Origin of the sequence: Microvirga sp. 2TAF3 (assembly GCF_052114965.1) — a bacterium.
Classification (GTDB): Bacteria; Pseudomonadota; Alphaproteobacteria; order Rhizobiales; family Beijerinckiaceae; genus Microvirga.
In genome coordinates this window covers 1-56,531 of the sequence record NZ_JBFRFT010000020.1, presented here as the reverse complement: position 1 = coordinate 56,531, position 56,531 = coordinate 1, and the positions used below count along the sequence as shown (strand labels likewise).

General features: G+C 62.7%; 51 protein-coding genes (1 of these 51 running past the window's edge). 22 read left to right on the top strand and 29 right to left on the bottom strand.

The window, feature by feature from the left end:
- Positions 1–121, top strand: partial view of an HAD family hydrolase gene (locus tag AB4Y97_RS17820; RefSeq protein ID WP_442000388.1) — the end only. Its footprint begins 539 nt before the window's first position; the window shows 121 of its 660 coding nt (coding positions 540–660); its start codon lies beyond the left edge, outside the window; the stop codon is at positions 119–121.
- A gap of 14 nt (positions 122–135) precedes the next feature.
- Here the strand turns inward: AB4Y97_RS17820 and AB4Y97_RS17815 are convergent, their stop codons facing one another.
- The gene (locus AB4Y97_RS17815; protein WP_442000407.1) at positions 136–507 is read right to left on the bottom strand and encodes a winged helix-turn-helix transcriptional regulator; all 372 of its coding nucleotides are present in this window, start codon (positions 505–507) and stop codon (positions 136–138) included.
- Positions 508–624: 117 nt separating this feature from the next.
- On the opposite strand from AB4Y97_RS17815, the gene AB4Y97_RS17810 reads away from it, so the two are divergent.
- The gene (locus AB4Y97_RS17810) at positions 625–1,227 is read left to right on the top strand and encodes an NADPH-dependent FMN reductase (RefSeq protein ID WP_442000387.1); all 603 of its coding nucleotides are present in this window, start codon (positions 625–627) and stop codon (positions 1,225–1,227) included.
- Positions 1,228–1,323: 96 nt separating this feature from the next.
- On the opposite strand, the gene AB4Y97_RS17805 is transcribed toward AB4Y97_RS17810, so the two are convergent.
- The 4 genes from AB4Y97_RS17805 to AB4Y97_RS17790 all read right to left on the bottom strand — a co-directional run bounded on the left by AB4Y97_RS17805 (position 1,324) and on the right by AB4Y97_RS17790 (position 6,598).
- Complete coding sequence (locus AB4Y97_RS17805; protein ID WP_442000386.1) at positions 1,324–2,487, bottom strand: iron-containing alcohol dehydrogenase; 1,164 nt, start codon at positions 2,485–2,487, stop codon at positions 1,324–1,326.
- An 11-nt stretch (positions 2,488–2,498) separates the two neighbouring features.
- On the bottom strand, positions 2,499–3,890 hold the full coding sequence (locus AB4Y97_RS17800; RefSeq protein WP_442000385.1) for an aldehyde dehydrogenase family protein: 1,392 nt from the start codon (positions 3,888–3,890) through the stop codon (positions 2,499–2,501).
- A gap of 107 nt (positions 3,891–3,997) precedes the next feature.
- Positions 3,998–5,389, bottom strand: coding sequence for a glutamine synthetase family protein (locus AB4Y97_RS17795; RefSeq protein WP_442000384.1), 1,392 nt, complete (start codon positions 5,387–5,389; stop codon positions 3,998–4,000).
- Positions 5,390–5,809: 420 nt separating this feature from the next.
- Complete coding sequence (locus tag AB4Y97_RS17790) at positions 5,810–6,598, bottom strand: N-formylglutamate amidohydrolase (protein WP_442000383.1); 789 nt, start codon at positions 6,596–6,598, stop codon at positions 5,810–5,812.
- Positions 6,599–6,738: 140 nt separating this feature from the next.
- Here AB4Y97_RS17790 and AB4Y97_RS17785 point away from each other — a divergent pair, with 140 nt between their 5' ends.
- Complete coding sequence (locus AB4Y97_RS17785; RefSeq protein ID WP_442000382.1) at positions 6,739–7,605, top strand: MurR/RpiR family transcriptional regulator; 867 nt, start codon at positions 6,739–6,741, stop codon at positions 7,603–7,605.
- 10 nt (positions 7,606–7,615) lie between these two features.
- Here the strand turns inward: AB4Y97_RS17785 and AB4Y97_RS17780 are convergent, their stop codons facing one another.
- From AB4Y97_RS17780 to AB4Y97_RS17760, 5 genes are all read right to left on the bottom strand, one after another.
- Entirely contained in the window at positions 7,616–8,701 is a 1,086-nt protein-coding gene (locus AB4Y97_RS17780; protein WP_442000381.1) for an AbrB family transcriptional regulator, read from the bottom strand.
- A 65-nt stretch (positions 8,702–8,766) separates the two neighbouring features.
- On the bottom strand, positions 8,767–9,969 hold the full coding sequence (locus AB4Y97_RS17775; RefSeq protein WP_442000380.1) for a pyridoxal phosphate-dependent aminotransferase: 1,203 nt from the start codon (positions 9,967–9,969) through the stop codon (positions 8,767–8,769).
- Positions 9,970–10,139: 170 nt separating this feature from the next.
- A complete protein-coding gene (gene mscL, locus AB4Y97_RS17770; RefSeq protein ID WP_442000379.1) occupies positions 10,140–10,574 on the bottom strand; it encodes a large conductance mechanosensitive channel protein MscL in 435 nt (144 codons plus the stop codon).
- Between the two features lie 56 nt (positions 10,575–10,630).
- A complete protein-coding gene (locus AB4Y97_RS17765; protein ID WP_442000378.1) occupies positions 10,631–11,158 on the bottom strand; it encodes a VOC family protein in 528 nt (175 codons plus the stop codon).
- Between the two features lie 10 nt (positions 11,159–11,168).
- Positions 11,169–11,603: a DoxX family protein gene (locus AB4Y97_RS17760; protein ID WP_442000377.1), complete on the bottom strand. Its 435-nt coding sequence runs from the start codon at positions 11,601–11,603 to the stop codon at positions 11,169–11,171.
- A 103-nt stretch (positions 11,604–11,706) separates the two neighbouring features.
- On the opposite strand from AB4Y97_RS17760, the gene AB4Y97_RS17755 reads away from it, so the two are divergent.
- Both AB4Y97_RS17755 and AB4Y97_RS17750 read left to right on the top strand, forming a co-directional pair.
- On the top strand, positions 11,707–12,621 hold the full coding sequence (locus AB4Y97_RS17755; protein ID WP_442000376.1) for a LysR family transcriptional regulator: 915 nt from the start codon (positions 11,707–11,709) through the stop codon (positions 12,619–12,621).
- 256 nt (positions 12,622–12,877) lie between these two features.
- A complete protein-coding gene (locus AB4Y97_RS17750; protein ID WP_442000375.1) occupies positions 12,878–16,384 on the top strand; it encodes a PAS domain-containing hybrid sensor histidine kinase/response regulator in 3,507 nt (1,168 codons plus the stop codon).
- 133 nt (positions 16,385–16,517) lie between these two features.
- Here AB4Y97_RS17750 and AB4Y97_RS17745 read toward each other — a convergent pair whose 3' ends face one another.
- The 7 genes from AB4Y97_RS17745 to AB4Y97_RS17715 form a co-directional block, all read right to left on the bottom strand.
- Entirely contained in the window at positions 16,518–17,141 is a 624-nt protein-coding gene (locus AB4Y97_RS17745) for a 2-hydroxychromene-2-carboxylate isomerase (RefSeq protein WP_442000374.1), read from the bottom strand.
- Positions 17,142–17,197: 56 nt separating this feature from the next.
- Positions 17,198–17,746 carry an acyl-CoA thioesterase gene (locus tag AB4Y97_RS17740; RefSeq protein WP_442000373.1) on the bottom strand — a complete coding sequence of 183 codons (549 nt, stop codon included), beginning with the start codon at positions 17,744–17,746 and terminating at the stop codon, positions 17,198–17,200.
- Between the two features lie 10 nt (positions 17,747–17,756).
- Positions 17,757–18,266 (bottom strand): DinB family protein, encoded by a 510-nt coding sequence (locus AB4Y97_RS17735; RefSeq protein ID WP_442000372.1) that lies wholly within the window; start codon positions 18,264–18,266, stop codon positions 17,757–17,759.
- 43 nt (positions 18,267–18,309) lie between these two features.
- Positions 18,310–20,517: a 3-hydroxyacyl-CoA dehydrogenase NAD-binding domain-containing protein gene (locus tag AB4Y97_RS17730; RefSeq protein WP_442000371.1), complete on the bottom strand. Its 2,208-nt coding sequence runs from the start codon at positions 20,515–20,517 to the stop codon at positions 18,310–18,312.
- A gap of 126 nt (positions 20,518–20,643) precedes the next feature.
- The gene (locus AB4Y97_RS17725; protein ID WP_442000370.1) at positions 20,644–21,852 is read right to left on the bottom strand and encodes an acetyl-CoA C-acetyltransferase; all 1,209 of its coding nucleotides are present in this window, start codon (positions 21,850–21,852) and stop codon (positions 20,644–20,646) included.
- Between the two features lie 134 nt (positions 21,853–21,986).
- A complete protein-coding gene (locus AB4Y97_RS17720) occupies positions 21,987–23,780 on the bottom strand; it encodes an acyl-CoA dehydrogenase C-terminal domain-containing protein (protein ID WP_442000369.1) in 1,794 nt (597 codons plus the stop codon).
- Between the two features lie 601 nt (positions 23,781–24,381).
- Entirely contained in the window at positions 24,382–24,789 is a 408-nt protein-coding gene (locus AB4Y97_RS17715) for a MerR family transcriptional regulator (protein WP_442000406.1), read from the bottom strand.
- A 391-nt stretch (positions 24,790–25,180) separates the two neighbouring features.
- Here AB4Y97_RS17715 and AB4Y97_RS17710 point away from each other — a divergent pair, with 391 nt between their 5' ends.
- From AB4Y97_RS17710 to AB4Y97_RS17700, 3 genes are all read left to right on the top strand, one after another.
- Positions 25,181–28,429 carry a hypothetical protein gene (locus AB4Y97_RS17710; protein ID WP_442000368.1) on the top strand — a complete coding sequence of 1,083 codons (3,249 nt, stop codon included), beginning with the start codon at positions 25,181–25,183 and terminating at the stop codon, positions 28,427–28,429.
- 103 nt (positions 28,430–28,532) lie between these two features.
- A complete protein-coding gene (locus tag AB4Y97_RS17705) occupies positions 28,533–29,462 on the top strand; it encodes a sulfite exporter TauE/SafE family protein (RefSeq protein ID WP_442000367.1) in 930 nt (309 codons plus the stop codon).
- Positions 29,459–30,220 carry a TIGR02186 family protein gene (locus AB4Y97_RS17700; RefSeq protein ID WP_442000366.1) on the top strand — a complete coding sequence of 254 codons (762 nt, stop codon included), beginning with the start codon at positions 29,459–29,461 and terminating at the stop codon, positions 30,218–30,220. Before AB4Y97_RS17705 ends, AB4Y97_RS17700 begins: the two co-directional genes overlap by 4 nt.
- 6 nt (positions 30,221–30,226) lie before the next feature.
- On the opposite strand, the gene pdeM is transcribed toward AB4Y97_RS17700, so the two are convergent.
- Both pdeM and AB4Y97_RS17690 read right to left on the bottom strand, forming a co-directional pair.
- The gene (gene pdeM / locus AB4Y97_RS17695; RefSeq protein ID WP_442000365.1) at positions 30,227–30,928 is read right to left on the bottom strand and encodes a ligase-associated DNA damage response endonuclease PdeM; all 702 of its coding nucleotides are present in this window, start codon (positions 30,926–30,928) and stop codon (positions 30,227–30,229) included.
- Positions 30,925–33,660 (bottom strand): ligase-associated DNA damage response DEXH box helicase, encoded by a 2,736-nt coding sequence (locus AB4Y97_RS17690; protein WP_442000364.1) that lies wholly within the window; start codon positions 33,658–33,660, stop codon positions 30,925–30,927. The genes pdeM and AB4Y97_RS17690 overlap by 4 nt, the downstream gene beginning before the upstream one ends.
- 147 nt (positions 33,661–33,807) lie before the next feature.
- Here AB4Y97_RS17690 and AB4Y97_RS17685 point away from each other — a divergent pair, with 147 nt between their 5' ends.
- A complete protein-coding gene (locus tag AB4Y97_RS17685) occupies positions 33,808–34,629 on the top strand; it encodes an SDR family oxidoreductase (RefSeq protein WP_442000363.1) in 822 nt (273 codons plus the stop codon).
- Positions 34,630–34,726: 97 nt separating this feature from the next.
- Here AB4Y97_RS17685 and AB4Y97_RS17680 read toward each other — a convergent pair whose 3' ends face one another.
- Entirely contained in the window at positions 34,727–35,701 is a 975-nt protein-coding gene (locus tag AB4Y97_RS17680) for a methyltransferase domain-containing protein (protein ID WP_442000362.1), read from the bottom strand.
- 97 nt (positions 35,702–35,798) lie between these two features.
- Here AB4Y97_RS17680 and AB4Y97_RS17675 point away from each other — a divergent pair, with 97 nt between their 5' ends.
- The 4 genes from AB4Y97_RS17675 (at position 35,799) to AB4Y97_RS17660 (ending at position 39,971) form a co-directional block, all read left to right on the top strand.
- Positions 35,799–36,851 (top strand): ligase-associated DNA damage response exonuclease, encoded by a 1,053-nt coding sequence (locus tag AB4Y97_RS17675; RefSeq protein ID WP_442000361.1) that lies wholly within the window; start codon positions 35,799–35,801, stop codon positions 36,849–36,851.
- A complete protein-coding gene (locus tag AB4Y97_RS17670; protein WP_442000360.1) occupies positions 36,848–38,695 on the top strand; it encodes a cisplatin damage response ATP-dependent DNA ligase in 1,848 nt (615 codons plus the stop codon). The genes AB4Y97_RS17675 and AB4Y97_RS17670 overlap by 4 nt, the downstream gene beginning before the upstream one ends.
- Positions 38,692–39,150: a secondary thiamine-phosphate synthase enzyme YjbQ gene (locus AB4Y97_RS17665; protein WP_442000359.1), complete on the top strand. Its 459-nt coding sequence runs from the start codon at positions 38,692–38,694 to the stop codon at positions 39,148–39,150. Before AB4Y97_RS17670 ends, AB4Y97_RS17665 begins: the two co-directional genes overlap by 4 nt.
- A 149-nt stretch (positions 39,151–39,299) precedes the next feature.
- Positions 39,300–39,971 (top strand): response regulator, encoded by a 672-nt coding sequence (locus tag AB4Y97_RS17660; protein ID WP_442000358.1) that lies wholly within the window; start codon positions 39,300–39,302, stop codon positions 39,969–39,971.
- Here AB4Y97_RS17660 and AB4Y97_RS17655 read toward each other — a convergent pair.
- Complete coding sequence (locus AB4Y97_RS17655) at positions 39,968–40,909, bottom strand: alpha/beta hydrolase (RefSeq protein WP_442000357.1); 942 nt, start codon at positions 40,907–40,909, stop codon at positions 39,968–39,970. The genes AB4Y97_RS17660 and AB4Y97_RS17655 overlap by 4 nt on opposite strands.
- A 96-nt stretch (positions 40,910–41,005) precedes the next feature.
- Here AB4Y97_RS17655 and AB4Y97_RS17650 point away from each other — a divergent pair, with 96 nt between their 5' ends.
- Complete coding sequence (locus AB4Y97_RS17650) at positions 41,006–41,266, top strand: DUF6460 domain-containing protein (protein ID WP_442000356.1); 261 nt, start codon at positions 41,006–41,008, stop codon at positions 41,264–41,266.
- A 22-nt stretch (positions 41,267–41,288) separates the two neighbouring features.
- Positions 41,289–42,632, top strand: coding sequence for an MATE family efflux transporter (locus tag AB4Y97_RS17645; protein WP_442000355.1), 1,344 nt, complete (start codon positions 41,289–41,291; stop codon positions 42,630–42,632).
- A 26-nt stretch (positions 42,633–42,658) separates the two neighbouring features.
- Here the strand turns inward: AB4Y97_RS17645 and AB4Y97_RS17640 are convergent, their stop codons facing one another.
- Together AB4Y97_RS17640 and AB4Y97_RS17635 are read right to left on the bottom strand one after the other, a co-directional pair.
- On the bottom strand, positions 42,659–43,744 hold the full coding sequence (locus AB4Y97_RS17640; protein WP_442000354.1) for a quinone-dependent dihydroorotate dehydrogenase: 1,086 nt from the start codon (positions 43,742–43,744) through the stop codon (positions 42,659–42,661).
- Positions 43,741–44,082: a DUF952 domain-containing protein gene (locus tag AB4Y97_RS17635; RefSeq protein ID WP_442000353.1), complete on the bottom strand. Its 342-nt coding sequence runs from the start codon at positions 44,080–44,082 to the stop codon at positions 43,741–43,743. The genes AB4Y97_RS17640 and AB4Y97_RS17635 overlap by 4 nt, the downstream gene beginning before the upstream one ends.
- A gap of 161 nt (positions 44,083–44,243) precedes the next feature.
- Between AB4Y97_RS17635 and AB4Y97_RS17630 the strand changes: the two genes are divergently transcribed.
- On the top strand, positions 44,244–44,876 hold the full coding sequence (locus tag AB4Y97_RS17630) for a S24 family peptidase (RefSeq protein ID WP_442000352.1): 633 nt from the start codon (positions 44,244–44,246) through the stop codon (positions 44,874–44,876).
- 6 nt (positions 44,877–44,882) lie between these two features.
- On the opposite strand, the gene AB4Y97_RS17625 is transcribed toward AB4Y97_RS17630, so the two are convergent.
- Positions 44,883–46,616: a lysine--tRNA ligase gene (locus AB4Y97_RS17625; RefSeq protein WP_442000351.1), complete on the bottom strand. Its 1,734-nt coding sequence runs from the start codon at positions 46,614–46,616 to the stop codon at positions 44,883–44,885.
- Positions 46,617–46,678: 62 nt separating this feature from the next.
- On the bottom strand, positions 46,679–47,482 hold the full coding sequence (locus tag AB4Y97_RS17620) for a transporter substrate-binding domain-containing protein (RefSeq protein WP_442000350.1): 804 nt from the start codon (positions 47,480–47,482) through the stop codon (positions 46,679–46,681).
- A gap of 200 nt (positions 47,483–47,682) precedes the next feature.
- Between AB4Y97_RS17620 and AB4Y97_RS17615 the strand changes: the two genes are divergently transcribed.
- Entirely contained in the window at positions 47,683–49,518 is a 1,836-nt protein-coding gene (locus AB4Y97_RS17615) for a glycosyltransferase (RefSeq protein WP_442000405.1), read from the top strand.
- Positions 49,519–49,726: 208 nt separating this feature from the next.
- Here AB4Y97_RS17615 and AB4Y97_RS17610 read toward each other — a convergent pair whose 3' ends face one another.
- Positions 49,727–50,377, bottom strand: a complete 651-nt coding sequence (locus AB4Y97_RS17610; protein WP_442000349.1) for a trna delta -isopentenylpyrophosphate transferase — start codon at positions 50,375–50,377, stop codon at positions 49,727–49,729.
- Between the two features lie 354 nt (positions 50,378–50,731).
- On the opposite strand from AB4Y97_RS17610, the gene AB4Y97_RS17605 reads away from it, so the two are divergent.
- A complete protein-coding gene (locus tag AB4Y97_RS17605; protein WP_442000348.1) occupies positions 50,732–51,379 on the top strand; it encodes a hypothetical protein in 648 nt (215 codons plus the stop codon).
- A gap of 52 nt (positions 51,380–51,431) precedes the next feature.
- On the opposite strand, the gene AB4Y97_RS17600 is transcribed toward AB4Y97_RS17605, so the two are convergent.
- From AB4Y97_RS17600 to AB4Y97_RS17590, 3 genes are read right to left on the bottom strand one after another with little or no spacing between them, the layout of a single operon-like run.
- Positions 51,432–52,430, bottom strand: a complete 999-nt coding sequence (locus AB4Y97_RS17600; protein WP_442000347.1) for a metallophosphoesterase — start codon at positions 52,428–52,430, stop codon at positions 51,432–51,434.
- Entirely contained in the window at positions 52,427–54,250 is a 1,824-nt protein-coding gene (locus AB4Y97_RS17595) for an AAA family ATPase (RefSeq protein WP_442000345.1), read from the bottom strand. Before AB4Y97_RS17595 ends, AB4Y97_RS17600 begins: the two co-directional genes overlap by 4 nt.
- Positions 54,247–54,543: a hypothetical protein gene (locus AB4Y97_RS17590; RefSeq protein WP_442000344.1), complete on the bottom strand. Its 297-nt coding sequence runs from the start codon at positions 54,541–54,543 to the stop codon at positions 54,247–54,249. Before AB4Y97_RS17590 ends, AB4Y97_RS17595 begins: the two co-directional genes overlap by 4 nt.
- Positions 54,544–54,826: 283 nt before the next feature.
- Between AB4Y97_RS17590 and AB4Y97_RS17585 the strand changes: the two genes are divergently transcribed.
- From AB4Y97_RS17585 to ssb, 4 genes are all read left to right on the top strand, one after another.
- Positions 54,827–55,429, top strand: a complete 603-nt coding sequence (locus AB4Y97_RS17585; protein WP_442000343.1) for a hypothetical protein — start codon at positions 54,827–54,829, stop codon at positions 55,427–55,429.
- On the top strand, positions 55,426–55,833 hold the full coding sequence (locus AB4Y97_RS17580; RefSeq protein ID WP_442000341.1) for a hypothetical protein: 408 nt from the start codon (positions 55,426–55,428) through the stop codon (positions 55,831–55,833). The genes AB4Y97_RS17585 and AB4Y97_RS17580 overlap by 4 nt, the downstream gene beginning before the upstream one ends.
- 34 nt (positions 55,834–55,867) lie before the next feature.
- The gene (locus AB4Y97_RS17575; RefSeq protein ID WP_442000340.1) at positions 55,868–56,143 is read left to right on the top strand and encodes a hypothetical protein; all 276 of its coding nucleotides are present in this window, start codon (positions 55,868–55,870) and stop codon (positions 56,141–56,143) included.
- A gap of 239 nt (positions 56,144–56,382) precedes the next feature.
- Positions 56,383–56,531 (top strand): single-stranded DNA-binding protein (gene ssb, locus AB4Y97_RS17570; protein WP_441998249.1); only part of this gene is annotated, 149 nt, incomplete at its 3' end.

The window sequence follows — 56,531 nt, the reverse complement described above, 5'->3', positions numbered from 1 at the left end:
CTTCGGCCTGCTAACCGGGCTGACCGCCGGGGAGATGAGAGCCGTGGGCGCCGACAGGACGATCCCGAATTTCCGCGACCCGGCTTTATGGGAGATCCTGGAACGCAGGATCGCCGCATAAGCCGGCCCGAATCGTCAGGCTGCTTCCGGGTTCTGCTCGTCCTGACTATCGAAACGGCGCCTTGCCTCGATAATCTCGGCGTGGTTCTCCCGCGCCCAATCGCCGAGGGCCCGGACAGTCTTGAGCAGGGAGCAACCCAGGCCTGTGAGCTGGTAATCCACACGCGGCGGAATCGTGGGATAAACTGTGCGCGTCACAAGGCCGTCCCGCTCCAATCCGCGCAATGTCAGCGTCAGCATTCGCTGAGAAATATCGCCTATCATGCGGCGTAACTCATTGAAGCGTTTAGGCCCACAGCCGAGCTGGGCTACGACCTGGACGCTCCATTTGTCGCCGATCCGCGACAGGATTTCCGTCACAACCCGACAATCGCTGGTCACATTCATGTTCCCGAGTGTCAAGAAAGTGCCTCCTTGCGGTCCATCCCAAAAGTTACTTAATGAGCCTCAGTTACAAAACGGAACTTAATACCTGTTCCGTTCCGACGCAAATCGAGGAACACGATGACATTCAAGCTTCACACCATCATCGGCAGCACGCGCCCCGGCCGAGTCGGCCCTGGCATTGCCAAGTGGTTCAATGAATTTGCAGCCGAGCATGGCAAATTCGAGCCGGTTCTGGTGGATCTGGCTGATTTCAACCTGCCGGTCTTCGACGAACCCGAACATCCGATGCGGCAGAGCTACAAGAACAGCCATACCAAGGCCTGGGCTGAAAGCGTAAAATCCGCCGACGCCTTTGTGTTCGTCACGCCGGAATATAATTACGGCCCGCCCCCCGCTCTCTTGAACGCGCTGAACTACCTTTCGCTGGAATGGAATTATGCGCCTGCGGGCTTCGTCAGCTATGGCGGCATTTCAGGGGGGCTACGGGCGGTTCAGGTCGAGAAGCAGATTGTGACCACCCTCAAGATGATGCCGATCCCCGAAGGCGTGCCCATGCCGATGGTGTTCCAGAACCTCGATCAGAACGGCAACCTCAAGCCCGTCGACATCTACAAGACCTCGGCAGCGACCATGCTCGACGAACTCTACAAATGGACCGAGGCCCTGCAGCCGCTGCGGGCGCAGCGCAAGTCTCCCGCAGCATCGAAAGCCGCCGCTTAAAAATCGGGACTGAAATCGTCCCGAGTCACAAAATGAAACGGCGCCTGTGGGTTTTCCAGAGGCGCCGCCGATCCTTCTCTATGTTCTACCCGCGACTTATACCACGCCAGCCAGCGCGTTCTCGTAGAGCTTGCGCGCGCTGTCCTTGGTGATCGGCACCGGGTTGCCGCCGGCGGTCGGATCTTCCGGGGCCATGGTGGACATTTCGTCGAAGCGAGCCGCGTCGATCTTCAGGCCCTCCAGCGTGTGCGGCACGCCGAGATCCTTGCGCAGTTGCAGGACCCAATCGAGGAAGGCCTGGAAGCTCGGCTTCAAGCCGATATAGGCAGAAAGACGTTCGATCTTCTTCTCGATGGCGGCGCGATTATAGACCAGCACATACGGCATGAAGACCGCGTTGGTGAGGCCGTGATGGGTGTCGTAGAGCGCGCCTGCCGGATGCGACAGCGCATGAATGGCGCCGAGACCCTTCTGGAACGCGGTCGCGCCCATGGCGGCGGCGGACATCATGTTGGCGCGGGCCTCGATATCCTTGCCGTCCTTATAGGCGCGTGGCAGGTATTCCTTCACGAGGCGGATGCCTTCCACCGCGATGCCGTCGGCCATCGGGTGATAGCCCGGCGCGCAATAGGCTTCGATGCAATGCGCGAGCGCGTCGAGACCCGTGCCCGCCGTGATGTGGGGCGGCATGCCGACGGTCAGTTCCGGATCGCAGATCGTGATCTTCGGCATCATGAGCGGATGGAAGATCACCTTCTTGGTGTGGGTCGCTTCCTGCGTGATGACTCCGGCGCGGCCGACTTCCGAGCCCGTGCCCGCCGTGGTCGGCACGGCGATGATCGGGGCGATGCCCTTGGGATCCGCGCGGGTCCACCAATCGCCGATGTCTTCGAAGTCCCACATGGGGCGCGTCTGGCCCTTCATGAAGGCGATGACCTTGCCCGCATCGAGCGCCGAGCCGCCGCCGAAGGCGACGACGCCGTCATGACCGCCCGCCTTCATGGCCTCGAGACCCTTGTAGACATTGGTCTCGATCGGATTCTGTTTGATCTCCGAGAACATCGCGGCCTTGAGGCCAGCGGCCTTCAAGGCCTCCAGCGCATTCTCCGTCATCGGCTGCGTGGCGAGGAACGGGTCCGTGACGATGAGCGGCGCGTTCATGCCGACCGATTTGCAGGCTTCCGCGAGTTCCGATATGCGGCCGGCGCCGAAGCGGATCGGGTTGGGATAGTTCCAGTTGGAGCGGGGAGAAAGGGTCATATCGTTCAAACTCAGATCTGACGGAGGTGGAAGGATTTCGGGCGGGTAAGAGACTCGTAGGCAAGCTTCGAGAGGCTCGCGCCGCGACCGGTATCCTTCACGCCGGTCCAGGCGAGCGCGGGATCGAGATAGTCGCAGCGGTTCATGAACACGGTGCCGGTCTCGAGCTTGTCGCCGATGGCTTCGGCCGCCTCGATGTCGGATGTCCAGATCGCGGCGGAGAGACCGTAGGGCGAGTCGTTCATGAGGCGGATCGCCTCTTCGTCGCTCTTCACCTTCATGATGCCGACAGTGGGGCCGAAGCTCTCATCCCGCATCACGCTCATGGAGTGATCCACGCTGGTGAGAACCTGCGGCGCGAGATAGGCTGTGTTGCCCACATCGGCCGTAAAGCGTTTGGTGTCGATATGGGCCTTCGCGCCCTTCGTGACCGCTTCCGCGTTCTGCTGGCGTACGAGATCGGCGAAGCGCTTATGCGCCATCGGGCCGAGCGTCGTCGCTTCATCGAGCGGATTGCCAAGCACATACTTGTTCACGAGATCGACCGCGCCTTCGACGAAACGGTCATAATGGCTCTCATGCACATAGATGCGCTCGATGCCGCAGCAGCATTGCCCCGAATTGAAGAACGCGCCGTCGACGAGGTTCTCGATGGCGTTGTCGATATTCGCGTCCGCCCGCACATAGGCCGGGTCCTTGCCGCCGAGTTCGAGACCGAGCGAGGTGAAGGAGCCAGCCGCCGCGCGCTCGATGGACTTGCCGCCGGAAACGGAGCCGGTGAAGTTGCAGTGATCGACTAGACCCTGGCCGAGGATGCGGCCCGTCTGGTCATGGCTGAGAACGAGATTCTGGAACAGTCCCTTCGGCAGACCGGCGCGATCCGCCGCCATCTGAAAGCGCTCGCCTGCGAGGATCGTCTGCGAAGCATGCTTCAACAGTACCGCATTGCCGGCCATGAGCGCGGGCGCGATGGTGTTGATGGCGGTGAGATACGGATAGTTCCACGGCGCGACGACAAGCACGAGGCCGACCGGCTCGCGCTTGATCATGCGACGGAAGCCATCTTTCGGATCGTCCGCCGGGATGGTCTTGAGGCTCTCCTCCGCGATGCGCACCATGTAGCGCGCGCGCTCCTCGACGCCCCGGAACTCACCACCATAGCGGACCGGGCGCCCCATCTGCTGGGCGATCTCCGGCACCACTTCCTGGTCCATGGCGACCAAGGCGTCGAGCATGCCGAGCACCTTCGCGGCGCGCTCGGCGAGAGGCGCCTGCCGCCATTTGGCTTGCGCCTCGCGCGCCGCCGTAATCGCGGCGTCGATGGCAGCCTCGGACATGATGGGACGACGGACAAGCTCGCGCCCGTCGATGGGGGAAATACAGACGATGTCGGTCTCGGCCATGATGCTCTCTTGAACGGCCATGATCCCTGACGGGACCATAGCTTTCTTCTCCTGAAGTAGCGCAAAGAAGGGCGGGGAGGCAGATCGCCGCCCCTCGAATCCAGTCGTTAGATGATTTCGAAATAACGGGCGAGCTGCCAGTCGGTGATCGCTTTGCGGGCCTCTCGTTCCTCCCATTCGCGCGTTGCCGCATAATGGTCAACAAAGGTGTCCCCGAAAAGCTGGCGCGCGGGCTTCGACGCCTTGAGGCGTTCCGCCGCTTCGCCGAGCGAGCGCGGCAGCGCCCGCTTTTTGGGATGCTTCACCGCATAGGCGTTGCCCTGGATCGGCTCACCGGGATCGATCTTGTTCTCGATACCCCAGAGACCGGAGCCGATGGCGGCAGCGAGCGCGATGTAAGGATTGATGTCCGCCGCCGCGACCCGGTACTCAACGCGCTGCGACTTTTCCGAACCCGGAATGACACGAAGCGCCGTAGTGCGGTTTTCCACACCCCAGGCGGAATCGGTCGGAGCCCAATAGCCCGGAATCAGGCGGGTATAGCTATTGACCGTGCAGGCGACCATAGCGAGGAACTCGGGCATCAGTTGCTGCTGACCGCCGACGAACCAGCGCATGGTATCCGACATGTTGTGCGGTTTCTTTGGATCGTAGAACGCGCCCTTGCCGGTCTTGGTGTCCTTCAGCGAAGCATGCAGATGGCCAGACTGGCCGGGCCAATCGCGCGACCATTTCGCCATGAAAGTCGCCATCAGACCGCGGCGCTGGGCTAGGATCTTGGTGTAGGTTTTGAACAGGGCGGCCTTGTCGGCGGCCTTCAACGCATCGTCGACGCGGATCGCCGCTTCGAGAACGCCGGGGCCGGTCTCGGTGTGCAGGCCTTCGATCTCGAAATCCATCTTCGTGCCGAGATCGAGAAGGTCGTGATAGAATTCCGAATGTACGCCGGAACGCAGCACGGAATAGCCGAAGAAACCCGGCGTGAGATTTTTCAGGTCGCGATAGTTCTTCTCGCGCACGGAATGCGGAGTTTCCTCGAACACGAAGAACTCGAACTCCGCTGCTGCCGAGACCGCAAAGCCCATGTCTTCCGCCTTCTTCAGCACGCGGCGCAGCACGCCGCGCGGGCAGGCTGCTTCCGCATAGCCATCGAACTCGGCGAGGAAGAACGGCAGGTCGTTCTCGAAGGGGATCAGCCGCATCGTCTCAGGCAGGATGCGCGCGGTCGCGTCGGGATAGGCAGTGTGCCAGCCGGTCAACGTCGTGTTGTCATAGAGCTGGTCGTTCGAATCCCAGCCGAGCACGACATCGCACATGCCAAAGCCGTTCTGGAGTGCGGATTCGAACTTGTCGCGCGCCATGTATTTGCCGCGCATGATGCCGTCGACATCGACGATGCCGATCTTCACGAAGGGCAGATCACGGCTGCGCACATAAGCCGCGGCATCGGCTGCCGTCTTGATCTTGGGAGTGTCCATACGGAGTGTGGGGGCGTTCATGCCGAAAACCTAACGGAAATGAAGAAGGGAGGAAGCGCACGAATGCGCTCCCCGAACGGTCAATGGGTCTTGTATTCGCTCTCGCCCTTGGTGAGGGCGAACTCCTCCTCGGGGGGGAGAATGAGCTTATGGCGACGATGATCATGCACACCATCGCGCCCACATTTCCGAACGGGCTCTTGTATGGCCGGAAATAACGGCGCCGACGCCATGCGCCCAGAGCGACCACGCCCGTGCGTAGCGCTTGAGCTTGCGCGCCTCGAAATAACTGTCATCCACTTTAGTGCAGGTAATGCCGGCAGCGCCTTGCGCTCCGGCGGAAGCTCGCGCCCCATACCTCCTTGTCCGACCGACATCGACTTATTCCTCCAAGAATAGTCTGCCCTCTGAGCCACGGCACACCACGCGCCATGGCTGTCGTCACAGCGTCTGCGCCCCCTCCCTCAAGAGAGGCGCAAGGCGAGTAGACCACGACGCCTGTCCGTCTTCCGTGCGGATCAGGTCGTTGCGGATTTCGATCATGAGGGGCACGAGGCCGCGCCGCACCGCATGGCGGTCGAGGGTATGGAACACACGATCCGCCGGAGAATAGGGTTCGTTCATGCCGATTGTAAGCGCCGGATCGCGCCTGAGGCCAGCCTCGACGCTGCACGCGTAACGCGCGTCCTCATCGAAAATGAGACCGATCTCCCAAGGACGCTGAACGCCCTTGTAGACCGGCGTGAAGGAATGGATCGAGACGATTGCCGCGATCTGCCCCGCTGCCTTGCGCGCCTCGGCGAATTCATCGGTTGCACTGTGGAACGGTTCGTACACCTCAGCGACGCGCCGGGTGCGCTCGGCAGGGGTGAGATCGAGATTCCCTGGAACCGTCGTGCGTTCGCTCAACATGGTGACCGAGTCCGGCGCTGACGGGTCGCGGTTGAGGTCGAGCACCAGACGCGACACCGTCGCGTGAATCAGCGGCGCGTCGAGCAGACGGGACAATCCCCGGGCGACACCTAGCGCGCCAGGGTCCCAGGCGATGTGGCTCTCGAGATCAACAGGCCCCAGACCAAGCGTGCCGTAACGAGGGGGGATATGCCTGGAAGCATGCTCGCAAATCAGCAGAATAGGCGAACGCCCCTGAGCGTTCTCAATGCAGGCGACCGGCTTGCCAGCCTGCATAGCAGACGCTGGATCGGCGCCCATACGACTCGCATGCGTCATGCGGCCCTCCATTCGCCTGCCGAAAAGCAGGCCTGTCCTGAGTTTGAACGCCTGGTACGTTCATTCTTGTTTTTATAATTCTGAAATTTTTGGTACAGCTTTGGAGAATCGTCAAGGAGCGACTTGTGGATAGGTCGGGCGTGAGCAACGAAAGTACAATTCATTCAGCCCCACCGAGTCTGGCGGAACGCGTCCGCCACGAAATGGAATCCTTCACGCCGAGCGAGAAGCGTGCGGCTCATGTCCTCTTGAGCCACTATCCCTTCGCGGGGCTCGACACGGTGGCGGAATTTGCCGCCCGCGCAGGCATTTCGGCACCTTCCGCCCTGCGGTTCGTCACGCGCCTGGGTTTTGGAGGCTTTCCCGAATTTCAGAAGCACCTGCGGGAGGAGCTGGAGGCTCAGCTTCTTTCTCCTCTCGCCAAGGCCGGCCCTTCGGAGATAGGCCAGGGCGCCCCGGCCCTTGCCGCGTTTGCCGACGCGGTGATCGGCAACCTGAAGGCCACGGTCGAGAACATCGCGCCTACCGAATTCGATGCGGTTGTCGCTCTGCTGAGCGATCCGCGGCGGCATATTCATTTCACGGGCGGGCGCTTCACGGGTGCACTGGCGCGCTATGCCGAGAGCCATTTCCGGATCGTGCGCAGCCATGTGGATTTCATCGAGGGGCAGCCCGCTCTCTGGCGCGACCGGGTGATCGAGATCGGCCGAAAGGACGTGCTCGTCGCCTTCGATATCCGGCGCTATCAGGAAGACGTGACCGCTCTTTGCGAGACGGCGGCGAAGCAGGGCGCGACGGTGGTGCTTCTCACCGACCCCTGGCTCTCGCCCATCGCCCGGGTTGCGCGCCATGTCCTGCCCGCCCACATTACCGTGCCTTCGAACTGGGACTCGTCGGCGGGCCTCCTGCTCCTGGCGGAGGCTCTCGTTGCGGCGGTGACGAAGCGGCTGTGGGAGACGGCGAAACCCCGCATGGAAGCGGTCGAGCGGCTGCGGAGCGGGAAGTAGGCGGCCGGGCTCAGCTTACCTTCGGCGGATCGCCCCGTTGCAGCCATGCCACCACAAAGGGCACGACGAGGCCGATGCCGAGAAACCGGACGAGGTGGTGGGTGCCCACGTAAAGCGGGTCGAGCCCGAGGATCAGGGCCAGGATCGTCATCGCCTCAAGCCCGCCTGGCGCAAAGGCGATGAGGCCGTTGGCGAAGCTGACTCCGGCAAGCCAAGCGGCGAGAGCGGCGAAGCAGACAGCGATCAGCATCCCGATGGCGAAGGACCCGAGCGCGGCCATGAACGATTCCCGCAAGGTCGATCGTCTCAGGTCGCGGAACCGCTCGGCGATGAACATACCGATGAGGATGAGGCCGCCCGTGGTGATAACCGGCGGGATGATGCCGGTGACATAATCCGTGCCATGGCTCACCGTGCTCACCAGTGTCGCGCCGAGCAGGATCGGCGCCGCCACCCTGAGCCGATTGAAGACGATACCGACGGCAAGGCCACCGAGCAGGATGAAGGCCATGCCGCCAGGGCTCTCGACCGGCGATCCCTGGCCCATGAGTGTGCCTGCATCTCCACCTCCGCCGCTGAACACCACCGCGCTCGGCAGCAGCGCGATCAGCACGAAAAGCCGTAAGTTCTGCACGATGGCGATGGGAGCCACCGCCGCGTTCCGGTCGACCGCGATGGCAAGCACGGTCGACAGGGCACCGGGTACGGAGGCCAGAATCGCATCGTCCCTGCGCCAACCGGAGACGCGGGTGAGCCAGAAGGCGGAAGATCCGGAGATGGCGATCACGGCGATCACCAGCAGGATAAGGCTCGACGGGTATTGAGCCATGGAGGAGATCGCGGCCGGCGTCACCGCCGCTCCCATGGAGGCGCCGGAGATCAGCATCGCTGCATCCGCCAAGGCGCGCGGCATGGGCAGCGCCTTCCCGGTGAGCCCCCAAAGCACGATGGCAAGGGCGGAACCGGACAGCCATGCCGCAGGCACCCCGAGAACATTCAGGACGAGCCCACCGAGACAGGCGATCAGAATCTGGATGATATGAGCGAAGACGAGGCGCATGACAGGAAAACGGGCCGAACGGACAGGCCGTCTCACTCAATGAACGCCATGAGCGTCCAGGTCAAATGTCCAGGGCGCAGGCAGGCCATGCGCCCACGCACTTATCCCGAGATCTTCGGCAGAGCCGCATTGATGCGGCAAACCGCCTCTTCCAGGTCCGACGCCTTGCGGGCATAGCAGAGGCGCAGATAGCCCTCGCCCGCTTCGCCGAAGGCCGAACCGGGCGCGAGGCCCACATTCGCCTCCTCGATGAGCCGGATGGCGATTTCCTGGGATGACGTCCCGCCCTTGACCTTAAAGAACGCATAGAAGGCGCCGCTCGGCGGCGGCAGATCGACGAGCCCCGTCTCTGTCAGACGTCCGACGATCTCGCGGCCGGTCCTGGCGCGCTCGATCTGGTGCGCGACGAAGTCCTCGCCTTGCTCCAGCGCCGCGATGCCGGCGCGTTGAACGAAGACCGGCGTCCCGGAACTCTGATACTGGATCAGGTTCTCGATGGTCTGGCCGAGGGCCGGCGGCGCTTCGAGCCAGCCGAGGCGCCAACCGGTCATGGCCCAGTTCTTGGAGAAGGTCTGAACGAAGATGATCCTGTCGTCGGGCGTCATCACGTCCCGGAAGGAGGGCGCGCGGCCATTCACCGTCAGGGCCGGATCGTAGATGAAACGGCCATAGATTTCGTCGGCGACGATCCAGAGCCCATGCCGGCGCGCAAATTCGAGAATGGCGCGCAGGTCGGCGGGAGTTGCGGTCCAGCCGGTGGGATTGGCGGGGGAATTGATAAGGATGGCGCGGGTGTGCGGCGTCACCGCTTTCTCGAAGCCTTCGAGATCGAGATTCCAGCCGTTCTGGCCGAAGATCATCGGCACGCCGACGGGGCGGGCCCCCGCCACCGTGATGGCGCCGGCGAAATTGGGCCATGCCGGTGTCGGGATCAGCACGTCGTCGCCGGTGCCGGCCACCATGCGGACCGCGATCTGCATGGCGGGCATCCCTCCGGAGGTGACGAAGAAGCGCTCCGGATCCACAGGCTGGCCATAGACCCGCTCATGATAGCGGGACAGCGCCTGGCGCAACTCCGGTATGCCGCGCTGATAGGTGTAGAAGGTCTCGCCTGCCGCGAGCGAACGGGTCGCCGCGTCGCAGATGAAGGACGGCGTCGGCAGATCGCCCTCTCCGACCCAGAGCGGGATGAGCCCCTCGCGGTTGCGTCCGTAATTGAAGACATCGACGATCCCGCTCGTCGGGGCCCGCTCCGCCTCCGGGCGGAGATTGAAAAGCGACGGGACGGAAACGGACGCGTTCATAGGCAAGGTCTCTCTTTGATGAGACGCAATCTCTTTCGCAAAACCGGCATCCACTTTTGCGGAGAATGCTATCGACAGGTGAACAGGCATGGCGCGTTCGCCGGTCGAAGGCAAGCCTCAAGCCCAATCCATGACAAGAAGCGAAAGGTACGATCGAATCCGGTGATGGATCACATGGTCCGTCTGTCCTTCAGGAGATCGCGGATCTCGCCCAGGAGCTTTACGTCTGCAGGAATCTCAGGAGCCTTCTTAGCTGCTTCGGCCTTGGCATCCGCTGCACGCTGCATCTGGTTGATCCCCTTCACGACCAGGAACAGAACGCACGCGATGATGAAGAAGTTGATGGCGACGGTGATGAAGTTGCCCCAGGCCAGGACTGCGCCCTGTGTCTTAGCCTCGGCGAGAGATTGCGCCGTGACGTTACCGGAGAGCGGAATGAAATGGCTCGAGAAATCGAGCCCGCCGGAGATGGCACCGATGATCGGCATGAAGATGTCGCCGACGAGCGACTCGACGATCTTTCCGAAAGCCGCGCCGATGATGACGCCGATGGCCAGATCGACCACGTTGCCGCGCAAGGCGAATTGCTTGAATTCCTGCCACATGGTCCGAGACCTCCAGCATCGACGATAAGCTTAAGCTGGAGGTCCCGGAAATTTCGTCAAGCCTCGCGGCTTGCCAATAGGTCCTTCAGGTCGAGACGTCGGGTGAACATCTGGAGTTGTCCGTCCGGCGTTTTCGGCCACTGCTCCTCGGGACGGTCCCAGTAGAGCTCGACGCCGTTGCCGTCGGGATCGCTCAGGTAGAGCGCCTCGCTCACCCCGTGATCGCTCGCGCCCTCAAGCGGTATGCCCGCCTCGAGGAGCCTGGAGAGCGCATCGGCGAGCGCGGCCCTTGTCGGGTAGAGGATCGCCAGATGATAGAGGCCTGTCGTGCCGGGAGGCGGCGGCGAGCCGCCTTGGCTTTCCCAGGTATTGAGGCCGATATGGTGGTGATAGCCTCCGGCCGAGATGAAGGCGGCCTGGGTACCGTAGCGCTGCATAAGCTCGAAGCCGAGCACGTCGCGATAGAAAGCGAGCGCGCGGTCGAGATCGGCCACTTTCAGATGGACGTGCCCGATCTTGGTCCCGGGATGGATGGGCCGCGCCGGGGCGCCGGCGGCACCGGAGGTTTTTGTGGATGAGGTCATGGTTGTCCCATTACGCCGAGCGAGCTGAGAACGTGTTCGAAGCCTTCGTCGATCCGGTCTTGAGCGCATAGGCGCCATCGCCGATGAGGGCCTGAGCCAGAAGGCCGGCGATCCAGAACGCCAGGAATTCCCAACCGCCCTTTGGGTTGGTGAAGAAGAAGCCGGCCGGTCCGTGCACGGTAAAGATCGCGCCGAGGAGGATCGGAATCAAGGCGAGTGCTGCAATGCGCGCATAGAAACCGAGGATCAGCGCAACGCCGCCTGCGACTTCGACGAGGATGATCAGATAGGCGAGCGCCGGCGGTAGGCCGAGGCTGCCGAAGAACTGCGCCGTGCCGGCGGGGGTGAAGACGAAGATCTTCAATCCGGCATGGGCGAGAAAGAGAATGCCGAGCGCAATGCGCAGGACAAGGGCGGCATAGGGGGCGGTGCGGGTATCGATCATGGAGATCTCCTGGAAACTGATCCATTCCATATGATCTCAAACTCATGATACGATAATAGTCGTCCCAGGATATCAGATCACACTATGGGAGTGAGATCAGCCGATGCTCGACCGGGTTACCAGCATGCAGGTCTTCCTCCGCGTCGCGACGCTCGGCAGCTTCTCCGCCGCAGCCCGTGCGCTTGGCCTCTCGCAGACCATGGTGACGAAACACATCGCCGCCCTCGAGAACCGGCTTGGCATCAAGCTGCTGCACCGCTCCACCCGCAAGCTGGTCCTGACCGAGGGAGGGCGCAATTATCTCGCTGCCGTGGAACGCATCCTCACCGAGATCGAGGAAGCGGAGGCCTCCGCCAGCCTGGACCGGATCGAGCCGCGGGGGACCCTGCGCCTCAACGTCCCCCTTACCTTCGGCTTTCGCGAGATCGCTCCGGCGCTCGCCGAATTCAGCCGCCTCTACCCCTCCGTGACGGTCGATCTCGGGCTCGCCGACCGCTATGTGGACCTGATCGAGGAGGGGTGGGATCTGGCGATCCGGATCGGCAGGCTCAAGGATTCGAGCCTCATTGCCCGCAAGCTCGCGCCCTGCCGTATCCTCGTCTGCGCTGCCCCGGCCTATCTCGAGGCTCATGGAACGCCGCAGACGCTCGAGGATCTCCGCCACCACAACTGTCTCGGCTATACTCTTTCCAGCACTACCAGCGCCGACCGCTGGACCTTCGGAAAGGATGCGGACATCTTCGTGCCGGTGAAGGGCAATCTGCGCGCCAATAACGGCGACGCCCTCCTCGCCGCGGCGATTGCCGGCCAGGGCCTGATCTGTCAGCCCACCTTCCTCGTCGGCGACAGCCTGCGCAACGGCGATCTCGTGCGCGTGCTGCCCGACTATCCCACCTACGAGCTCGGCGTCCACGCCGTCCTGCCCTCGGGCCGCCAAGTCCCTGCCAAGGCCCGCGCCTTCATAGAATTCCTCGCCGACCGTTTCGCCCCGGAGCCGCATTGGGACAGGGAACTGTAAGGCAGCTTCGGAAGGCGGGCCCTGATTCATAGGGTGGCTTGCCGCGTGTCCTTCCCGGCCGGAGCGCTGCGGAGGGGAGGAAACCAACGATCTTCGGCGGTTCCCCTGGATCCCCTTCCCAGCCCTGCGGATCGCCGGGATGACAAAGGAAGCAGCCCCGGAATAACGGTTGCAGGGGTCGCAGCCATGAGGAGGGAAGGTGGCAATCCTTTATCTGAAAGGTTAAACCTGCTTCTGGCTCTCGCGAGGATCTGACATGGTCGCCAGTTGGGCGGTTGTTCTATCGGCCCTGGTTTATCTCTGCCTTCTGTTCACGGTCGCCCATTGGGGCGACAATTCGGGGCGACGCCTTATCCAAGGGCCGGCGCGCTCCACCATCGCCGCCCTGTCGCTGGCCGTTTACTGCACCTCCTGGACGTTTTTCGGATCCGTGGGGCTCGCCAGCCGTTCGGGTTTCGATTTTCTCACCATCTATATCGGGCCGATCCTCGTCATCGGACTAGGGCATATGCTCATTGCCCGGGTCGTCAGGATCGCGAAGACGCAGAACATCTCCTCCATCGCCGACTTCGTGGCCGCCCGCTATGGCAAGAGCGAGCGGGTCGCGGCCATCGTCAGCCTGATAGCGCTCATCGGTTCGATCCCCTACATCGCCCTGCAATTGAAGGCGGTCTCGTCCTCTCTCGATGTGTTTCTTACGGCGAGCGGCGCCACCTCGCACCAGATCCCGATCTTCGGCGATCTCGCGCTCGTGGTCGCCCTGGTCCTCGCGGGTTTCGCCGTCGCCTTCGGCACGCGACACACGGATGCGACCGAGCACCAGGACGGGCTCATGATGGCGATCTCGCTGGAGTCCGTCGTCAAGCTCGCCGCTTTTCTCGTCGTCGGCGGCTATATCACCTTCGTGATGTTCGACGGATACGACAACATCGTCGCGCGGCTGAACGAACAGGGCATCAGTACCAGCCTTCTCGGACGGACCTCAGGCTTCGGCAGCTATATCACTCTCATCCTGATCTCGAGCTGCGCGGCCCTGCTCCTGCCGCGCCAATTCCACATGACCGTGGTCGAGAACCGGGCCATCGAAGATGTGAAACGGGCCGCCTGGCTGTTTCCGGTCTATCTTATAGCCATCAATATCTTCGTCATTCCCATTGCGCTGGGAGGCCTTGCCGTCTTCCCTGAAGGGACAATCGACCGGGATATGACCGTCCTGGCCCTGCCCTTGTTCGACAATGCTGGCAAGATTGCGATCATCGCCTTCCTTGGCGGGTTTTCGGCGGCGACCGCGATGGTGATCGTCGATTCAGTCGCGGTCGCGGTCATGATCTCGAACCATCTCGTCATGCCCATCGTGCTGCGTCGGCGCGCCTTTGCCGGCATCGACCTCGGCGGTCTCGTGCTCGGCATCCGCCGCATTTCGATCGTCGTGGTGATCCTTCTCGCCTATGTCTATTATCGGGCTTCCGGAGAGGCCGCGCTGGCGGCCATTGGCTTGCTATCCTTCGCCGCCATCGCGCAGATCGCTCCAGCTTTTCTGGGCGGTCTCATCTGGTCGCGCGGAACGGCGCTGGGCGCCAGCGTCGGGCTCGCCGTCGGCTTCGTCACCTGGGCCTATACCCTGCTGCTGCCGAGCCTCGTCTGGGATGGGGTGTTCTGGTCCGATGTCGTCGTCACGGGCCCCTTCGGCATCGTCGCGCTCAAGCCCACGGCGCTCTTCGGGGTCGATCTGCCTCAGCTCACCCACGGCGTGGTCTGGAGCCTGACCCTCAACATCCTCACCTATATCGGCTTCTCGCTGTGGCGGCCGGTGACGGCGTTGGAGCGGATCCAGGCCAATATCTTCGTCGGCGAAACCGACAATTCCACCGCGCCGAGCTTCCGGCTGTTCAGGCCGAGCGTGACGGTGGACGAGTTGCGCGCGACGGTGGCGCGCTATCTCGGCGACGAGCGCACGAGCCGGTCATTCGAGGGCTTCGCCCATAGCCGCGGCCAGAATCTCGAGTTGCGCGCGGAGGCCGACATCCATCTCCTGCGCTATGCGGAGTATCTGCTTGCCTCGGCCATCGGCACCGCCTCTTCGCGCCTTGCCCTTTCCCTGCTCCTTCGCCGTCGCACGGTTTCGACGAAGGCGGCCTTGAAGCTTCTCGACGATGCCTCGGCGGCGATCCAGCATAGCCGCGATCTTCTCCAGCACGCGATCAACTATGCGAGACAGGGCATTACGGTGCTCGACCGCGACCTGCGGCTGCTCGCCTGGAACCAGGCCTTCGTCGATCTTTACGATCTGCCGCCGAACCTCGTCCGCGTCGGCGTCGGCATGGACAGCATCATCCGGTTCAATGCGGAGCGTGGCTCCTACGGACCGGGGCTTCTCGAAGCGCTGGTCGAGGCCCGCATCCATTCCTTCCTGCACGATCTGGAGCCTGTGCGCCTCAAGCTCCATCCCTCCGGCAAGGTCATCGAGATCCGTTCCAACCAACTCCCCGACGGCGGCCTCGTGACCACCTACACGGACGTGACCGACACGGTGGCTGCGGAGGAGGAAAGCCGCCGTGCCAACGAGACGCTCGAACAGCGCGTCCGCGAGCGCACGGAGGAGCTGACCCGGCTCAACGCGGCCCTCACCAGCGCGAAGGCGGAGGCCGACGAGGCGAATATTTCCAAGACCCGCTTCCTTGCCGCGGCATCCCACGACATTCTGCAGCCCCTCAACGCAGCCCGCCTCTATGCCACCTCCCTGGTCGAACGCGACCGGGAAGCGGGAGACGTAACACTCGCCGAGAACATCGATGCCTCCCTCGACGCGGTGGAGGAGATCCTCACGGCGCTCCTCGACATCTCGCGCCTCGATACGGGCGCCATGAAGCCGCAATGGTCGAGCTTCCGCATAGACGAACTGTTCCGGCAATTGCAGCGTGAATTCGACCCCGTCGCACGCGGCAAGGGGCTGACACTCACGTTCGCGCCATCGTCGCTTACGGTGCGCTCGGACCGCCGCCTCCTGCGCCGACTGCTGCAGAACCTGATCTCCAACGCCATCAAATATACGACCACCGGGCGGGTGCTGGTCGGCGGTCGCCGCCGCGGCAGTCACCTGATTCTGGAGGTCTGGGATACGGGGCTGGGTATTCCCCCGTCGAAGCAGCGGATCGTGTTCCGGGAGTTCCAACGCCTGGATCAAGGTGCGAAGGTTGCGCGGGGACTAGGCCTCGGCCTGTCTATCGTCGAACGCCTGGGCCGCGTTCTCAGTCATCCCGTCGCGCTGAAATCTGAAGCCGGCCGCGGCTCCGTGTTCCGGGTCGATGTTCCCGTCGTCGCGGCTCTTCCCGCATCCGAGGCGGCACCGGAAGAACCCAAGGTGCCCGTCACGGCATTGTCGGGGTTGTGCGTGCTCGTCGTCGACAATGAGCCCGCGATCCTGGAAGGGATGCGCCTGCTGCTCCGCGGCTGGGGCTGCGAAGTCTGGACCGCGTCCGGTCTGGAGAGCGCGCAAGCCGTCATCAAGGCGCAGAAGGCAAGCCCGGATGTGATCATCGCCGACTATCACCTCGACGAGGGGGACGGCCTCGATCTCATCAAGACTCTGCGCTGGAAAACCCAGGTCGACACCCCCGCCATCCTCGCTACTGCCGACCGCACGCCTACGGTGCGCGATGCGGCCACCGCCATGCACGTGCATGTGCTCAACAAGCCTGTGAAACCGGCCGCTCTGCGCGCCCTCCTTACCCAGTGGCGCGCGACCCGGGTGGCGGCGGAATAGGCTCTATCTTTTGGAAAGACGCATGTTTCTCACGGTAAAATCGGCGTCCACTCTTGGGATCGATCCGCTGCTCTCTCGTTGGATGAGCGCATCGTTCCATGCGGAAAACCGGTCCATTTTTCCGCACGATGCGCTAGACGACAGGAATGTAAGCTGGCCGCCCGCTCGTGAGCGCATCGTCGAGCAATTCGAGCCGGTCCTGGCCCCAGAAAACCTCGCCGCCGAGCACATAGGCGGGTGAACCGAAGATATCTCCCGCGACGGCATTCTCGAGGTTGAGAGCGTAGATCGCTTCCGTGGTGCTGCTGTTAGCGAGATCCATCAGGGACGAGGAATCGAAACCTGCGGCCTCGGCGATCTCGGCCAGCACGGCCGGATTGCCCAAATCCTGCTCCCTCTCCCACAAAGCGGAAAAGGCACGGCGCAGGAGAGTGTCCGGATCCTTGCCGGAGACAGCGGCGGCAATGACGAAACGGTCGGCAAGGTTAACCTCGAAGGGCCAATATTGTGGCTTGATATTGAAGGACAGGCCGCGCTTCTCGCGCCAGCGCTGCAATTCCACCAGCCGATAGCGCTGCCGTGCCGGATGTCGCTGGGCGAGCGGCAGGCCGCCGGTCTCGGCGAAGACCCGGCCCAGGAAGACGGGCTTGTAATTGACCTCGATCCCGTGACGCCGGGCGATCTCCATGAACGGTGCATGGCCGATATAGGCCCAGGGACTCATGAGCGAGAAATAATAATCGATGGTGCGTGGCATGGGATCGCTTCACGGTTACAGAAGAAACAAGCAAGGTATCGTACCACCCTGAACGATCAAGCCGACTTCTTCAACGCCTCTTCCGCCGCCAGGAAAGCCGCCACCTCGGGCGTGGCTTCCGGCGCCTGCGCGTGAATGCCGATCTCGTGGAACAAGCGGTCGACGGTGATGAAGCTTTTCGCCTTGCGGTCATAGAGACCGGCGCGGACGAGAGCGATGGCGGAGAGAATGGGGTCGCCGTCCCGGCTCCTGGAAATGAGCCGGTGCTCTATTACCACGAAGCTCTCCGCCCAGGTGACGATGCGCGTTTCGAGCGTAAAGGACTGGAACAGCTTCAGCTCGCGGCGAAAGCGGATCTTGCCCGCGCTCACCACCGGCACCCAGCCATTCCGGTAAATGGAGCGCCACAGCCCGGAGCGGATCATGATATCGGCCCGGCCGAGATCCATGAGCGTCCAGTAGCGCCCGTTATTCATATGCAGCGACGTGTCGAGATCGTGCGGCCAGACGCGGAAGGACAGGCGCGAGACATTGCGCACCGGGTCGAGCTTCGACCTGAAGTAAGACGCGATGATCAGGTAAAGGACACGAAACCAGAGATTCATGTCATGTCCATCATGTCATGCCCATGCCGCTCAAGCGCTGGAACATGACGAGATCGAGGGATGGCGCATCGCGTCCCAGGCCGGTGAGGAGGCCATGCACCTGGCCGCGATGATGCGTCTGGTGATTGAAGAAATGGAGCAGCGCCGAGGCAAGCGGCTGCTCGATCTCGGTGGGATTGGTCACGGTGCGATAGTGAAACCTTGTCGAGAGATCTTCTTCGGACAGATGATCGATGTAGCCGACGATCCGTTCATCCTCCTTCCGGCGAGCCTCGCGAAGCGCATCAGGATCGTCGAACAGGATCGCGTCAAGCCGGTCCGGCGCCTCGCCCTGTCCGGTGAAACGCTTCATCCAGAGGCGGTCCGCGACGAGGATGTGGTTGAGAGTGCCATGAACGGACTTGAAGAACGCGCCGCGATCGGCGCGATAATCCCTATCGGAAAGTTCCGCCGCGGCATCGTAGAGACGCTCGTTGCACCAGGCATTGTATGCTGACAGCATGGCGAAATGTGGTTTCATCGAGGTTCCTGTCCCCCTCCCCTTTGGGAAGAAGGCAGCGGCTTCACGCCGCCTTCTTCGCCTCGGCGCGTCCGTAGAAGGTCTCGCCCGACGCTGCCATGTCCAGGAGGATTTTCGGCGGAGCGAAGCGCTCGCCGTGCTTGGCCTGCAGGCTTCGGCACAGCTCCACGAAATTCTTCACGCCCATGAAGTCGATGTAGGAGAGCACGCCACCCGTATAGGGCGCGAAGCCGAAGCCGAGGATGGAGCCCACATCCGCCTCGCGCGGATCTGTGATGACGCCCTCCTCCACCGTGCGCGCGGCCTCCAGGGCCTGCGTCACGAGAAGACGCTGCTTAAGCTCCCGCATGTCGATGAGCTCCGCATCAAGATACTTGGGCTGGAGATCCTTCAGGCCGGGCCAGAGATGCTTCGGGCCGCTTTCGGGATAATCGTAGAAGCCCTTGCGGTTCTTGCGGCCGAGACGGCCTTCTTTGTCGACGAGCCGGCTCAGAAGCTGTTCCTGCTCCGGCACCACCGCAGCCTCGCCGAGCTGCTCCTTCGTGGCTCGCAGGATCTTCAGGCCGAGGTCGACGCCGACCTCATCGTTGAGCGAGAGCGGACCGACGGGCATGCCGGCCTGCTTGCCGGCATTCTCGATCATGGCGGGCGGCACGCCCTCGAGGAACATCAGGTGGCCTTCGAGGATGTAGCCCAGGACGCAGCGATTGGCGAAGAATCCGCGCGCGTCGTTGACGACGATCGGCGTCTTCTTGATGGCGCGCACGAAATCGAGCGCGGCGGCGAGCGCCTTGTCGCCCGTCTGCTTGCCGAGGATGACCTCCACCAGCATCATCTTCTCGACCGGGGAGAAGAAATGGATGCCGATGAATTCGTCCGGCCGCTTCGAGCCCTTGGCGAGTCCGCTGATGGGAAGCGTCGAGGTGTTCGAGGCGAAGATGCAATCCGGCCGGATCACCGCTTCGACCTTCTGGATCACATCGGCCTTCACTTTGGGATCCTCGAACACGGCCTCGATGACGAGGTCGCAATCGCTCAAGTCGTTATAATCGGCGGAAGTCTTGATGCGTTCCAGGAGCGCATCGCGATCCGCCGTCTTGGCGCGGCCCTTCATGATCTGATCGGACATGAGCTTGTGCGAATGGGCCTTGCCCTTCTCCGCCGACTCCACGTCGCGATCAACGAGTACGACCTCCATGCCCGCATGGGCGGTGACATAGGCGATGCTCGCCCCCATGAAGCCTGCGCCGACCACGCCGATCTTCTTCAGATTGGTCGGCGGCACGTTCTTCGGCCTGCGCGCGCCCTTGTTCAGTTCCTGCATCGACAGGAAGAAGGTGCGGATCATCGCCGCCGCTTCCTTCGAGCGCAATATCTTGGCGAAGAAGCGCGACTCCACCCTCAAGGCCTGATCCATCGGGAGCTGGAGCCCCTGATAGACAGCCTCCAGAATGGCGCGGGCAGCCGGATAGTTATCCTGCGTCTCGCGACGATAGATGGCGTTGGCCGCGGGCCAGACCTGCATGCCGGCCGCGGAATAGACCTTGTTGGAGGGCAGCTTGAATCCCTCCTGATCCCACGGCGCTTTCGCCGATCCGCCATTCTTGATCCAGTCCTTCGCGGTCCGGACGAGCTGATCGCGCGGCACGACCGTGTGGGCGAGGCCCATGTTGCGCGCCATGAGCGGACGGATCTGCTCTCCCTTGAGCAGCATCTGAAGCGCATCGCCGGTCTGCATCAGGCGTGACACGCGCTGCGTGCCGCCCGCACCGGGAAAGAGACCGACTTTGATCTCCGGCAGGCCGACCCGGGTTGCATCCGCATCGGAGAGCACACGCTGATGGCAGGCAAGCGCCAGCTCGAACGCGCCGCCGAGGCACACACCGTGGATCGCGGCCACGAACGGCTTGCCGCTCGTTTCCAGCCGGCGATAGAGCTGCGAGAGCTTGCGCGATTCCTCGAAGAAGGCGCTCATCGCCTCTTCCGCGCCTTTCTCCTTCGCGAGTTTTTCGTATCGCGCTTTCGATTCCTGCAGCATGGCGAGATCCGCGCCGCCGGAGAAGCTTTCCTTACCGGAGGTGATGACGCAGCCCTTGATGGCCTCGTCGTTCGCGACCTTCTCGATGATCTGAGACAGCTCGTCCATCACGCCGGTGGTGATAACGTTCATCGACCGGTCCGGCATGTCCCAGGTTGCGATTGCAATCCCGTCGCCGTCGACTTCGAAGCGGAAATTGATGAAATTCGTCATGTCGTCCTCCCAGGAGGTGTCCCGTCATCCCGGCCGAAGCGCAGCGGAGAGCCGGGATCGTTGTCCGTGCATTCTCGTCTTACGATCCCGGGCTCCGCTTCGCGGCCCCGGGATGACAGTTCAAAATCAAACTCGTTCGATCACCGTCGCCGTGCCCATGCCGGCGGCCACGCAGAGCGTGACGAGCGCCGTCTGCTTACCCGTGCGCTCCAGTTCGTCGAGTACGGTGCCGAGGATCATGCCGCCGGTGGCGCCGAGCGGATGCCCCATGGCGATGGCGCCGCCATTCACATTGACCTTGGACGGGTCGAGTTCCATCGCCTGCATGTAGCGCAGCACAACGGCGGAGAAAGCCTCGTTGATCTCGAAGAGATCGATGTCGTCCTTCGTCATGCCCGCTTTCTTCAACGCAAGCTCGGACACCTCGATGGGTCCGGTGAGCATGAGAGCGAGATCGGAACCGAGGGAAGCGAAAGACCGGATTCGGGCGCGGGGCTTCCGGCCCAGCTTTCGCCCACCTTCTTCCGAGCCGATCAACACGGCGGACGCGCCGTCCACGATGCCCGATGAATTGCCCGCATGGTGCACATGATTGACGAATTCCACATCCGGATGCGCGGCGATCGCCACCGCATCGAAGCCGCCCATTTCACCCATCTGCACGAAAGAGGCCTTGAGCTGGCCCAGCGACTGCATGTCGGTCTGCGGCCGCATATGCTCGTCCTTGGCCAGCAATGTGAGGCCGTTAATGTCCTTCACTGGAATGATCGAATTCTTGAAGCGGCCCTCGTCCCAGGCGCGGGCCGCGCGCTTCTGTGACTCAACCGCATAGGCGTCCACATCGTCGCGGGAGAAGCCGTATTTGGTGGCGATGAGATCCGCCGAAATGCCCTGCGGCAGGAAGTAGTTCGGGACCGCGATGCCGGGATCGACCGGCCATGCGCCGCCCGACGCGCCCATGCCGACGCGGCTCATGGATTCGACGCCGCCGCCAATGGCAACGTCTTTCATGCCGGTCATCACCTGAGCAGCTGCAAGATTCACCGCATCGAGACCCGATGCGCAGAAACGGTTGATCTGGATGCCCGGCACTTCCTTGCCGAACCCAGCCTTGAGCACTGCGGCGCGGGCAATGTCACCGCCCGCCTCCCCGACCGGATCGACGCAGCCGAGCACCACGTCCTCTACCAGCATCGGATCGAGATCGTTGCGATTGCGGATGGCGTTGAGGGCCGTCACGGCAAGGTCGACGGATGGCACCTCGTGCAGCGAACCATCCGGCTTGCCGCGTCCGCGCGGGGTGCGGACGGCATCGTAGATATAAGCTTCAGCCATGAGGATCTCCCTAAAACCTGCAAGTCATCCCGTGCGGGCGAAGCCGGACCCGGGACCGTATCAGAATGAGGCGCCCTCTCGTCACGCGATCCAGGCTCTTCGCTACGCTATGGCAGGGATGGCGCTTCTCAAACTCAAAACATCTCCATGGGCATCGCCATTGTCACATCGGCACCCGATGAGATGCAGGCGAGGCGCGAGGCGGTTTCCGGCATCAGGCGCTCCATGAAGAAGCGGCCCGTCAACAGCTTCGCATCCATCTTGTCCGCGACGCCGTTGCCTTTGACCTTCTTTTCGTTCGCCACCTTCGCCATCCTGGCCCACATATAGCCCATGGCCACAAGGCCGAAGAGATGCATGTAATCGGTCGCACCGGCGCCCGCATTGTCGGGCTTCGCCATGGCGTTCTGCATGAACCACATGGTCGCCTGCTGGAGATGGCCGAGGCCCTGCTGAAGCGGAGAGATGAAGTCCTTCAGGCTCTCGTCATTCGCATTCTCCTGGCAGAAAGCGCCGACCTCGTTGAAGAAGGCCATGACCGCACGGCCGCCATCCTTACCGAGCTTGCGACCGACGAGGTCCATAGCCTGGATGCCGTTCGCGCCCTCGTAGATCATGGCGATGCGGGCATCGCGCACGAATTGCGACATGCCCCATTCCTCAATATAGCCATGGCCTCCGAACATCTGCTGCGCCTTGACCGCATTGTCGAAGCCGAGGTCGGTCAAAACACCTTTCACCACCGGCGTCATGAGGCCCATGTGGTCGTCGGCGGATTGGCGTTCCGCGTCATCCGATGAACGATGCGCGATATCGCTCTTCAGCGCGGTCCAGACGAGCAGCGCACGAGCTGCCTCATTGAAGGCCTTGATGGAGAGAAGCGTGCGGCGCACATCCGGGTGAACGATGATCGGGTCGGCAGGCTTGTCGGGAAATTTCGGGCCCGTGAGCGCACGGCCCTGGAGCCTTTCCTTCGCATAGGCCACTGCGTTCTGATAGGCGACCTCGGATTGCGAAAGCCCCTGCACGCCGACCGCGAGCCGGGCCTCGTTCATCATCACGAACATGGCGTTGAGGCCGCGGTTCTCCTCTCCGACCAGCCAGCCTTTCGCACCGTCATAATTCATGACGCAGGTGGCATTTCCGTGAATGCCCATCTTATGCTCGAGCGAACCACATGAGACGCCATTGCGCTCTCCCAGCGAGCCGCCCTCTTTCACGAGGAATTTCGGCACGACGAAAAGCGAGATGCCCTTGGTGCCGGCGGGCGCCCCTTCGATGCGGGCCAGCACCAGATGGACGATGTTCTCGGCCATGTCATGCTCGCCGGCCGAGATGAAGATCTTGGTGCCGGATATCGCATAGGATCCGTCGCCATTGGGCACGGCCTTGGTCTTGAGAAGACCGAGATCGGTGCCACAATGGGGCTCGGTGAGATTCATGGTACCGGTCCATGTTCCCTCGACCATCTTCGGCACATAAGTCTTCTTCTGCTCCGCCGAACCATGGACCAGAAGGGCGGCGGTCGCCCCTTGGGTCAACCCCGGATACATGCCGAGCGCCAGATTGGCGGAGGAGAGGAATTCCTGCATCACGACAGTGAGAGTCGAGGGCAGCCCCTGGCCGCCATATTCCTCCGGCATCGAGAGCCCCATCCAGCCGCCGGCCGCATAAGCCTCATAGGCTTCCTTGAACCCCTTCGGCGTGGTGACGGAGCCATCCGCATTACGGACGCAGCCTTCCAGATCACCAATCCGGTTCAGGGGCGTGAAGATTTCCTCGCAGAGCTTGGCCCCCTCGCCCAGGATCGCCTCTACCATGTCCGGCGTCGCCTCGGCGAAGCCCGGAAGGTTGTTATAGCGTTCGATGGGAAAAACATCATTCAACAGGAACATGACGTCTTCGACGGGGGCCTTGTAGACCGGCATTGAACTCCTCCCAAATCGGACACCGGTTTCAAGGCCACCCTGAACGATGACACCGCCGGCAGACTAGATAGTTCACATATAAACTATCTAGTCACGTTGGGGAAGAGGTAGGGCGAGAATTGTCCCGCAGAACGGGTGCGAGTTCAGATTGTCCGAAAATCGACGAAGGCTCGTTCAGGCCACGAGGGGCCCGAGCAGAATGGTGCAGGCACCGGCAAGGCAGACGGCAACGCCGATGGGGTTCCACCGATCGGGCTGCACACCTTTCCACGCTCCAGAGCCAAGCGAGGAACGCGGGGATATAGACCCTCGCCATAAGCCTCAAAGGCGCGCCCGGCCGCATCGCTTTCGATCAAGGTGGCAAAAGGGGCAAAAAGCACCGACAACGTCATTCCGGGCAGGAGCCAGAAGGCTGAGGCTCCTTAACGCAAATAGGCCTAGTCCGAGAAACAACGCGTAATTTCGGTGAGCGCGGCCAAGCTATCGACGAGCGCAGTCCTGGTTTCGTTTCTGCCGGGCATACGGGAGGGTGTTGATACCGAAACCCACACCGTAATGTCCGGTAGAAACAATAGAATTATGATAGGAAAATCGTTTCCGCTTACGCAGCAACCGAGAGACTGGCGCGGCGCGCCTTGAGTTCCACCAGAGCTTCCTCGATCTCGGCCCGCTGCTGTTCGAGATGGCTGATCTGATCCTCGATCTGATCGAGGGAAAGATTGAGATTAGCAGCGATCCCGTTGCTCACGCACTCCTCGGCGAGCATGGCGCGGATTTCCGTAAGGGTGAAACCGAGCTGCTTGCCTTTCAAGATGACCGAAAGACGATCCCTGTCCCGGGCATCGTAAATACGAGCCGTGCCATCGCGGCGCGGAGAAAGAAGACCACGATCTTCATAGAATCGCAGGGTTCTCAAGGTCACGCCGAATTCACGCGCCAGATCACCGATCATAAAAAACTTGGAATCGTCCGCATCGTCACCTTCCTTCGAGAAGGATACGTAGTTCATCTCGATACCGTTACTCATGTTGTTCCCCCGTCTCGCCTAGCTGTGCCGGGTGAGTAACTTTTTTTTCAAAAACCTCACCAAGCATTGGTTTTGAAATGATAGAACATTATATATACCTCTCGCAAGTGTACTGCCCCACAGGTTGCAGACAGCGTTGGGGAAGCTCCTGTTTCCCAAGTAAAATAAGGAAAGAGAGCGTCTGACCGGTCCGCTCGGAATCCTCTCTCGGCCGCTTAACGCCATTTTTACTACGTTGCCCGAAAGCTGTGCCGTCGGCTCAAAAATCCAAGGCGGCTCCTGATTCGCCGGATCCCGGATCCAGGGCCGTCGGGACGGGGGATGGCGTGGGGGCATGCCGCCGTTCGAGTGGAGTTTCCCCACGAGCGCGACCATGAGACGAAACGATCTCGCGAATCTTGAAGGTCTGAACCCCGACACCCGCAAGGCAGCCGAGGTTGCCGCGCGCCGGGCGGGTCTGACCCTTGAGGATTGGATCGCGGCGACCCTGGCGGAGCGCGCGCAAAGGCAGGAACCGGCCGACCGATGGACGCGCCGGCGCCCTGGCGATGAACTCGACGCCATCATCGCACGGATGGCCAGGACACTTCCCAACAAGACGCTCCCCAAACAGCCCGCCAGCGATCTCGACACCATCATCGCCGCCGCGGCCACCGCCGAGAAGGAACGGCTGGCGCAGGATCAGGCATCGCGGACTACCGTCGCGCTCGAATCCATGGCCATGTGGATCGAGCAGGCCGAAGAACGCCTGAACGAGACGGCACGGACCTCCGCCGACCATCAGGACCGGATGGCCTCCGTCCTGTCGCAGGCCCTGTCGGCGCTCAAGGATCGTCTCGATGCCGTCGAGCGCCGTGTGACGGCGGAGCCCACTCCGGCCCGCGTCGAATTTCCGGTCCAGGATGCGATGAAGGCGCTTTCGCCTCTTGCGGATACTTTGTTCGGGCTGCGCACGGATGTGTCGCGGTTGGCGAAGCGGTTGGACCAGCCGACGATCCCAGCGGTCGAGGACATCCGCAGCGACATAGAGCGCCTGCGGTCGGGTATGGAAAACCTTGCCACGCGGGACGAGATCATCACCCTCGACCAGACCTTCCGTCTCCTGTCGCGGGATCTGGAGCGCGGGCCATCGAGCAAGGATTTGCTGACTCTCGCGGGCTCGGTTGCGGGGCTGCACCGCCAGGTTCAAAGCCTGTCCGAGGAAATGGCCGAGGGCGTCCATCGGCGCATCGGCGCCGAGATCGATCTCCTCAAGCGCAAGATCGACAACGTTGCCGAGACGGGGATCGACCGCTCCGTCATCGATTTTCTCAGCAGCCAGATCGTCGATATGCGCCAGGATCTCGCCCAGCGGGCCGAGCCCCAGCAGATCGAGCGTCTGTCCGACGACGTGGCCGCGCTGAGCGGCCAGATCGTGGAGCTGCGCGCCAATCAGGTTGGCAGAAGTGATTTTGCCGCCCTGAAAAGCTCACTCGAAAACGTCTGCGCCGCCCTCACCCGCTCCGTCGCGGCGCATGAGGCAAGCGACATGCCGGAGCAGCTTCGGGACATGAGCCGCCGGCTCGACCTTCTGGTGAGCAGACCCGAACCGGAACGGCCCAATATCGACTCCATCGCCGACCAGCTCGCCGTCCTGACTGATCGCATGGCGAGCATCGCCGAAAGCCGCTTGGAGCAGAACGACACTCTGAACGTGCTGTTCGACCGCCTGTCGAACCAGATCGAGGCCGTGGTCGGCAATTCTCAGCCGTTGCAGGCGCCTCTGCTGCAACGGTTCGAGCGGCTCGAAAGCGAATTGCGGCAAGTGGGCCAGCAGGCCGATACGTCGGCCGTGGAGATTATGCTTCGCTCCCTTCACGAAAAGCTCGAAGAAAAGTTCGAACGGACACCGGTGCAGGACCCGTCGCTCAACGCCATCGAGCAACGAATGGCGGCCCTCGCCGATCAGGTTTCCCGGACACCGGAGCCTCTCAAGCAAGCTTTGGAGGACACGACTGCGCATATCCAAGCCCTTCGGAACGAGACCGCGCTGATGGCCGAGCGCGCCGCCAGGGCGGTCTTGAAGGATGCTCAGTCCGGCACGCCGGCTACGGACGATTTCGACGCTCTCAAAGCGGGCTTCGTCGAATTGAAGGCCCTCCAGACCCGGGCCGACAAGAGGACGCAACAGGCCCTCCGGGCTGTCCACGATGCCCTGGAAACCCTCGTCTCGCGTTTTCCCGACCAGGCCCCGACGGCGACGGATGCCGCCGCGCATGGCACCTCCAGCGCCAAGTCGTCGGAAGGAATGCCGTCGGCCGACCGTCTCGAGGCCGCCGTGCGCCGCCTTCATGCGGCCGCCCTGTCGCAGATCGAAGAGATTTCCGCGGCTGTGCCCGAGCCGGCATCCGTCGTGGTGGAAAAACCGGCTCGCGAGCCTGAAGCTCCGCACAGCGTCGCGGCTGCCGTCTCATCCCACGATATGGACCTTGGCAATGTGCGCGCGAGTTTCATCGCAGCAGCACGCCGGGCTTCGCACCCTCTCCCGGCCCAGAAGATCGATTGCGAAGATCCGGAAACCGCATTGCCGGTCGTAGATGAAGCCGCGGATGGAGGGCCCGGTAGAGAAGTTTCCCTGTCGCCCACCTCCCTCATCGAGCGCATTCGCCGGACTCTCGATGCCCATCGCCGTCCTCTTCTCTTCAGCCTCGCTTTTCTGATCCTGGCAGCCGGAACGGCGCAGATCTTCTCGAACACGCCTCATGTTCCCGCGCCATTGACAGCCTCCGCCGAGGCTGCGCCGAAGGAGCCGGTCCGCGCTACCGCTCCCGAAGAGACGACCGGAAGCCTTCCGAAGATGCTCGCGGCGGCGAGCGAAACCGGGCTGTTTCAGCCTTCGAGTCTGATGGCCCCCTCCGGCCCCGCCACCCCTCGGGCGACGGCCAAGTTCATCGTCGATCCCGGTACGCTCGGTGAAATTCCCGCAGAGATCCCTGCCGCCTTGCGGCAGGCGGCGTTATCCGGCGATGCGGAAGCGGTCTACGAAATCGCGCTGCGGGCTGCCGAGGGACGCGGCCTCCAGCGAAATTCTGCGCTCGCCGTCCGCCTCTACGAGCGAGCGGCCCAGGCGGGCCTGGCTCCTGCCCAGGAGCGTCTCGCCATGTTGTACGATAAGGGCGTCGGAATACCGCGCGATGCAAAGCTCGCCGTATCCTGGTACGAGCGCGCAGCCCAGGGCGGCAACGTCCGCGCCATGCACAATCTCGCCACCCTTCTCGCGGCCGGCGTCAACGGGAAGCCCGATTATCCCGCAGCTCTGCGGTGGTACATGGAGGCTGCGGAGTCCGGCGTCAGGGACAGCCAGTTCAACGTGGGAGTGCTCTATGCGCGTGGCATCGGGACCCGGAAGGACTTGGCCAAGGCCTATCAATGGTTTTCCCTGGCTTATGCGCAGGGCGACGCGGAAGCGGCGAAGAAGCGCGACGAGGTCGCTTCCCGCCTAAGCGAGGCAGAACTCAATGGCGCGAAATCAAGGATCGAAAGCTGGCGCCCCAGAGCCATCGATCCTCTCGCCAACGAGGTCAAATCCTCAGATGAAGGCGGCACCGCGGCCCTCAGCCATGATTTTGGCAACAGGAGCTGACAAAGTTTGAAACTGTCAGCTTCCATTCATGGCGCGAATCCTACAGTTGTATTCCGCAATGTCATAACCAGGATGTGGCTGCACCGGCCATAGGGGAACCGGGTTGCAAATTTATTTGCCTATCGCCGAAATGCCTGTGAGCGTTCTCCTGATCCTGGGATTGGGCGCGGCAGTCGGTTTCATCTCGGGACTGTTCGGTATCGGCGGCGGCTTTCTCATGACGCCGCTTCTGATCTTCCTTGGAATCCCCCCTGCGGTCGCGGTCGCCACTCAATCGGCGCAGATCGTCGCCTCCTCCACGACGAGCGTACTCAGCGCGCTACGCCGCGGGGCCCTCGATCTGCGGCTCGGCGGCATTCTGGTGCTCGGCGGCTTCGTCGGCTCGGCCCTGGGCGTCTGGTTCTTCGCCGCGGCACGAAGAGCCGGCCAACTCGATCTCGTCATCGTCGTATCCTACGTGACCCTCTTTACGGTCGTCGGCAGCCTGATGATGAAGGAGAGCGTCCGGGAATTCTGGATGAAACGAAAGGGCGGCTCCATCAAGCTGCGGCGCAATGGGGGCGAACATGCGCCGTTTCTCGGCTGGCCGCTACGCATGCGGTTTTATCGTTCCAAACTCTATGCCAGCGTCATCCCGATCCTGGGATTGGCCCTGTTCGTCGGTTTCGCCGGCGCCCTGCTCGGCATCGGCGGCGGCTTCATCATGGTTCCGGCGCTCCTCTATATCTTCCGCGTTCCGACCGCCGTAGTCGTCGGCACGTCCCAGTTCCAGATCGTCTGCACGACCCTCGTGGCGCTGATCCTTCACGCGGTCGCGAACCAGGCGGTCGATATCGTTCTGGCGATCCTGCTCATTCTCGGCGGCGTCTTCGGGGCACAGTTCGGCGCCCGGGCGGGGCGCAATCTCCGGGCGGAGCTGTTCCGCTTTCTTCTCGCGATCCTTCTGCTCGCCGTAGGCCTGCGCTTTGCGCTCGAACTGGTGGTGAAGCCGGAGGAGCCCTTCTCCATCACCGTGCAGGAATCCCGCACGTGAGGATCATCGGCGCATTCCTGATCCTGCTGGCCGGCATGGCCTCCGCTTCGGCGGAAAGCCTGATCACGTCCCTGTCGAACCACCGCGTCCTGATCAATTCCAATTATACCGGCACCTCGATTGCCGTGTTCGGCGCGATCGAGCGCGATGCGCAGACGATTTCCCGCGCCTCGGGCTACGACGCGGCGGTGACCATTCGCGGGCCGCAGCAATATCTTGTCGTGCGCGAGAAGGAGCGGCTGGGTCCGTTCTGGCTCAATCAGGACCAGCAGAAATTTCCGACTGCGCCGGCCTACCTGAGCGTTCTGACCTCCCGGCCGATTGCCGAGATCACGAGCGAACAGCTCCGTCGGCGTCAGAAGATCGGCCTGCAGGCCATCATCCATGCGCCGGACTTCACCAACGACCGGGGCGGTGCGGACGAGCCGTTCCGCGAGGCGCTCTTCCGCCTCAAGGCAAAGGAAGGCCTGTACCGGGAAAACGAGCGCGGCGTCACCTTCCTGGCCCCGAACCTCTTCATCGCCAGCATTCCCCTGCCCGCAACGGCGCCCCCCGGCAACTACGACGTGGAAGTGACGCTCCTTGCCGATACCGTGATCCTGGCGCGGACACTGACCCATTTCGAATTGGTCAAGACCGGCTTCGAGCAGCAGGTCGGTGAGGTCGCGCGGGACTGGAGCATATTCTACGGCCTCGCGGCGGCCCTCCTCGCCGTGTTCTTCGGCTGGACCGCAAACGTGGTTTTCCGAAGGGATTAAGCGGGCTCAATCCCGGCAGAGCATCGATCTGGCGATGGCGAAGATGCGTTCGGTGCCGATGAGGTGCGCCGTGAAACTGTCCGGGAAGAGCGGTTTGAAGGCGGCGTCACAGGCATTCAGTCCGCCCGCATAGGCGCCCAGAGCCGGCATGACGCAACGCGATCCATCGGTCAGGAAGCATCGCCGCCGGGTCGAGCGCCCGCGCATCACCACCTTTCCGACCGGATGAAGATGACCGGCGATTTCAGCCTGCACGCCCGCGAGCGGTTCATGGCGCAGGGCCAGCGGCCCCAGCGCCATCTCAGCGACGACCTGTCCGCCGATGCTTTCCGGCAGAGTGTGATCGTGGTTGCCCGTGACCCAGATCCAGTCCCGGCCCGACTGGACCTCGTCGAGAGTGGCACGTTCCTCGTCGCCGAGCCGGTCCGGCCCGCCGATATCGTGGAAGCTGTCGCCAAGCGCGATGACCGCGCGCGGATCGAACCGGAAGATCGCATCCTTCAGCGCAATCAGGGTCTCGCGGGTATCGTAGGGCGGCAGCAGCATGCCGCGCCGGGCAAAGGACGAACCTTTCTCGAAATGAAGGTCGGCCACGAGAAGCGCATTCTCATCCGGGAGGTACATGGCTCCGGTAAGGTCGAGGACCGCCGTCAGTCCGTTCAGCCCGATTTCGCTTGTTGTCTGCTTGTTCTTGAGCAAAGCCGTCACGCCAAAGCCTCGTCGAGAAGCGCTGCTTCCGCCTCGGCCAGAATCTCGTCCGCGTTGTCGCTATAGACGCGCTCGCGGCCGATCTCCAGCATGACGGACACGCTTAAGGGAGAAACCCGGTCGAGCGGCTTGTGGATGATTCGCCCCCGGATGCGCTGTAGCAGCATGCCGAGGCGCTTCACGTCGAGGAGTCCCGTTGCCGCATCGGCGCGCGCGGCGCGCAGGAGCACATGGTCCGGCTCGTGCTTGCGTAAGACGTCATAGACGAGATCGGTGGAGACCGTGACCTGACGGTTGGTCTTCTCCTGGCCCGGAAAGCGCCGTTCGATCAGCCCCGCGATCACGGCGCAGTGGCGGAAGGTGCGCTTCATCAGCGCCGCCTCGGCGAGCCAATCCTCCAGGTCGTCGCCGAGCATGTCTTCGGAAAAAAGGTCATCGAGAAAGCCCGGCTCGCGCCCCACCCGCGCGGCGATATCGCCATTGCCCCAGACGGCAAGGCCGTAATCGTTGGCGACGAAGCCCAAAGGCTTCAACCGCGCCCGTTCCAGGCGGCGGGTCAGGAGCATGCCCAGCGTCTGGTGCGCGAGTCTTCCCTCGAAAGGGAAGCAGGTCATGTAGAACCGTCCGGCGCGGGGGAAGGTCTCGACCAGGAGATCGCGCGCGCCCGGCACGATGGAGCGGCGGCGCTGCTGCAGGAGATATTCGGTCAGCTGCGGCGGCAGGCGATCCCACTCGAACGGATCGGAGAGGATTTCCCGCACCCGCGCGGCGAGAAAGGTGGAAAGCGGAAACTTGCCACCCTCATAGGACGGGATTTTGGGATCGGTTCCGGCCGTGGCGCGCGTGACCAGCACCTCGTCTTCGGCCATTCCCTCGAATTTCAGCACTTCTCCGGCAAAGAGAAAGGTGTCGCCCGGGCTCAACGTCTCGGCGAAATATTCCTCGATCTCGCCCAGGACCTTGCCGCGTGGCAGCACCGTGCCGGGCCGTGAGCGGGATGTTTTGCCAAGACGCACCCTGACCATGGTTGCCTCGACGATGGTACCCACATTCATGCGGTATTGCTGCGCCACGCGGGCATCGCGCACGCGCCAGAGGCCGTCCTTACCCTTCACGATCTTTGCGAAACGCTCATAGGCGCGAAGCGCATAGCCGCCCGTGGCAACGAAGGCGACCGCGGCCTCGAAATCCTCCCATGTCAGGCCGGCATAGGGCGCGGCCGAGCGGATCTCCTCATACAACTCCTCGAGACGAAAGGGCTCTGCGCAGGCCCTGCCGAGGATGTGCTGGCAGAGCACATCGAGGGCGCCGATGCGCGCATCCGGCGTGTCCTGCGCCGCCTCGTGCACGGCATCGAGTGCTGCGCGGCACTCCAGAATCTCGAAGCGATTGGCCGGTACCAGATAGGCCTTGGACGGTTCGTCCATGCGATGGTTCGACCGCCCGATGCGCTGCATGATGCGCGAGGCCCCCTTCGGCGCTCCCACATTCACCACGAGATCCACATCGCCCCAATCGATGCCGAGATCGAGCGTCGCGGTGCAGACCACCGCCCTGAGCTTCCCTGCGATCATCGCCGCCTCGACCCGGCGGCGCTGCGACACGTCGAGGGAGCCGTGATGAAGCGCGATGGCGAGACTGTCGTCGTTGCGTTTCCAGAGTTCCTGGAACGTATATTCCGCCTGAAGCCGCGTGTTGACGAAGACGAGGGTCGTCTTATGCCGTCTGATGAGTTCGTAGATCGCCGGCATCGACAGGGCCGCCGTGTGCCCTGCCAGCGGCAGACGCTCATCGAGATCGAGCATGCGGATATCCGGCCGTGCTCCGCCCTGCACCACGACGAGATCGGCAAGCGCCTCTTCCCCTCCCCCTTGCGGGGAAGGGCCAGGGGTGATGCGGCCGGGCGAGAGATCTCCTGTATCAGCCTTGGTGCCGCTCCGATGAGATGAAGCGCTCCGACTTTGCGCCTTCCACCCGGCGCTTCGCGCCACCCTCCCCGCCGCAAGTCGGGTGTTCCCGACTTGCGCAGGATGAAGCGGATCTCGGGACCACCCGAGATCCGGGGAAAGGGAATCTACAGCGCGCTGCGGCATCAGATATCGCCGCAGATCGTCCGGCTCCCGGACCGTCGCCGACAGGCCGACCGCGCTCATCTGCGGCGCGAGGGAAAACAGCCGCGCGAGGCCGAGCGACAGCAGATCCCCGCGTTTCGAGGTGACAAGGGAATGCAGCTCGTCGAGCACCACGCGCCGCAGATCCTTGAACAGTTCTCCCGCCTCGCGATGAGCGAGCAGCAGGGCGAGCTGCTCCGGCGTCGTCAGCAGGATGTCCGGCGGCCGCTCGATCTGCCGGGCACGCTTATGGGCGGGCGTGTCCCCGGTCCGTGTTTCGATGCGGATCGGCAGCCCCATCTCCTGTACGGGCGCTTCCAGGTTGCGGGCAATATCGGTCGCAAGCGCCTTGAGAGGGGAGATGTAGAGGGTGTGAAGAGAACCTTTTCCGGCCTTTTCTCCAGGGTGAGGTCGTTTCCGGCGCATATCCGCCAGCTCCACCAGACTCGGTAGAAACCCGGCCAGGGTCTTGCCGGCCCCGGTCGGCGCAACGAGCAGGGCCGAACGGCCTGCTTGAGCCTTGGCCAGGAGTTCGAGCTGATGCTCGCGCGGCCTCCAGCCGCGGCTCTTGAACCATTGACGGAATTGGGGGGGCAGAAGGGAGGCGGACGCTTTGGACATGGCCTCTCAAGATAGGTTCCCAACTGCTTTTTGCCATGCGACAACAGTAACTTCCGGTGTGGATGCCGCGAAGATCCGCTTGCCCTCTTTATTTAGCCGGTTCAATTTGCCGGCGCCAATCAAGATCGAAAAAGACATAACAAAACCATGTCCCAGACATCCCAGTTCAAGAATGCTATCGCCGTCGTCACGGGGGGCACCCAAGGCCTCGGCGAAACCATCGCCCGCACTCTCGCCGAGCGCGGAGTTGCAGGGCTCGTCATCTGCGGCCGTAACGCCGATCGCGGAGCGGCGGTCGCGAAAGACATCACCGCTCAAGGCTGCCGCACGGAATTCGTGAAGGCCGATCTTGCCAATATGGATGACGTCCGCCAGGTCTCGGCACACGCCGACAAGGTGTTCGGCCGGGTCGATATCCTCGTCAACGCGGCGGGCATGACCGACCGCGGCACGGTCTTCGATACCAGCCCGGAGCTTTTCGACCGCATGTTCGCGGTGAACGTGCGCGCGCCCTTCTTCCTGATGCAGGACGCCGCCACGATCATGCGTCGGGAGAAGATCCAGGGCAGGATCGTCAACATCCTGTCCATGTCAGCCCATGGCGGCCAGCCCTTCATCTCCGCTTATTGCGGCTCCAAGGGCGCGCTCGCGACCCTGACCAAGAACGCCGCCTTCAGCCTGATGCCGTGGCGCATCCGCGTGAACGGCCTCAATATCGGCTGGATGAACACGCCGGGCGAAGACCGGATCATGAAGACCTATCATGGCGCGCAGGACGGCTGGCTCGACAACGCGGTCAAGGACCAACCCTTCGGCCGCCTGCTCGACCCGGCCGAGGTGGCGCGCGCCGTCGCCTTCCTGACGAGCGCCGAATCCGGCCTGATGACCGGGTCGATCATCGATTTCGATCAGTCCGTTCTCGGCTGCTGGGAGTCGACGCCGCACCCCTCCCTGCCCTCGCAGGTTTGAGGAACGGAGCGTTCCCGGAATAGAGCGCCTGCTCCACCGGGTCATGCGATGATCGAATAACAAAGAGCCGATCCCGATTCATGAACTGGGATCGGCTTTAACGTTCCAGAATCGCCAGGAAACCTGGCACAGGCTGCCCCCGATCCTCGCGGATCGAGGCTGCCTCGAAAAGACGAATGGCGAAACCGGCTGCTTCGGCGAAGTCCTCGATCTCCGCCCTCCCGTGCGCGTAGCGGGAATCCTGCCCGAGGATGACGCCCTCGCCCGCATGCGTCTGCACCGTGAAGACGAAGAGCCCGCCGCCTTTCAGGACGCGATGGACCTGACTGAAAACCGGATCGAGCGCGGCGAGGTAGATGAACACATCCGCCGCGACCACGAGATCGGCCTCGCCTTCCCGCCGGCTTGCAAGAAAATCCGTCAGGTGGCCCTGGTGCAGCCCGTCATAGAGCTGCGACTTGCGGGCGTTCTCCAGCATTTTGGCTGAGAGATCGACGCCCTCGATGGTGGCATAGCTTCCCTTGAGGGCTTTCGCCATCAGGCCCGTTCCGCAGCCGAGATCGAGGGCGCTCGCAAACGAAAAGGGCCGCGCCAGCTCGGTACAGATCCTGTCGAGGGCATCGACGATCAATTCCGGGCCGCAATAGCCGAGAACTTCGGTCAGATGCCTTTCGAACTTGGGGGCGTAATCGTCGAAGAGGGCCTGGACATAACCTTCCGTGATGGCCTCGCCCGGAGTGAGAGCGCCAATCCGCGCCAGATCGAGCCGCACGCCAAGCGCATCGTCAGGATCTATCACGAGTGCCTGGCGAAGGGCGCCGACAGCTTCCTCATGCTTTCCCCGCTCCGCCTCCGCACGCCCCAGAAGCGCATGGGCCGCCGCGAAACGCGGCACGAGGTCCAGCACTTGCCGCGCAAGGTCGGCTGCGGCCTCGAAATCCTTCTCGTCGAAGGCGGCGCGGGCGTATTCGTAGCGGCGGTCCGCAAGGAGATCGCCGGAAGATCGAAGAGTCGGCAACGGCATGGCGCTGGCATGCGGGAGAGACAAAACACTGTCAATGGCGAGAAACATTATTTCAGTCTCCTGTTCCCGCTCGCCCCGAAATGCCAGTATGGAACACAAATCGCCGCGCTGAAATTTCTCTCTTTGATCCTATATTCCAAAGACCATGGCGCTGCGTTCCACCGATATCCTGACCCAGACCCCGCAAGGGCTCTACTGCCCCCTCGGCGATTTCCACATCGACCCCACCCGCCCCGTGAAGCGAGCGCTTGTCACCCATGGGCATTCGGACCATGCCCGCTCCGGCCACCGCTCGGTTCTGGCGACGCGGGAGACGCTGCTCATCATGGGCGCGCGCTATGGCGAGGGCTTCGCGGGAGCAACGCAAGAAGCACCTCTCAGGGAAAGCATTCGCATCGGGGATGCGACCGTCCGTTTCACGCCGGCCGGACATGTGCTGGGCTCGGCGCAAATCGCCATCGAGGCCGGCGACACCCGCATCGTCGTCTCGGGCGATTACAAGCGCGCCGAGGATCCGACCTGCCTCCCCTACGAAGTCGTGCCTTGCGATGTCTTCATCACGGAGGCGACCTTCGGCCTGCCGGTATTCCGTCATCCCGACACCCGCGACGAGGTGCGAAAACTCCTCGCTTCCGCTACCCTTTTTCCCGAGCGCGCCCATATCGTCGGAGCCTATGCCCTCGGCAAGGCGCAGCGGGTCATCGCCCTGCTGCGGGAGGAAGGCTACGACAAGCCGATCTATCTGCACGGCGCCATGGAGCGCCTGACCGACCTCTACAAGAGCGAGGGTATTCCGCTCGGCGAGACGCCCAAGGTCGTGGCTGCCGAACGCGCGAAGCTTGCGGGCGCCATCGTCATCTGCCCGCCCTCCTCCATCCAGGACCTCTGGTCCCGCCGCTTTCCCGACCCCGTTACCTGCTTCGCTTCCGGCTGGATGAGGGTGCGCGCCCGCGCCCGCCAGAAGGGCGTCGAGCTGCCGCTGGTGATCTCCGACCATGCCGACTGGGACGATCTCTGCCGCACCATCCTGGAGACCGGAGCAGGCGAGGTCTGGGTTACGCATGGGCAGGAGGATGCGCTGGTCCATTGGTGCACGAACCGGGGAATCAGGGCGCGGCCCTTACATATGCTCGGCTATGGGGATGAGGGCGAGGTGGAAGAGGTGCAGGCCGCCAAGGCGGCGGGAGAGACGGCATGAACCGCTTCGCCACCCTTCTCGACAGGCTCGCCTACGAACCGCGCCGCAACGCGAAACTGCGACTGCTCATCGACTACTTCAGCCACACCCCCGATCCAGACCGGGGCTATGCCCTTGCCGCGCTCACCAACGCGCTGATGTTCAAGGAGGCCAAGCCCGGCCTGATCCGTGGATTGGTGGAGGAACGGACCGATCCGGTGCTGTTTCGCATGTCGTATCACTACGTGGGCGATCTGGCGGAAACAACGGCACTGATTTGGCCGGGACCGGGGCATGATGCGGGAGCACCCCCCTCCCCCTTGCGGGGCCTTTCTACCGGCGTTTCACCTGACAGCCTCTCACCCGGTCAAACCACCCCCACCTCCAACTCCTCCCCGCAAGGGGGAGGAGAGCTGGTGGAGCATGGCCCCGGTCACAACAACCCGCCCCCGCATGCCCCGACCATATCGGAAGTCGTCGAGGCGCTGACGATGACGGGCAAGAGCGAATTGCCCGCCCGGGTCGCCGGGTGGCTCGATGCTCTCGACGAGACCGGACGCTGGGCATTGCTCAAGCTCATCACGCGGGAATTGCGCGTGGGCGTCTCGGCCCGCCTCGCCAAGACCGCCGTGGCACAGATCGGAGGGGTCGAGGCGGATGAGGTGGAGCTGATCTGGCACGGGCTGGAAGCGCCCTATGAGGAGCTTTTCGCCTGGGTCGAGGGCCGGGCACCGAAGCCTGAATCCAGCAATCCCGCCCCGTTCCGCCCGCCGATGCTGTCACATCCGCTCGAGGATGAGGATCTCGCCAAGCTCGATGCCGCCGACTTCCAGGGCGAGTGGAAATGGGACGGCATTCGCCTGCAGGCCGTCTCAAGTCTGGCGAGCGATGGCCGCCCTGTCCGCCGCATCTATTCCCGCACCGGCGAGGATGTTTCCCGCGCTTTTCCAGACCTCGTGGAAGCGCTCGATTTCGAGGGCGCCATCGATGGCGAATTGCTGATCGTGCGCGAGGGGCGCGTGCAGAGTTTCAACGTGCTCCAGCAGCGCCTGAACCGGAAGGCCGTGACGCCGAAGCTCATCGCCGAGTTTCCGGCCCATCTGCGCGTTTATGATATCCTCACCGAGGGCGAAGAGGATCTGCGCCATCTGCCGCTCCAGGAGCGGCGCAAACGCCTGGAGGCGCTGGTCGCGCGCATCGGCGACCCGCGTATCGATCTTTCGCCCCTGGTCGCATTCTCATCATGGGGAGAACTCGCCGCCGCGCGGGCGGACCCGGCCGCCGTCGGCGCGGGACCGGACGCGGACGCCATCGAGGGCTGCATGGTGAAGCGGGCGGACAGCCCCTATCTGCCCGGCCGCCCGAAGGGCTATTGGTACAAGTGGAAGCGCGACCCCTATCTGGTCGATGCGGTGATGATGTATGGTCAGCGCGGGCACGGAAAGCGCTCGTCCTTCTATTCGGACTACACCTTCGGTGTCTGGCGCGATGGCTCGAACGGCGAGGAACTGGTCCCCGTAGGCAAGGCCTATCACGGCTTCACGGACGAGGAACTCATGAAGCTCGACCGCTATGTCCGCAATCATACGGTCAACCGGTTCGGCCCGGTGCGAGAGGTGGAATACGGCAAGGATCGGGGCCTCGTGCTGGAGGTTGCCTTCGAGGGATTGCAGCGTTCGACCCGGCATAAATCCGGCGTCGCCATGCGCTTTCCACGTATCAACCGCATCCGCTGGGACAAGCCCGCCGCGGAAGCGGACCGGATCGAGACCCTGGAGAAAATCCTCGACCGCGGCGAAAAGGAAATCTATCCGCTCAAGGGCCGGACGATCGTCAATCGGGAGACGGAGGGTCAAGAAACATGAGCATTCTTGCCATCGAAACCCTCACCGAAGGGAGCGTGACGCAACAGGTGCTTGGCCGGCTCGCGGTCGAAACCGAAGGCCAGGGCTTCACCGAACTGACGGAGCCCGCCGCCCGGTGGGTCCTGGGGACAGGGATCCTCCACGGCCTCCTGACGATCTTCTGCCGTCACACCTCGGCCTCGCTCCTGATCCAGGAAAATGCCGACCCGGACGTGCGCAGGGATCTTCTGACGGCTTTCGACCGCTTGGCACCGCGAAATGCGGCTTATATCCATGCCACGGAGGGGCCGGACGACATGCCCGCCCATATCCGAACCATGCTCACCGGGTCATATTTGAGCATTCCGATCACGGAAGGGCAGATGGCACTCGGTAACTGGCAGGGCATCTATCTCGTCGAACACCGGGATCAGCCGCATCGCCGCGATATCGTGTTTCACCTGATCGGAGCCTGACCCCCTCTAACCATACAGTTTAACTCTGTATTCCCAGCTCCATACCCTTTACAGTTTCAGTAGAATAGCTTCGCGCTTTTCCGTCTCCGCCTTGCTATTGCATAGGTGATGCGGCTAAGGCTCAGAATAGTTGCGTGGGAGAAGACAGGGTGCAGGGTCAAAACACCACGATCATTATTGCTGACGACCATCCGTTGTTTCGGGGCGCGTTGCGGCAAGCGATCGGCTCCGTCATGCCGAAGGCTCGCGTTGTCGAAGCGAACGGGATGGACGAACTGAACGCCGCACTCGGCCATGAGCGGGATATCGACCTCATCCTCCTCGATCTGACGATGCCGGGCGTACAAGGCTTTTCCGGGCTTCTGTCCTTAAGGGCGCAGCATCCCGAGCTTCCGGTGGTGATCGTCTCGGCCACAGAGGAGGCGACGGTGATCCGCCGCGCCATGGAGTTCGGTGCCTCGGGCTTCATTCCTAAATCCATCGACATCGACAGCATCGGCGGAGCCATCGAGGCCGTGCTGGCAGGCGATACTTGGACCCCGCCGGATGTGGACCTCTCCGCCGCCGAGGACAAGGAAACCGCCGATCTAGTCCGCCGCCTCGGCACCCTTACCCCGCAGCAGGTCCGCGTTCTGACCATGCTCTCCGAGGGTCTCCTCAACAAGCAGATCGCCTATGAACTTTCCGTTTCGGAAGCGACCGTGAAGGCCCATGTTTCGGCCATCCTCGACAAGCTCGGCGTCGACAGCCGCACCCAGGCGGTCATCGCCGCGTCCAAGATCGGCGTGACCCAGCGCCCCTCCCCGGCCAGCGCCGATTAAAGCGCTCCGATAAAAGCATCGATCCGCGACAGCGCCTGTTCAGTCAACGCACTGTCGAAACGGATGAACACATGGCAGCCGCCCGGCCAAACGGCGAGGTCGGTCTTGTTGCCGGACGTGGCCCAGCGGGAAGCCATGAAGAGGGTATCGTCGAGCAGAAGATCCCGCGTGCCCACCGAGAACAGAGCCGGTGGCAGACCGTCGAGATTGGCATAAAGCGGCGATATGTCGGGATCGCGCCGGTCGATCTCGGGCCCGCAGAGATTGTCGATGAAGATGCGGACATCGCGGGTGTTGAGGATCAGCTTGTCGCTGCCCCAATTTACCACGCTCGGAGTCAGCGAGAGGTCGTAGCAGCCAGCAAAGAAGTTCGCCCCCCTGAACGGCGTGAGCCCGTGCTTGTCGCGCAGGCGCAGCAAAGTCACGGCGGAGAGATGCGCGCCGGCCGACTCGCCGCCGATGAAGAGGCGATCGGTGCCGAAGCGCTCCTTCGCCTCGCGGACGACCCAGAGGGCCGCCGCCTCGCAATCATCATGGGCGGCGGGATAGGGATCCTCCGGCGCGAGCCGGTATTCCACCGAAACGACGGCGAGGCCGCATCGGTCGGCCAAGCGGTCGAGCCAGGGATCCTGCTCGTCCGCCGTGCCCCAGGTCCAGCCGCCGCCATGGATATGGAAGTAGATGCCTTTCGGGTTCTCCGGAGCGATGATGCGAAGCGGCAACGGCCCGGCCGGGCCATCGATCTCGATCACCTTCGCACGCGTGCTCAACGCCATGGGCGGGAACGGGCCCAAGCCCTGGCGACGGCGCTCCCGCACCACGGCAGGCGGCACGGACCAGGGATCCGGCAGGCTGGACAGCCGGGACAGGATCTCTGCGTTCTGAGTCCGGATTTCTTCGCTGACGATGGAGGGGTCGAAAAGGGTGGGGTCGATCATGCCAGACTCGGATGAGGTTGCGTTCGTCGCCGACCCTTGCGATGAAGCACACGCAAACACGCAGGTCCAGCACGGCCGGTGGATAAGGAAGTGACGATGTCCAATATGAACCGTTTCCTCGGCGGCTCGCCCGGCTCCGTGCTGGCAAGGCTGACCTTCCTGTCGTTGCTTGTCGGCGCCTTCATGGCCTTTCTCGGCATTACGCCCTTCGGGCTGGTCGAAGGCCTCTACAACTGGCTGCGGTCGCTCCTCAACCTCAGCATGGATACAGTGATCGAGGTCGGCCGCTGGGTTCTCTATGGGGCGATCATCGTCGTCCCGCTCTGGCTCGTCGCCCGCCTCTTCGGCAGGCGATGAGAATTTTCCGCTGAGAACCTCCATGGAAGGCTCCATTTCCTCGCGGCGGATCGCCGTCACGCATTGGCGGCTGTTGGCGCTCGCGCTGCCGATGACGTTGTCGCATGTGACGACGCCGCTGCTCGGCCTCGTTGACGCGACCGTCATCGGACGGCTCGGCGAGGCGCACCTGCTCGGCGCGGTGGCGCTGGGTGCCGTCGTTTTCGATTTCGTATTCTGGAGCTTCGGGTCGCTGCGTATGGCGACCGCAGGCATGACCGCCCAGGCGACCGGGGCCGGGAACCCCCATGAGGTGGACCGCACGCTGGCCCGCGCCCTCCTGGTGGCCATATTGACAGGTCTCCTGCTGATCCTGTTGCAATGGCCCATTGCGGCTATCGCCTTTCCCCTGACGGGTGCGAGCGAGGCGGTGACGGATGCGCTGTCGACCTATTTCTTCATCCGCATCTGGGCTGCGCCCTTTACCCTCGCCAATTACGTCATTCTCGGTTCGACCATGGGGAGGGGCCGCACCGATCTGGGCCTGCTTCTGCAGGTCGCGATCAACGTGGCTAATATCCTTCTCACCTCGATTCTCGTGCTGGTGTTCGAGATGAGCGTCGCAGGCGCGGCCATCGGCACGGCTGCTGCAGAGGTGCTGGGTGTAGGCCTCGGCATTCTGGTTCTACGGCGTCTCGGGTCCAACCCTTTCGCGGTCGCATGGTCGGAAGTTCTGGACCGGGCAGCGATGCTGCTGACCCTGACCGTCAATCGGGACATCATGATCCGCAACATTGCGCTGATGATCGCTTTCGGTACCTTCAGCGCCATGGGCGCGCGATCCGGCGACGTGACGCTGGCGGCGAATGCGGTGCTCTTCAACTTGTTCCTGATCGGCGGATATTTCCTCGACGGGTTCGCAACCGCCGCCGAAACCTTGTGCGGCCAAAGCATCGGGGCGCGGGACGAGCGCGGATTCCGCCGTGCCATTCGTCTGAGCCTCGGCTGGAGCGTCTGTTTCGGCCTTGCCGTCTCAGTGATTGCCTTCGTCGGCGGCGGGTTGTTCATCGATTTCGTTTCGACCAGTCCCGAGATCCGTACCTATGCCCGGGACTATCTGGTCTATGCGGCGCTCACGCCGTTCGTTGGCGCCGCCGCCTTCGCATTCGACGGCATCTATGCCGGCGCGACATGGACCAAAGCCATGCGCGATCTCATGCTGCTCGCGCTTGCCGCTTATGGGCTCGTGCTTCTGGCGATGGGCCAACTCGGCAATACGGGTCTTTGGGTTGCGCTTCTGGTCTTCCTCGGCACGCGCGGAATAGGTCAGGCCCTGCTCTACCAGCGGCTGACACGGAAAACGTTCAAGTACGCCATCAAGAACTGATCCCGATTTTCAGTCCCCAGCCGCGCTCAGAACTGTCCCTTTGCGAGCGCCGCCGCGTCACGGCCGACAGCTTGATCGAGGGAAATGCGCTCCCTTTCGAGGATCGTCAACAGCCCCTGCTTGATCTCGCCGATGAGGCCGGGCCCCTTGTAGACCATGGCGGAATAGAGCTGGATCAGGCTCGCGCCGGCCCGGATCTTGGCCCAGGCCGCCTCGGCGGAATCGACGCCGCCGACACCGATGAGGGGGATCTTGCGCTCCACCCGCAGAAAGGTCTCCGCCAGGAGCTTCGTTGAGGGCTCGAAAAGCGGCTTGCCCGACAGGCCGCCAGTCTCCCTGGCGAGGCTCTTTTCCTTCAGGCTGTCGGGACGGGCCACCGTCGTGTTGGAAACTGTCAGCCCGTCGACACCGCGCTTCAAGGCCGTCGCGACGATAGCGTCGAGCGTCTCGAGCGAAATGTCGGGCGCGATCTTCAGCAGGACGGTTGTTTTCGCCCGCCCCCGGTCTGCTTCGTCGCGCGCCTCGATGCAACGGGCGAGAAGATCGTCGAGGAAGGCCTCGCCCTGAAGATCGCGCAGGCCCGGCGTGTTGGGCGAGGACACGTTGATGGTGAGGAAATCGACGAGACCGGACAACTCTCGAATGCACAGGGCGTAATCGGCAATGCGATCGTCCGAGTCCTTGTTCGCACCGATATTGACACCGACTATTCCGGGACGGCCGCGGCGCTGCGACAAACGCCGACGTGCTGCGTCAAGCCCCTCGCTGTTGAGACCGAACCGGTTGATGATGGCTTCATCCCGTGTCAGCCGGAAAACCCGCGGGCGCGGGTTGCCTTCCTGCGGCTTCGGTACGACGCCGCCGAGTTCGACGAATCCGAAACCGAGCGACAGCAGTTGATCGGGCACTTCGCACTGCTTGTCGAAACCCGCCGCCAGCCCGACCGGATTCGGAAAGTGGCGACCGAATACATCGATCGCGAGACGCGGATCGTCCTGCGGCACTGGCCGCACCGGCAGCAGGGATAGGCTCCTGATCGTCAGCTGATGCGCGCTCTCCGCATCGAGAGCGTGCAGAACCTTCTTCGCCAGGGGAAACAGCGCGGTGATCATGGAGTAAGATCCGGAAAATTGTGATGACCGTCAGCGCCCAGGAGGAGCGGTTTCACCCACAGCACGGCGGTTAAAGGAAGCGGTGCGTAAAGATGCGGGAACAGATCGCCTCCTCGTGACGATTCGTAGCGTAGGGCTTCGCCAAGTTCTTTGCCTTCGATCGCGATCAACAGCAAATCGTCCTGGCCCGCGAAGTGCTTCGCTGCGGTCTCGCGAACCTGCGTTCCCGTGGAAAAATGGATGTACCCATCCTTCGCATCGATGGGCGCACCGCTGAAGATGCCGACTTTCTCAGCCTCTTGCCAAAGGAGCCGCGAGCAGATTTTGTAGATCATCATGGCGCTTTTGAGTAGCGCCCAGCCCCTTCCGGGGCAACCGAAACATGGACGAGTTGTCGCGATACCTTGTTCATGGTTATCTGGGCCTTATAACAACCTTAATTCCTAATCATAGGTCCGGTTTCCAGTAGAGTTTTTGGCACCTCTCGAAGGTTCATCATATGTTGTCCCATGACCGTGTTTGGGCCGCTATCGATGCTCTGGCTTCTCGCCACGGCATGACTGCATCAGGCCTTGCCCGCAAGGCTGGCCTCGATGCTACTAGCTTCAACAAATCGAAGCGTACGAGTCCCGAGGGTCGGGATCGCTGGCCTTCGACCGAGTCGATTGCAAAAATCCTGCGCGCCACCGGCGCGACGCTGGAAGATTTCCTGCGCCTCGTCGAGCCATCCGGCTCACTGCGCCGCTCCACGATTCCGCTGATCAGCCTGACACAGGCCGGAACGGGTAAACTCTTCACGGACGAAGGCCTACCCGCCAGCGGACCCGGCTGGGACGAAATCGACTTTCCCGATTTCGGTCAGGAGAAGGTCTTCGCCCTGGAAGTGACGGGCGATTCCATGGCGCCACTCTATCGTGACGGAGACATCCTCATCGTCTCCCCCACGGCGAGCATGCGGAAAGGCGACCGGGTGGTCGTGCGCACGACCGGCGGCGAAGTTCTGGCGAAGGAACTCAAACGCCGCTCCGCAAAGACACTGGAGCTCGTATCTCTCAATGAGGCGCATGAGGACCGGGTGATCCCAGCCGAAGAAGTCGCCTGGGTCGCCCGGATCATGTGGGCGCGGCAGTAAGGGTCCTTAAGCCGCGCGCTCGTTGTCTCTTCTCTTCAGGAAGGCCTCGTGCTCGCTCACGAGCTTGCCCTCAAGAGCCTTTTGGATCAGCGCCCGCGTTTCCTTCACTCCATAGAGAGCGACGAAGGAGCCGAAGCGCGGTCCACGCGGCTCACCGAGCAGCACCTGATAGATCGTGTTGAACCACTCGATGGAGACGCCAGGCCGCTCGGGCGTGGCGCCCTTGGCCTTGAGATCCTGGTAGCGCGGCTCGGCGCGGCCGACATTGTAGATCTCCTCCTGGATCGCCTCCGCCGTCACAGGACGATTGTCCGCTTCGAAGGAGGTGAGCACCTCCTCCAGGCGACGCAAAGAGGCGGCCTCGACCTCGTCCGGCAGGCGATAGGTCTTCTGCGGTTTCACGAAATCCTGGAAGTAGCGAACCGCGCGTTTCACGAGGCTGTCGAGACGCGGATGCGTCTCGGGCGAAACGCCGGGCGCGTAGCGGCGGATGAAGCCCCACAGCACCGAAGGCTCCTCGGAATTCGCTACCGCCACCAGATTGAGCAGCATGGAGAAGGAAATCGTCGTGCCGGGCTGATTGCCTGTGCCCGACGACACCAGTTCCGGAGCGGGCGGATGGCCCGCATGGAGGTGCCAGACCGGGTTCATCAGACGCGTCTTGATATCCTGCGCCGGATACTTCTCCAGGAAGGTCAGGTAATCGTCGACCTGACGCGGGATCACGTCGAAGAAGAGCCGCTTCGCCTCGCGCGGCTTGTTGTACATGAACAGGCCGAGGCTGTCCGGCGTGCCATAGGCGAGCCACTCGTCGATGGTGAGGCCATTGCCCTTGGACTTGGAGATCTTCTGTCCCTTCTCGTCCAGGAAGAGCTCGTAGTTGAATCCTTCCGGCGGAAGGCCGCCGATGGCCTTGGCGATCTCGCCCGACAGCTTGACGCTGTCGATCAGATCCTTGCCCGCCATTTCGTAATCGACGCCCAGCGCCACCCAGCGCATGGCCCAATCGGGCTTCCATTGCAGCTTGGCATGTCCGCCCGTCACCGGCGTCTCGAAGCGCTCTCCGGTTTCCGGATCGCGCCAGACGATGGTGCCCGCATCGAGCTTGCGCTCGTCGATGGGCACCTGCATCACGATGCCGGTCTTCGGATGGATGGGGAGGAACGGCGAATAGGATTGCTGCCGCTCCTCACGAAGCGAGGGCAGCATGATCGCCATCACGGCGTCGTAGCGCTCGAGCACCGTGAGCAGGGTCCTGTCGAACCGGCCGGCCTTGTAGCACTCGGTCGCCGACATGAATTCGTAATCGAAGCCGAAGGCATCGAGGAATTCGCGCAGGCGCGCATTGTTGTGGTGGGCGAAGCTCTCATGCGTGCCGAACGGATCCGGCACCTGGGTCAACGGCTTGCCGAGCGCGGAGGCCAGGAGCTCCTTGTTCGGAACGTTGTCCGGCACCTTGCGCAGACCATCCATGTCGTCCGAGAAGGCGACAAGGTGGGTCGGGATCGTATCGCCGGTCAGTACCCGGAAGGCGTGGCGCACCATGCTGGTGCGGGCGACCTCACCGAAGGTGCCGATATGCGGCAGGCCCGACGGGCCATAACCGGTCTCGAACAGCACCTCTTTCTTTCCCGTGCGTTTGAGCCGTTCGATCAGCTTGCGCGCCTCCTCGAAAGGCCAGGCGGTGGCGGTCTGTGCGGCATCGATGAGGGCGGGGTCGAGAGAAAGAGGCTGAGACATGTGACCAAAGCTGATGGGAAACGCGGCACACTAGGGAGCCCGCCGCCCAGGGTCAATGCGGCTTAAAAGGGACTGACCGGAAAGAAGCGCAGGTAGAGCTCAGCGTATTTGCCTTCTTTCCAGAGCTGCTGCAGGGCATAATCGAAGGCCCGACGCAGGTTTTCCTCGTCCTGGCGGACGACAAACCCGATACCCTCACCGAAAAAACGGCTCTCAAGGTAGGGGCCGCCGGCGAAATCGCAGCATCCGGCAGCATCCTCGCCGCCGATCCAGAGTGAGAGGCCCAGCCCATCGGCGAAGATGTAATCGATCTCGCCGGCCTTCAACGCGGCTTCGGCCTCCGCAAGCTCCGGATAGGGCTTTAGGCTCGCTCCCTGCATGAAGGCCTTGGCGTAGGCCTCGTGGGCTGTGCCCCCGACGACCCCGATGGCCTTGCCCTGAAGCGCCTTGGCCTGTGGCGGCACGTTGCGATCCTTCCTGACCGCGAAACGGGCCGGAATCTTGAAGTAAGGCGCCGTTACGGCAAACCGCTGCCGGAGTGGGACAGTGATGGGAATGGCGGCAGCGACCACATCACCCTGCCTGTCCGCCAGCGCATCGAGCAGGGTGTCGAACCGGCGCACCTGCACGGTGCAGGAAATCGACAGGCGCTCGCAGGCGGCGCGGGCAAGCTCCACCGAAAAGCCAGTCGGGTTTCCGTCGGGGCCGCTGAAATGGAGGGGCGGAAAATCATCGTCGATGAGAAAGCGGATGGGCCGCAAACCCGTCAGGTCCGGCCGCTCCAGCTGTACGCGCGGATCCCAGAAGTTAGGGATCGCCACCTCCTGCGCCTGCGCACCAAGGACACCGCACAGGATGAAAGCCATGGATAACGCGAGCCGCCAAAGAGCAAGGGTATTGATCTTGAAGGAGAAGCAGGCGACGAAGATTTTAACATTATATCGTTTTAACAATCGTCACCCTCTTGCAAGCCGCCCCGCCTCATTCCCGGAAGCCGCCGTCGCCCATAAGCGAGGGTCTAGCGGAGGAAGGCCTACAGTCAACCATCGAACCGCCCGCCTTGCCGGTGGAAATCGGCTTTCTTGCCGATCACGGTCACTCGCCGGACTTGCTGCACCACGCGGCAATCTTTGCCGAGGCGGCCGGGGTCACGGCCGACGTGCTCCTGCTGAAAGGAGGTCTCGTCGAGGAAACCGAGTTCTATCGGGCTCTCGCTCATGAGCTTGGGCTGCCGTTCACGCTCTCGCCCCGCCTGTCCCGGCAATGCCGCTATCCGGACAGCATCCTGACGGGCATCGCGCCGATGGAGCCTGTCAGGACCTTCGCGATCGCTCCCTGCGGCCCCGTTCTCTCCCGGCTTCTGAAGGACCGGCGCGTCATCCATAAGGGTCTCGTCGTCACCCCGCCCTCCCGGCTGACAAAGGCGGTGATCGATGCCCGGTCGATGTCCATCGCGCATCGCGGCGCAAACGCTCTGAGCGAAAAGGCTCCCGATCTGTCGATCCGTGGCGGTTTCTCTGTCGGACAGATTGCGGGATTGAGCATTCTCTCCCTGCTGCTCTCGTTCGGCAGCATTCGCACCCCCGATGTCGCCCTGGCCTTCCTCGGGACCGGGCTGAGTCTGCTCTTTCTCGGCGGGGTCGTGTTGCGATTGGCCGCCGCGATCCTGGACAACCCGGTCCAGCCCCCGCTCAAACCGCCTCGCACGGACGATGCAGCTCTGCCGATCTATACCATCATCGCCCCGCTCTATCGGGAGCGGCGGGTCGCATCGCGGCTGGTGGCTGCCCTGTCACATCTCGATTACCCAGCGGCCAAGCTCGACATCAAATTCGTCCTCGAAGCCGACGACCTGGAGACGCAATCCGCTCTTGCCGCGATCGATATGCCGGGATTCATCGAGGTGATCGTGGCGCCCTCTGGCGACCCGCGCACGAAACCGAGGGCGCTGAACATTGCCCTACCCCTGGCACGAGGCCGTTATACCGTCATCTACGATGCCGAGGATGTGCCCGATCCCGGCCAGTTGCGCGATGCCGTCGCGGCCTTCATCCAGCGGCCGCCGGAGGTTGCCTGCCTGCAGGCGCGCCTGACCATCGACAATACGGACGACACCTGGCTGACGCGGCTGTTCACGATCGAATACGCAACTCTCTTCGATGTGTTCAATCCGGGCCTGGCCGAGATCGGAAGCCCGATGACACTTGGCGGGACGTCCAATCACTTCCGCACGAAAGTCCTCCATGACATCTGCGGGTGGGATGCGTGGAACGTGACGGAAGATGCGGATCTCGGCATTCGTCTGGCAAGGTTCGGATACAGAATAGCCGACCTCCCCTCCTCCACTCTGGAAGAGGCCCCAAGCACGCTCGATCAGTGGATGAACCAGCGCACGCGCTGGATGAAGGGCTTCATACAGACCTGTGTCAGTCATTCGCGCAAGCCGTGGGTGACGCTTGTCCAGCTGGGGCCGTGGCGCTTCTTCGGAGCACTGGTCTTGACGTTCGGGACGGTACTCAGCGCGTTGAGTTATCCGTTTTTCACGGGTCTCTTCGTCGTTTTATGGCGACAGGATCTGTTCCCCGAAGCCCAGTGGCAAGCGGCTTGGCGGATGGGAAGCCTGACCTTGTTCCTGCTGGGGGTGGCCGCAATCTTCCTTCCCGCCTGTGTCGCGCTCAATCGCCGGAGGTTGTGGCGGCTGCTGCCGTGGATCCCGCTTCTTCCGGCCTATTACGCACTCGTCAGCATCGCGGCCTGGAGGGCGTTATGGGAGGTCGTGCGAGAACCGTTCCATTGGAATAAGACCAGCCACGGGCTGGCGCGCACATCGCGCAGCGGGTTGCTTCAGAAACACCAGGCAAGAGCGGACGAGACCACATCGGTGAAGACGGCAGCGCCGTGACGCCACCAGAGCATTCCACCCGCACCGACAAGGCAGAGAACCGCGCCCGCGATCAGAAAGCAGCCCGTCAGCCGCTCATGCCTGTCTGCCTTGGATGGTTCGGTACCGATGCTCATGCCGTGACTTTTCGATGATGTGCAGTCTCCATCATACGCGGCGATGAGCTCGTGCAAAAGGGGATGATCGCTCATCCCCTTTTGTTGAATAATCAGGCGGCCTTCTTCGATGGCCAGCCGAGCTCGACGAGACGCGCCTTCGCGAAATCGCGAATTTCATCGCGGATGCCCTCCGGCAGATCGCCCAGCACACGCTGCGTATCGGCATGGAGCATGAGGTCGGTGACCGCATTGATGGTCTTCGCCTTGCTGATCTTCTGCTTCAGCTCGGTCTCGATGGCACTGTCGGAGCCGACGATTTCGACCGTGGTTCTTTCCACCTCGGCCTGCGGCTCGGCCAAAGCCGTACGGCTGTGCCTGAACTCGTCGGCCTCTTCCTCGGAATAGACCAAGCCGTGCAATTCGATCAGCTTGAGAATCACCCGGTCCTTCGCCCGCTTCTCGGCCATGGCATAGACATAAGCCGCCTGCTTGCCGGATATGCGGTAATTCGTCCCGACAAGGGCTTCGCCGATGGACCATTCCACCCGCTCGCCCATGCGGCCCGCCACCAGAATGACGGCCTCGTCCCGTTCGGCGCGGACGATGGTCGGCGGCTCGAACTGGATCTGGGCCTGAGCCGCGATGCGCTCCAGCGCCTTGTGATAGATCACGACCGCGCCTTGGACACGCCAGACGTTCCCGGCCATCGGCTCACCGAATTTCGCAAGCACGTCGGCGATTTTCCTATCCGTCGTATTCATCCTCGATCCTCACTTGCAAAGGGAGACCGCACGCGGCTCCGCAACTCGTTCGAACCATCGCCGAAGCGGGTTCGTTCTTTGTTTGTTCCATATCAAATCGGCCCATTCACGTCCAGTGACAAGACAATATTGCCAAGCCTCAAACCCTTAAATTACAAGCATTTCAGGCGTCAGCGACCTTTTGACCCAACGCTTGGCAAGTCAGCCTCATGCAGTCGTCTCCCTCGGGCACGAAGACGAGGCGGCGAAAATTTGACGACATCATTATTGTTCTGTATTTGTTCTCAATTGAATTCAGGGTGAAATCTATTCCTTATCCTGAAATCCCACCCCACTGCCACGCTGGAGGCCCCGATGTCCGCGCAAGCCATCCTCGACCTCTCGTCGCGACGCTCGTCCCGATCCGGGTCTCGCCGTGGCCAGAAGAGTCCCCAGGCTCCTGTGACGCGCAATGGATTGGTTGCCGATTTCCTGGCGATCTGCGAACTCGATCCTGATGTGGAAGCCTTGAGAGCGCCGGCCGATCCTGCCCGGTTCGACATCGGCGGCAAGGACATCACGCATATCGCGGATTTCGAGATCGTCCGGGACGGAGCCTCGACCCTCGTCGACATCGTGACGGACGATGACCTGATGAAGCATCCTCTGCGCGCAGCCGCGATCCACGGATCGACCTCGGCCGATGGACGTCCCTTTTCTCTCGAGACGGTGAGCAGCATCCGCGCCGAGCCGCGCTTCACCACCGTCCGTCTCATCATGGCCTGCAAGCGTACGCCCGTGACGGCGGGCGACCGGGTGCGCATTCTGCACCAGCTCGACGAATGCGGCGCGATGCGGCTTGTGGATTGCGCGAGCGCCGTCATGAACACGGCGGACGGGGTGGCGGCTGTTCTTGCACTGGCCTGCGAAGGCCTGGTTGCCGTCGATATCGGCCGCCCGATCCTGCCTGAGACGCAGGTGCGCCGACGCCGCCTGCCCTATTCGGATCCCTTCGCTTTCTAGAGCATCGTGCGGAAAACCGGGTCCACTTTTCCGCACGATGCGCTAACGAGGGTCAAGAGCGCGCATGCCGCTCCACCGCTTCGCCAAGAAGCGAGCGGACGATCGCGCGGACGGACTCGGATGTATCGTCCTGCGAGAACTTGGCCTCGATCTCGTCCCGCACGATTGAGCCGTCGCCGCTGCGTTTCAGCTCGGTCGGCGATTCCGCCTGGAGCAGGGTGACGAAGGCGCTCTCGACGGCCGCGGCCACAGCACCGTCATCGGCCGCGTCGACCAAGCGTCCCGTGAGGTCGAACACATTGGCTTCGAACGGCAAGGGCTGCGCGATCAGGTCGCCGCTGCCGTCAAGGATCCAGGCGCGCGGAACGTGATCCAAAAGATCGACCGATTGCCGGGTGATGTTGCCGGGATTCATCCAACGCGTGCGGCCGGCGAGGATGCCCTTCTGTGTCTTGTGAATATGCCCGTTGACGAGAAGGTCGCAGCCTTCGACCGCGAAGGGCGGCACCGCGCCGGGATAACCACCGTCGAAAGCGATGTCATGATGGGTGAACCAGGCCTGCATGTCGACGCCGGAGAAGCTGCCGCGCACATCGACCGGAATCGTCTGTCCGAACGGCGTCATGCCAACACCGAGACGGCGCCCTCCGATGTGAAATTCGGTAATGGGAGCGGAGGTCGCGACCACATCGACCACATCGCAGAGCCCGAGCAGGGCCAGCGTATCGCTGTCGGTCAGGGTCATGTGCTGGATGTCGTGGTTTCCCACATTGACGAGTGGCCGATGCCTGAAACCTTTCAAGATGCGGATGAGCTGGTTCTTGAGCGCCTCGTCCGGCTCCACTGGCCTGTCGAACAGATCGCCCAGGATGACGACGGCCAAGCCGCGCTCGTTGGCGATGGCCGCGCAATGTTCAAGCTTCGCGAGAACCGGCTGCGGCCAAAGCGCATCCTTGCGCCGCCCCGGGCGCCGCGAGCCGACATGCGGATCGCCGATGACAAGAATGCCGTTGCAGGATACGATTTCGAGGCGGTCTCCGGACAGGATCATGCGGTCAATCGCTCCATGGATGAATGAGCTTGGTGCTCCAGCAGGTTTTCCGCACTCACGGGCGAACCGCAGGTGGGGCAAACACCGCCCGTTTCTTCGACGAGATGCGCCATCTCTGCGCGGAGGGCGCCGAGGTCCGCATCGATCTGCGTCATGCTTCCCTGTGCGATACCGGCAGCGATGCGAAGATCGGCGAGGCGTTTCAGGATGTCTTGTGCCGGCGCCGTGCTTTCAAGATCGGGCACGGTCTCGGGCAGGGATTGCAGGGCGGAAAGCCGCGCGCGGCTTCGGCGAAGCGCATCGGCCGTTTGCAGGACGTTCCTGCCGATGCGTTCCCGTTCGCGGGAGCGCTCCAGGGCCGTCGCGAGCGCAGTCAACCGCTCCGGTTCCGGCAGGCTGGCCGTAATTTCCGTCCGCGCCCGTGCCTTCGCCAGCTTCCCTTGGAGATCCTCCAGCGTCCGCAGATGATTCTGCATGTTCTGCAGGAGGGTATCCGTCTTCTTGATATCTACGGCTTGCTGTCGGGCATGAGCGAGCTTTCCCTTCAGGCTTTCGAGCTCGTGAAAACCGTCCAGCGTCTCGTTCAGGGCGATCAATTCCCGCTCGCCGTTGCGGACGAGCGTGTTGTCGCGTGCACAGCGCTCTCGATGAATGACGAGCATGTCGCGAATGTAGCCCGCCTCCTGACCGATGGAGAGCACGGCGGAGCGGCGCGAGGGCGTCTCGCCCAACAGGAAGACCGGGAATTTCTGATGCGCGATGTGCACGTCGAGATCTTCCACCTTGGTGATGCGAAACAGGTCTGCGACCCAATCCGGCACCGCGCGGCCGCCGCTCTCATAGCGCATGCCCTTGGCCTCGACGATTGTTCCGTCCGCCTCGTGGAGCGACCAGATATTGACCGGCGTGCGGCGCGGCTGGCGCGTGAAGCGAAGCACGCGCTTGCCGGCGACGCCGATCTCGACGGTAGCGGCCTTCGCGCCCGCTCTAACGAGGCTATCTCGCGCCTCGCCGTAGAACACGGCGCGGAGCGCCCGGATGAAGGTCGATTTGCCGCGATTGTTCGGGCCGATCAGAGCATTCACGCCGGGGCTCAAGTGCAGGGTTGCATCCTCATAGGCCTGCACGTTGATGAGCCGGATGAAACGAAGGCCCGGCGCGGCGTCGTCCCATACGGCGCCGCAATCGGTAGATTGCACCTTGACGCCTGAGACCGGCTCGCCGGCGATGCGTGCGATGTGGAACTGCCCGGAGAATTGCGACAGGTCGTGATGGGATACCGCGAGGCACTGCACGCCAAGGCGCGCAGCGCCGTCCTCCAGCACCCGGTAGAAGGATGCGACGCGCTCGGGTGCGATCCAGCAATCCGCCTCGTCGAGAGCAAGAAAGCGCGCGACATCGGCCTTGACCACGGCGATCAGGCGCAGGGCCATGCCGATCACGTTGGTAAGCGCACCACCATTGTCTTCCAGCACGTCTTCCATGCTGCCGTCGGGACGCGTCACGCAGATGTCGAGGGCGGCCAGGCCGCGCTCCGTCGAAAGGTCGAGCGCGACGGGTTTCTCCCCCGGCAGAACCTCCTGCACCAGCGCACTCAGCAACGTCTCGAACGCGGCCAGATTGCGTCTGCTGGCACTGCCGTGCACCGCCTCGATGAAGGCTTCGACCTCATCCTTCACCGCAAGCCGGCCCTTGGCGAGCTCGATCTCGCGCGTCAGCTCCACAGCGCGCGCTCTCAGCGCATCGCGGGAGCCTTCCAGACGCGCGAGCGAGGCCTCGGCGCGGGCGACCTCATGATCGATTGTCTCGACCCGGATCAATACCCGCCTCCAAGCTGCTGCAGGCGCGTTTCGACCTCGCGCAGCACCGCGCCGAATTCCTCGACGCGCTTTGCGTTTTCGGTCAGGGCTGCTTCAATCCGTCGCTGGATTTCGGCTTCATCGTCGGTGCCGAATTCAGACTTGGCGGTGTCACGGGCCTGTTCGAGTTCGCGCGTCAGGCGGTCGACTTCGCCCTCCGCTCGAATCCGCTCCGCGCGCAGCCGGTCGAAAGTGGAGCGCATCTCTTCAAGACGCCTGAGGCTATCCGTTTCCAGGCGTTTCAGGCTCGTCATCTAAGGTGTCTCCACTAAACGGGATGGTCGATCTTCAATCAAGCTGGGCAGTGCCGCCCACGAGAGCTTCGTCTCATTTTCGGAAGAAAGATGCACGGTCTATTTAATCCTACCACCCGACCTCCCACATAATATCGGTTACTCCAAGATTACAGTCCGCGCGAGCATGTTTGCTTGACACGAAAACCCGTCGCGGTATGTTCTCTTTTTGTTCCTATTGCAGCTCATGCGCTTCGGCTATGGCGCCTTTAAGGCACGCGCCTGCCGGGGCTGGGAGGATGGAATGGCGGCCTTGGCGGAAGAACAATCAATCTTCGAGAACGAGGACTGGCTCGTGACCGACAGCGGTCTCGAGCACAAGACGACGGGCTATTTCATCGCGCGGGAAAGCCTCGCCGATCGGCGCGGCGACGGGCTCTGGTCATGGCCTCTGCACATGGCCGAGAAGAGCTGGTGCAGGATGGCGCCTTTCACCGAGGCATTCTCCTGTGCGGCCGCAGTCTACGGGGTCGAGACCGACCTTGATCTCGCCCATACTTTCAAGATCGCGCGCTGCGAAATAGCGACTTGGCCGCAACCGGAAAAGATGGCCTCGAACCCCGCTCCATCACTGCTGCGCACCTTGCGGCCGGAGGCATGCGATCCCATCTTGGTGGAGCAGGGTTATGTTGGAAAAGCCACGAAAAGCCAGGCTTTCCAGACCTCCGATGAGAATTGGCGCAAGCGCGGCCCGAAAGGTATCCGCTCCTTTCCGACCCATGCGCGACTTTACCCGTCACGCTTCGATCCGACGCGAGCCACGTCGTTTGGATGGAAGGCCCCGCGGATCCGCAGGACCGGAACTAAACTTGTCCAATTGATTCAAGCGGCATGGAACATAAAGTGAACTTATTGCCAAGCTATCAGCTTGCCGGAACGGGCCTCAGGAGTTCGGATGGCTTCGACAATGAGCACGCGACGCCTGAAACCGGAGACGATTTCGCCCGGCATGTGATTTTTGCAATCTGCCATGCCAGCGTGACGCCATCGGTCGGCCGCCGCGCCTATGAGCATTGCATGCGTGCGCTCGAGGTCGGCGCGACCGCGCGGCTCGGCTTCCGGCATCCCGGCAAGGCCGATGCGATCGATCTCGTCTGGCGCGAGCGTGACCGTCTCTATCGCGAATATACTGAGAGCGCCGACAAAATAGCCTGGCTCGCGACGCTGCCATGGGTCGGGCCCGTGACGAAAAACGCCCTGGCGCGCCGGCTCGGCCTCCTGGCCGGGCATGAGCCCCGGGCCGTTGCCTGAAAACCGAGAAGAACGACAAGAAGAGGTGTCATCAATGTCAAAGGAACGCGCAAGTAATGTCGGTTTCTGCGTCGTCGACAGCAATGCCGACGTCATTGCGGATAATCTCGTCCATCGTATCCATGAAAGCGCCGTGGAGATGGAGAGTCAGGTCAACCGGCTCTACCGGGGGCGCAACGCCTACGATCTGACCGAGGGCGCCAAGTCCGATCTCGAAAAGGCGATCGAGCGCCTGAACTACATGGCGAAAACCCTGCGGGAAGTCTCGGGCACCCAATCCCGGGTCGTCTATCTGCAGGCGGCCGAGTAAGTACACCTGTCGAGCCTTTCGAGAGGAGAACTCACCGGGATGGCCCCGCCCCTCTTCTCCGAGGCCAAAGGATCATGTCCTAGAATGCGTGCCATTTCCTCCGCTTATTCTCTTGCCATTTTCTTAGAACAAATATAGAACATTTGGTGATGTTCCGATCGGGGCAGGAGAGTGAAACCGACCTGATGTGACGGGCGATGCCTACAGAGCATCAGGAGAGATGAGATGGAGAAGTTGCCATGGCGGGCAGCGTGAACAAAGTGATCCTGGTGGGCAATCTGGGCCGCGACCCGGAGGTGCGGCGTCTCAACAATGGCGAACCGGTGGTGAACCTGCGCCTTGCGACCTCGGAGACCTGGAAGGACAAGGCCTCGGGCGAGCGCAAGGA

Bases quoted from the DNA above. Each gene is read 5' to 3' on its own strand.
- AB4Y97_RS17740 (WP_442000373.1), bottom strand. From the start codon at position 17,746: ATGAATCTCTGGTTTCGTGTCCTTTACCTGATCATCGCGTCTTACTTC.
- AB4Y97_RS17685 (WP_442000363.1), top strand. From the start codon at position 33,808: ATGTCCCAGACATCCCAGTTCAAGAATGCTATCGCCGTCGTCACGGGG.
- AB4Y97_RS17710 (WP_442000368.1), top strand. From the start codon at position 25,181: ATGAGACGAAACGATCTCGCGAATCTTGAAGGTCTGAACCCCGACACC.
- AB4Y97_RS17625 (WP_442000351.1), bottom strand. From the start codon at position 46,616: ATGTCTCAGCCTCTTTCTCTCGACCCCGCCCTCATCGATGCCGCACAG.
- AB4Y97_RS17690 (WP_442000364.1), bottom strand. From the start codon at position 33,660: ATGTCCAAAGCGTCCGCCTCCCTTCTGCCCCCCCAATTCCGTCAATGG.
- AB4Y97_RS17730 (WP_442000371.1), bottom strand. From the start codon at position 20,517: ATGACGAATTTCATCAATTTCCGCTTCGAAGTCGACGGCGACGGGATT.
- AB4Y97_RS17605 (WP_442000348.1), top strand. From the start codon at position 50,732: ATGTCCGCGCAAGCCATCCTCGACCTCTCGTCGCGACGCTCGTCCCGA.
- AB4Y97_RS17790 (WP_442000383.1), bottom strand. From the start codon at position 6,598: ATGACGCATGCGAGTCGTATGGGCGCCGATCCAGCGTCTGCTATGCAG.
- AB4Y97_RS17815 (WP_442000407.1), bottom strand. From the start codon at position 507: ATGAATGTGACCAGCGATTGTCGGGTTGTGACGGAAATCCTGTCGCGG.
- AB4Y97_RS17635 (WP_442000353.1), bottom strand. From the start codon at position 44,082: ATGATGATCTACAAAATCTGCTCGCGGCTCCTTTGGCAAGAGGCTGAG.
- AB4Y97_RS17610 (WP_442000349.1), bottom strand. From the start codon at position 50,377: ATGAATACGACGGATAGGAAAATCGCCGACGTGCTTGCGAAATTCGGT.
- AB4Y97_RS17665 (WP_442000359.1), top strand. From the start codon at position 38,692: ATGAGCATTCTTGCCATCGAAACCCTCACCGAAGGGAGCGTGACGCAA.
- AB4Y97_RS17655 (WP_442000357.1), bottom strand. From the start codon at position 40,909: ATGATCGACCCCACCCTTTTCGACCCCTCCATCGTCAGCGAAGAAATC.
- AB4Y97_RS17585 (WP_442000343.1), top strand. From the start codon at position 54,827: ATGGCGGCCTTGGCGGAAGAACAATCAATCTTCGAGAACGAGGACTGG.
- AB4Y97_RS17640 (WP_442000354.1), bottom strand. From the start codon at position 43,744: ATGATCACCGCGCTGTTTCCCCTGGCGAAGAAGGTTCTGCACGCTCTC.
- AB4Y97_RS17765 (WP_442000378.1), bottom strand. From the start codon at position 11,158: ATGACCTCATCCACAAAAACCTCCGGTGCCGCCGGCGCCCCGGCGCGG.
- AB4Y97_RS17745 (WP_442000374.1), bottom strand. From the start codon at position 17,141: ATGCCACGCACCATCGATTATTATTTCTCGCTCATGAGTCCCTGGGCC.
- AB4Y97_RS17760 (WP_442000377.1), bottom strand. From the start codon at position 11,603: ATGATCGATACCCGCACCGCCCCCTATGCCGCCCTTGTCCTGCGCATT.
- AB4Y97_RS17725 (WP_442000370.1), bottom strand. From the start codon at position 21,852: ATGGCTGAAGCTTATATCTACGATGCCGTCCGCACCCCGCGCGGACGC.
- AB4Y97_RS17680 (WP_442000362.1), bottom strand. From the start codon at position 35,701: ATGTTTCTCGCCATTGACAGTGTTTTGTCTCTCCCGCATGCCAGCGCC.
- AB4Y97_RS17810 (WP_442000387.1), top strand. From the start codon at position 625: ATGACATTCAAGCTTCACACCATCATCGGCAGCACGCGCCCCGGCCGA.
- AB4Y97_RS17720 (WP_442000369.1), bottom strand. From the start codon at position 23,780: ATGCCGGTCTACAAGGCCCCCGTCGAAGACGTCATGTTCCTGTTGAAT.
- AB4Y97_RS17805 (WP_442000386.1), bottom strand. From the start codon at position 2,487: ATGACCCTTTCTCCCCGCTCCAACTGGAACTATCCCAACCCGATCCGC.
- AB4Y97_RS17800 (WP_442000385.1), bottom strand. From the start codon at position 3,890: ATGGCCGAGACCGACATCGTCTGTATTTCCCCCATCGACGGGCGCGAG.
- AB4Y97_RS17755 (WP_442000376.1), top strand. From the start codon at position 11,707: ATGCTCGACCGGGTTACCAGCATGCAGGTCTTCCTCCGCGTCGCGACG.
- AB4Y97_RS17775 (WP_442000380.1), bottom strand. From the start codon at position 9,969: ATGAACGCGTCCGTTTCCGTCCCGTCGCTTTTCAATCTCCGCCCGGAG.
- AB4Y97_RS17630 (WP_442000352.1), top strand. From the start codon at position 44,244: ATGTTGTCCCATGACCGTGTTTGGGCCGCTATCGATGCTCTGGCTTCT.
- AB4Y97_RS17735 (WP_442000372.1), bottom strand. From the start codon at position 18,266: ATGAAACCACATTTCGCCATGCTGTCAGCATACAATGCCTGGTGCAAC.
- AB4Y97_RS17575 (WP_442000340.1), top strand. From the start codon at position 55,868: ATGTCAAAGGAACGCGCAAGTAATGTCGGTTTCTGCGTCGTCGACAGC.
- AB4Y97_RS17650 (WP_442000356.1), top strand. From the start codon at position 41,006: ATGTCCAATATGAACCGTTTCCTCGGCGGCTCGCCCGGCTCCGTGCTG.
- AB4Y97_RS17750 (WP_442000375.1), top strand. From the start codon at position 12,878: ATGGTCGCCAGTTGGGCGGTTGTTCTATCGGCCCTGGTTTATCTCTGC.
- AB4Y97_RS17670 (WP_442000360.1), top strand. From the start codon at position 36,848: ATGAACCGCTTCGCCACCCTTCTCGACAGGCTCGCCTACGAACCGCGC.
- AB4Y97_RS17645 (WP_442000355.1), top strand. From the start codon at position 41,289: ATGGAAGGCTCCATTTCCTCGCGGCGGATCGCCGTCACGCATTGGCGG.
- AB4Y97_RS17715 (WP_442000406.1), bottom strand. From the start codon at position 24,789: ATGAACTACGTATCCTTCTCGAAGGAAGGTGACGATGCGGACGATTCC.
- AB4Y97_RS17795 (WP_442000384.1), bottom strand. From the start codon at position 5,389: ATGAACGCCCCCACACTCCGTATGGACACTCCCAAGATCAAGACGGCA.
- mscL (WP_442000379.1), bottom strand. From the start codon at position 10,574: ATGTGGCAGGAATTCAAGCAATTCGCCTTGCGCGGCAACGTGGTCGAT.
- AB4Y97_RS17620 (WP_442000350.1), bottom strand. From the start codon at position 47,482: ATGGCTTTCATCCTGTGCGGTGTCCTTGGTGCGCAGGCGCAGGAGGTG.
- AB4Y97_RS17600 (WP_442000347.1), bottom strand. From the start codon at position 52,430: ATGATCCTGTCCGGAGACCGCCTCGAAATCGTATCCTGCAACGGCATT.
- AB4Y97_RS17590 (WP_442000344.1), bottom strand. From the start codon at position 54,543: ATGACGAGCCTGAAACGCCTGGAAACGGATAGCCTCAGGCGTCTTGAA.
- AB4Y97_RS17675 (WP_442000361.1), top strand. From the start codon at position 35,799: ATGGCGCTGCGTTCCACCGATATCCTGACCCAGACCCCGCAAGGGCTC.